This is a genomic window from Vibrio algivorus (assembly GCF_030161215.1).
Classification (GTDB): Bacteria; Pseudomonadota; Gammaproteobacteria; order Enterobacterales; family Vibrionaceae; genus Vibrio; species Vibrio algivorus.
In genome coordinates this window covers 519,044-562,727 of the sequence record NZ_BSPV01000004.1, presented here as the reverse complement: position 1 = coordinate 562,727, position 43,684 = coordinate 519,044, and the positions used below count along the sequence as shown (strand labels likewise).

General features: G+C 40.5%; 34 protein-coding genes. 22 read left to right on the top strand and 12 right to left on the bottom strand.

The genetic code is table 11. The features are described 5' to 3' along the window. Positions 1–205 precede the first annotated feature (205 nt). From tssI to QQJ93_RS08280, 4 genes are read left to right on the top strand one after another with little or no spacing between them, the layout of a single operon-like run. On the top strand, positions 206–2,311 hold the full coding sequence (gene tssI, locus QQJ93_RS08295) for a type VI secretion system tip protein TssI/VgrG (RefSeq protein WP_089123039.1): 2,106 nt from the start codon (positions 206–208) through the stop codon (positions 2,309–2,311). Beyond that, the gene (locus QQJ93_RS08290) at positions 2,304–2,834 is read left to right on the top strand and encodes a DUF4123 domain-containing protein (protein ID WP_160117479.1); all 531 of its coding nucleotides are present in this window, start codon (positions 2,304–2,306) and stop codon (positions 2,832–2,834) included. Before tssI ends, QQJ93_RS08290 begins: the two co-directional genes overlap by 8 nt. Before the next feature lie 3 nt (positions 2,835–2,837). Continuing rightward, complete coding sequence (locus QQJ93_RS08285; protein ID WP_089123037.1) at positions 2,838–6,494, top strand: LysM peptidoglycan-binding domain-containing protein; 3,657 nt, start codon at positions 2,838–2,840, stop codon at positions 6,492–6,494. Then, positions 6,478–7,662 carry a tryptophanase gene (locus tag QQJ93_RS08280; protein ID WP_089123036.1) on the top strand — a complete coding sequence of 395 codons (1,185 nt, stop codon included), beginning with the start codon at positions 6,478–6,480 and terminating at the stop codon, positions 7,660–7,662. The genes QQJ93_RS08285 and QQJ93_RS08280 overlap by 17 nt, the downstream gene beginning before the upstream one ends. A 66-nt stretch (positions 7,663–7,728) precedes the next feature. On the opposite strand, the gene QQJ93_RS08275 is transcribed toward QQJ93_RS08280, so the two are convergent. Further along, positions 7,729–8,565, bottom strand: a complete 837-nt coding sequence (locus QQJ93_RS08275; RefSeq protein ID WP_089123035.1) for a DUF2797 domain-containing protein — start codon at positions 8,563–8,565, stop codon at positions 7,729–7,731. A gap of 278 nt (positions 8,566–8,843) precedes the next feature. Here QQJ93_RS08275 and QQJ93_RS08270 point away from each other — a divergent pair, with 278 nt between their 5' ends. After that, positions 8,844–10,160 carry a GGDEF domain-containing protein gene (locus tag QQJ93_RS08270; protein ID WP_160117478.1) on the top strand — a complete coding sequence of 439 codons (1,317 nt, stop codon included), beginning with the start codon at positions 8,844–8,846 and terminating at the stop codon, positions 10,158–10,160. Position 10,161: 1 nt separating this feature from the next. Here QQJ93_RS08270 and QQJ93_RS08265 read toward each other — a convergent pair whose 3' ends face one another. From QQJ93_RS08265 to QQJ93_RS08255, 3 genes are all read right to left on the bottom strand, one after another. After that, positions 10,162–10,905: a SanA/YdcF family protein gene (locus QQJ93_RS08265; protein ID WP_089123033.1), complete on the bottom strand. Its 744-nt coding sequence runs from the start codon at positions 10,903–10,905 to the stop codon at positions 10,162–10,164. Between the two features lie 249 nt (positions 10,906–11,154). Further along, positions 11,155–12,843 carry an NAD-dependent malic enzyme gene (locus QQJ93_RS08260; protein ID WP_089123032.1) on the bottom strand — a complete coding sequence of 563 codons (1,689 nt, stop codon included), beginning with the start codon at positions 12,841–12,843 and terminating at the stop codon, positions 11,155–11,157. A 289-nt stretch (positions 12,844–13,132) separates the two neighbouring features. Continuing rightward, entirely contained in the window at positions 13,133–13,834 is a 702-nt protein-coding gene (locus QQJ93_RS08255; protein ID WP_089123031.1) for a tRNA (adenine(22)-N(1))-methyltransferase, read from the bottom strand. A 219-nt stretch (positions 13,835–14,053) separates the two neighbouring features. Here QQJ93_RS08255 and QQJ93_RS08250 point away from each other — a divergent pair, with 219 nt between their 5' ends. Further along, positions 14,054–14,785 (top strand): SIMPL domain-containing protein, encoded by a 732-nt coding sequence (locus QQJ93_RS08250; RefSeq protein ID WP_089123030.1) that lies wholly within the window; start codon positions 14,054–14,056, stop codon positions 14,783–14,785. A gap of 10 nt (positions 14,786–14,795) precedes the next feature. Next, the gene (locus QQJ93_RS08245) at positions 14,796–15,335 is read left to right on the top strand and encodes an NUDIX hydrolase (RefSeq protein ID WP_179949214.1); all 540 of its coding nucleotides are present in this window, start codon (positions 14,796–14,798) and stop codon (positions 15,333–15,335) included. Positions 15,336–15,352: 17 nt separating this feature from the next. Here the strand turns inward: QQJ93_RS08245 and QQJ93_RS08240 are convergent, their stop codons facing one another. Continuing rightward, on the bottom strand, positions 15,353–16,507 hold the full coding sequence (locus QQJ93_RS08240; protein WP_089123028.1) for a PQQ-dependent sugar dehydrogenase: 1,155 nt from the start codon (positions 16,505–16,507) through the stop codon (positions 15,353–15,355). 362 nt (positions 16,508–16,869) lie between these two features. Here QQJ93_RS08240 and pheS point away from each other — a divergent pair, with 362 nt between their 5' ends. The 5 genes from pheS (at position 16,870) to QQJ93_RS08215 (ending at position 23,503) form a co-directional block, all read left to right on the top strand. Further along, complete coding sequence (gene pheS, locus QQJ93_RS08235; protein WP_089123595.1) at positions 16,870–17,850, top strand: phenylalanine--tRNA ligase subunit alpha; 981 nt, start codon at positions 16,870–16,872, stop codon at positions 17,848–17,850. Positions 17,851–17,868: 18 nt separating this feature from the next. Then, positions 17,869–20,256 carry a phenylalanine--tRNA ligase subunit beta gene (gene pheT, locus QQJ93_RS08230; RefSeq protein WP_089123027.1) on the top strand — a complete coding sequence of 796 codons (2,388 nt, stop codon included), beginning with the start codon at positions 17,869–17,871 and terminating at the stop codon, positions 20,254–20,256. Between the two features lie 82 nt (positions 20,257–20,338). Further along, positions 20,339–20,911 (top strand): hypothetical protein, encoded by a 573-nt coding sequence (locus QQJ93_RS08225; RefSeq protein WP_089123026.1) that lies wholly within the window; start codon positions 20,339–20,341, stop codon positions 20,909–20,911. A gap of 187 nt (positions 20,912–21,098) precedes the next feature. Continuing rightward, entirely contained in the window at positions 21,099–22,712 is a 1,614-nt protein-coding gene (locus QQJ93_RS08220; protein WP_089123025.1) for a peptide ABC transporter substrate-binding protein, read from the top strand. A 131-nt stretch (positions 22,713–22,843) separates the two neighbouring features. Then, positions 22,844–23,503 carry a tetratricopeptide repeat protein gene (locus QQJ93_RS08215; protein ID WP_284186069.1) on the top strand — a complete coding sequence of 220 codons (660 nt, stop codon included), beginning with the start codon at positions 22,844–22,846 and terminating at the stop codon, positions 23,501–23,503. 483 nt (positions 23,504–23,986) lie between these two features. On the opposite strand, the gene nrfA is transcribed toward QQJ93_RS08215, so the two are convergent. Continuing rightward, positions 23,987–25,450 carry an ammonia-forming nitrite reductase cytochrome c552 subunit gene (gene nrfA, locus QQJ93_RS08210; protein WP_284186072.1) on the bottom strand — a complete coding sequence of 488 codons (1,464 nt, stop codon included), beginning with the start codon at positions 25,448–25,450 and terminating at the stop codon, positions 23,987–23,989. Between the two features lie 371 nt (positions 25,451–25,821). On the opposite strand from nrfA, the gene nrfB reads away from it, so the two are divergent. From nrfB to QQJ93_RS08175, 7 genes are all read left to right on the top strand, one after another. Continuing rightward, positions 25,822–26,424: a cytochrome c nitrite reductase pentaheme subunit gene (gene nrfB, locus QQJ93_RS08205; RefSeq protein WP_089123023.1), complete on the top strand. Its 603-nt coding sequence runs from the start codon at positions 25,822–25,824 to the stop codon at positions 26,422–26,424. Beyond that, complete coding sequence (gene nrfC / locus QQJ93_RS08200) at positions 26,424–27,113, top strand: cytochrome c nitrite reductase Fe-S protein (protein ID WP_089123022.1); 690 nt, start codon at positions 26,424–26,426, stop codon at positions 27,111–27,113. Before nrfB ends, nrfC begins: the two co-directional genes overlap by 1 nt. Further along, positions 27,110–28,078, top strand: a complete 969-nt coding sequence (gene nrfD, locus QQJ93_RS08195) for a cytochrome c nitrite reductase subunit NrfD (protein WP_089123021.1) — start codon at positions 27,110–27,112, stop codon at positions 28,076–28,078. The genes nrfC and nrfD overlap by 4 nt, the downstream gene beginning before the upstream one ends. Positions 28,079–28,190: 112 nt before the next feature. Next, positions 28,191–30,158 (top strand): heme lyase CcmF/NrfE family subunit, encoded by a 1,968-nt coding sequence (locus QQJ93_RS08190; RefSeq protein WP_089123020.1) that lies wholly within the window; start codon positions 28,191–28,193, stop codon positions 30,156–30,158. A gap of 46 nt (positions 30,159–30,204) precedes the next feature. Next, a complete protein-coding gene (locus QQJ93_RS08185) occupies positions 30,205–30,591 on the top strand; it encodes a cytochrome c-type biogenesis protein (protein ID WP_089123019.1) in 387 nt (128 codons plus the stop codon). Positions 30,592–30,975: 384 nt separating this feature from the next. Continuing rightward, positions 30,976–31,272 (top strand): integration host factor subunit alpha, encoded by a 297-nt coding sequence (gene ihfA, locus QQJ93_RS08180; protein ID WP_027697326.1) that lies wholly within the window; start codon positions 30,976–30,978, stop codon positions 31,270–31,272. A gap of 79 nt (positions 31,273–31,351) precedes the next feature. Continuing rightward, positions 31,352–31,996, top strand: coding sequence for a thiopurine S-methyltransferase (locus QQJ93_RS08175; RefSeq protein ID WP_089123018.1), 645 nt, complete (start codon positions 31,352–31,354; stop codon positions 31,994–31,996). Between the two features lie 81 nt (positions 31,997–32,077). Here QQJ93_RS08175 and purT read toward each other — a convergent pair whose 3' ends face one another. From purT to QQJ93_RS08145, 6 genes are all read right to left on the bottom strand, one after another. Beyond that, complete coding sequence (purT, locus tag QQJ93_RS08170; RefSeq protein ID WP_089123017.1) at positions 32,078–33,253, bottom strand: formate-dependent phosphoribosylglycinamide formyltransferase; 1,176 nt, start codon at positions 33,251–33,253, stop codon at positions 32,078–32,080. A gap of 186 nt (positions 33,254–33,439) precedes the next feature. After that, positions 33,440–34,330 carry a cytidine deaminase gene (gene cdd / locus QQJ93_RS08165; protein WP_089123016.1) on the bottom strand — a complete coding sequence of 297 codons (891 nt, stop codon included), beginning with the start codon at positions 34,328–34,330 and terminating at the stop codon, positions 33,440–33,442. 237 nt (positions 34,331–34,567) lie between these two features. After that, positions 34,568–35,254: a CidB/LrgB family autolysis modulator gene (locus QQJ93_RS08160; protein ID WP_162497273.1), complete on the bottom strand. Its 687-nt coding sequence runs from the start codon at positions 35,252–35,254 to the stop codon at positions 34,568–34,570. Between the two features lie 2 nt (positions 35,255–35,256). Beyond that, positions 35,257–35,619, bottom strand: coding sequence for a CidA/LrgA family protein (locus tag QQJ93_RS08155; RefSeq protein WP_170143420.1), 363 nt, complete (start codon positions 35,617–35,619; stop codon positions 35,257–35,259). 104 nt (positions 35,620–35,723) lie between these two features. Beyond that, the gene (gene sbcB, locus QQJ93_RS08150; protein ID WP_089123013.1) at positions 35,724–37,148 is read right to left on the bottom strand and encodes an exodeoxyribonuclease I; all 1,425 of its coding nucleotides are present in this window, start codon (positions 37,146–37,148) and stop codon (positions 35,724–35,726) included. A gap of 142 nt (positions 37,149–37,290) precedes the next feature. After that, entirely contained in the window at positions 37,291–37,737 is a 447-nt protein-coding gene (locus tag QQJ93_RS08145; protein ID WP_089123012.1) for a tellurite resistance TerB family protein, read from the bottom strand. Between the two features lie 434 nt (positions 37,738–38,171). Between QQJ93_RS08145 and QQJ93_RS08140 the strand changes: the two genes are divergently transcribed. The 3 genes from QQJ93_RS08140 (at position 38,172) to QQJ93_RS08130 (ending at position 43,623) form a co-directional block, all read left to right on the top strand. After that, on the top strand, positions 38,172–38,864 hold the full coding sequence (locus QQJ93_RS08140; RefSeq protein ID WP_089123593.1) for a sulfite exporter TauE/SafE family protein: 693 nt from the start codon (positions 38,172–38,174) through the stop codon (positions 38,862–38,864). 157 nt (positions 38,865–39,021) lie between these two features. Then, complete coding sequence (hrpA, locus tag QQJ93_RS08135; protein WP_089123011.1) at positions 39,022–42,978, top strand: ATP-dependent RNA helicase HrpA; 3,957 nt, start codon at positions 39,022–39,024, stop codon at positions 42,976–42,978. 153 nt (positions 42,979–43,131) lie between these two features. Then, the gene (locus tag QQJ93_RS08130; RefSeq protein WP_089123010.1) at positions 43,132–43,623 is read left to right on the top strand and encodes an outer membrane beta-barrel protein; all 492 of its coding nucleotides are present in this window, start codon (positions 43,132–43,134) and stop codon (positions 43,621–43,623) included. The last annotated feature ends 61 nt before the right edge of the window (positions 43,624–43,684 follow it).

Below are 43,684 nucleotides of genomic sequence, written 5' to 3'. Positions count from 1 at the left end.
GCAGCTTTGTTGACGGCGTTCATTCACTTGTCGCCTCACTGCAACTCCAATTACTTTGGCTATAGATTAGGTACTCGAGCTTGGCAGTTTTCTGCCAAGCTTTTTCTGTTTATTTTTCGTTTCAATACTTACCTGTTTGCTTTGGGTGTGGATTGCTCGCGCACAAAGTAAATCGGTAAAGTGTTAAACATTAAAAGGATAGGGCATGGCTACGCTACACTTTAGTATTCTCGTCGATGGCGTCAATGACGAAGATTTAGTGGTAAGAAGCTACCAAGGGCAAGATAACTTTTCTTCCGTTCAGCACGTTGATGGTACTTGGTGCCATGGTTTTCGTTATGACATCCAACTTGCTAGTCGCCGACCGGATTTCACCGCCTTAGACATGGTGGACAAAAAAGCCGAGCTTGTCATGCATCGTGACGGCGAAATAGTTCAGCGTATTAACGGTATTGTGCGTAACTTCACCCAAGGTGAAACCGGCCATCACCATACCTTTTATGCTTTAACTCTCGTGCCTGAAATTGAGCGTTTATCCTTGCGCCATAACAGCCGTATTTTTCAATCGATTTCTGCGCCGGATATCATCGCCACCTTATTTAAAGAAATTGACATCCAAGACTTTGTCTTTGCATTAACTCGCACGCCAAAGCAGCGTGAGTTTTGCATGCAATACCGTGAAACTGACCTTGAGTTCATTAATCGCCTTGCCGCTGAAGAAGGCATGGTTTATCACATTGAGCAGTTCAAAGGTAAACACAATGTCTTGTTCACGGATGACTCTCAACTCATTACTTCTCTAGACTCACCAGTGCCTTATAACGTGATGGCCAGTGGCATTAGTTCAACGCCGTATATAAAAGAATTCAGCAAAACCACTCAGTTTGAAGTCAGTGAAGCACACAGCGGTGATAACAGCTTTAAAAAACCGCAGTACACCTTTAGTCAGCAGGCCGTCGCCAATGATATGGATTATCAGCGTGATACCTATGAGCACTTTGACGCGCCGGGGCGCTTTAAAGATGACGCAGTTGGTAAAGAATTCAATCAACTACGTCTAGATAGCTTGCGACGCCATGCTCATACCGCCAAAGGCAAAGGTAATGAGCCACAGTTACAAAGCGGCGCCAAGTTTGAATTAAGCGAACACAGTGATGACAACTTTAATAAAAACTGGCTAATAATCGCCAGCACTCATCAAGGCGACCAACCGCAAGCGCTCGAAGAATCCGCCGGCGGCAAACCGACGACTTACGCCAATCAGTTTCAAGCCATTCCAGCGGAGAAAACCTGGCGCATGCCACAGATGACCCGTCCAAAAGTGGATGGCCCGATGACTGCTTACGTGGTTGGCCCAGAGGGTGAAGAAATCTTCTGCGATGAATATGGTCGCGTGAAACTGCATTTTCCGTGGGATAGATATTCCAATGGCAATGAACATAGCTCATGTTGGGTCCAAGTCTCACAAGGGTGGGCCGGCAGTCAATACGGACAAATTGCCATTCCACAAATCGGTCATGAAGTGATAGTGTCGTTTTTAAATGGCGACCCGGACCAACCTATCGTGACTGGTCGCGCCTTTAACGCACAAAATTTACCGCCTTACACACTGCCCGATAACAAAACCAAAACCGTGTGGCGCAGTGAATCTCACCAAGGTGAAGGCTTTAACGAAATCAGTTTTGAAGACCAATCTGGCTCAGAGCAAGTGTATGTTCACGCGCAAAAGGACTTTAAATCCGAAACTCTCAACGACCACATCACCGATGTAAATCACGACCAGCATTTAACGGTTGAAAATGACCAGTTCACTCAGATCAAAAACAATCACAACCTCACGATAGAGGGCGAAAGCCGTAGCAAAATCACCAAAGACCAAACCATTGAGGTTGATGGGGCCATTCAAGTAAAAGCTGGCACTACAATCATCAAAGATGCAGCAACAGAAATTCATCTGGATGCTGGGCAAAAAATAGTATTAGAAGCAGCGAGTGAATTGACTATAAAAGCCGGGGGAAGCTTTATAAAAGTGGATGCGGCAGGGGTTCATTTAGTTGGTGCTGGTGTGAATATTAATTCCGGTGGTAGTGCAGGGAGTGGTAGTGGTTATTCGGGGGCTTTACCTATTCTTCCGCTAGATATTGAGCCTGTCCTTGCCCCAGCGAATGCGTTACCAGTACAAGTTGCTGCCACCAAAATGCAAACATTAGCGATTGCCAACGTTAGTTTAGCCAAACTTTGTCAAAGACAAGTCGATGGCTCTTGTACTCGTGCAGATTGTGCTTGTGATAAGGAGGCATCTAATGAATAACTTTTGGATAGTGGTAGATACTGTACGTATTCCTGATGCATTAAAGCAGCTTAAAATGATTGCAGTACTTGAAACCGTTTTACCTTTGTATGCTGGCTCTGATTTTGATTATTTAATCGAGCAAAGCCCATTAGTGATTAACTTAGGTTCAGATGAAACGATATTAGAAAAATGGCGTACATGGTCGTTATTTGATTCAAGCTCGGTGATTTTCACTATGGATGCCGAGGTAGATCAATACCAACTACTTGATCATTTGCAAGCCTTGTTGACCGTGAAAATTGAACAAACTGAGTTCTTATTTCGTTTTTATACCAATGTTTTATGGCAGCAAGTGGCGGCCGATCTTAACCATGAAGATATGGCAACAATATTAGGCCCTGCAAGTCGCTTATATTGGGTAGATTCATCTCAGAATGTCCAATCGTTTCATAAGGTGCACGATAAAAAGAAAATGCAAGAAAAAGCAGACGAAACGCGCCCTTACCATCTAACCTCATCGATTTTTAAGCAGTGGGTATAAATCATGGCTCAATACACAATATTAAAAGATGACTGTTTAAGCTTATTGGCGCAACGTTTTAATACCTCGCCGGAAATCTTGATGAGCTTAAATAGCGAGCAAATTAAAAACCCTGACCTTATTTATGAAGGGGATACATTAACACTGCCCGATCCGGCAATTGAAAGTATTCCTTTGGATGGTAGCCGTACGGAGTTGCCTCAAGCACCTACTGAATTAGCAGGAGGCGAAGATACCTGTTCGTCACCAATTGATCTTGCGGATATTTTATATGTGCCTGCTCACCCTAAAACCGGTAAGCAGTGTTGGTATGGCATCACCGAAGATGCTAAGAAAATTATTGAAAAAGAAAAAGCGCTGTTAGATAGCACGATAGTGGAAGGTGACGTACAAACGACTACTCAGAATTTAAGTCAACTAGGTGTGTTATCTAAATTTTCGGCGAAACATTTTGAACAATTCATGTCTCAAGACAATGCGGATGATTATAAAACTCTGAATTTATTTAAATTAGTGATCACACGTTATTTATATAAAAAGTCTGACAACGATCCGTTTGATGTGCTTTACGATATGGCAGAAAAAGCCAATGTCGACATGGTCAATTTAAAAGGTAAAGTTGAGAATTGGAGAAGGTATTCAGAGTATATTAAAAGTCGCTTAAAGCAATCAGATGCTTTCAAGAGAAAGATGCAAAACAGACAACGTTCTCGCTCTGGAGTTGATGCTATCTCTGGTGCCTCGATTAATACGGCGAGAATAGAGGTAACCAGACAAGCTAAAGCTGACCAATATTTATTGGACCAATTACATAATACGGTGCTTAGTGACATTACCGACAAAATAGAAAGCATGGAAGAGGCGGCTATTGATAATGCTGAAGGGATGGATTCGGATGATGGTACAGAGTTTGTTTATCGAGAAGAGTTAAAATACTTCACCAGTGAGCAGCAAGAGACGATTGAAAAATACGCGAAAATGCTCTCAGATAATCATGATGAGATGTCGATTGCTCAATTACCTCATGATAAAGCAAAACAGAAATTAAAAGCCCTGATTCGACAACCTCAAGAAGTGTTTTCGCCTTATGGCGTGAGTTGGTATTCAGCCGCGGTCAGTAACCTAAATCGGCAAGGCTTAGTCGTTAAAGAGCAATGTTTAACGTTAGCGCAGTTAGAAGGTGATAGCCTAGCGAACCAAGGCCCGAAAGTACTAAATGAAAAAATGCCAAATTGGCGAGCTGCTAACCAAGTAATTGATATTAAAGAAGATGATTTTATATCTGACCTTTATCTTGAGTGTTCGGGTGGGGCGGAAGATAAAGAGCTGAAAGATGTGGTTAACCGTGTTGATCTAGATTGGTCTTACTACCCAAGTTTAGCGTTGATAACCTTAATTGATAATACGATAACCGAGCACCAGAAGAACTTAGCGCAAGTATTAGGCACAAAACTGCCGCTTGATGAGCTTTTTAATCAGTTGCTATGGGTTAAAAAAGTGGCGAAGGCGCGCATCGAACTTTTAAAAGGCGTGGCTCAATCTCGATTAGAGTCATCCAATCCTACTTTAGAATTTGAATCGCCTTTTGTGGCTTCTCTGCCAGCCAAGCTCACCTTGTTGTGGGAGAATACGTATAAGGCGAAAATCAAAAACAAACAGGGGTTTGCCAATGACGCGAAACTCAATGATTTACAGGTGGTCGAATGCAGCTTGATGTCGAGCGGCGAGCTGTTTTACCTGCGTGGCCCTGCTTGGTACATGCCAGAAAGTAACGAGGATACTTTATGTTCGCAGGCCAAAGAACATGTGCGCAATATTACTAGTCAAATTACGTTTGCGAGTCAGCAATCCAATAGTGAAACGCCAGTCAGTTCATTATCGGAAGCGCTTGAAAAGCTGAAAAAGCCAGAGGTGAAGTTGGATTTACTACCACTGACCAAAGAGAAGAAATTTGATACCGCATTTTGGTCAGACGGTTACCATTATCAAGATGGTATCAGCCCAAATGGTAACGAAGCCCAATACAGCGCGGATGCGGGGGCACAGTTGTTCCGTTTTAGTAGTAAAGCGGCGGCGACCTTAAATACGCCGTTAAGCAGTTATCAAAATGCGTTGAAAAATCCAAAACAATTGGGCGGCTCAGGTGAAGTTTCAGCGAATTTTACGTTGCTGCAAGCGCAAGCCAGCTTTATGTTTTGGTTGCCGTTTGAAAAGGGCAATGTGGGTGTAAAAGAAGTAAAAGAAGCCAAAGGCTATGAGCTGAAATTAGACTACGTCGATACTCATAATAAAGAGCAAGAATACCAAGCGGGTTGCTTAGCGGCCAAAATTGAAGGTTCGGTGTATGGTTTAGCAGGTGCATCTTGCCAACTAAGCGCTAAGGTGGCGTTTGGTCCTTCTGATACAGGAAGCGGTAATTTTGGCATAAAAGGCAGTTCGGTCACCGCCTTTGACCCCAATATTCAGCGTGTAAGTGTATTGAATACTGGCCCAGTAAGCTCCGATTATGCTGCGGAAGCGGGTGTTACCGTGGACGCCTTTGCCGGGGTTGAAGCTGGCGGCAGTTTAGGGGCAACGGTTTATTGGCAGCCACCACCGATAAAAGAGAAGAACCAGTACCAACAGCTTGGCAGTATCAATGGTGAGCTTTCTGCCTCTTTTGGTGTCGGTAGTAAAGGTGAGTTCCGCTTATTGTTCCAGGGTGGAGTGTTAGTGTTGGTTAGCTCAGCAAAATTGGTGATGGGGCCGGGCGCCTCGGGTAAGCTTGCGATTAATCTAGACATGTTAGGGGTAGACCGATTTGTGGATACCTTGCTTGGGGTACTCAAGCAGCACGATTTTAAACGTTTGAGTGTGTTTGGTGATGTCGACAAAGACGGTAATAATGAAGACTTTGCGAAACTCAATAATGTATTAACGCTTGCCATGACCATGGGCTTAAGTGTAGCAGACGTGTTATTGATGCCAGTATCGACATGGGCGGAATATAAGCAAAGCACTTTAAGTAAAGAGTATGCACCGTTATTGGCTGATAATCTCATTGCACTTAAAAAACAGCCAATAATGAAGCCTTGGGTGATAAAACTACCGCCTGAAACCTTACGTAATTTATTGACCTCTTTAGTTAAAGAGCAAACGACAATAGTTGGCTCTAAATCGGCAGAACAAAACAATCAAACTCAGGCTCAAGCTATTGTACAAATCATGCAATGGTTGGTGGATGATGAAAGCGACAATGTCAACTCGAAGCGCCAATGGAAAGAAAGTTTAATTCGTATGAATGAGGATCCTGCGATATTGCAAGATAAGCCTTTGCAATGGGAGTCATTTAAAGACAATTGGTTTAAGCTGGCGAGGTTTGTGAAGCCGTTTAGTGCAAATAGATTAGATGTCGATTTTGATCGGTTATCTAGTGTACTTTGCCAAAATATGGTGCTGACTTATTCGGATGAAATGGAAGAGCCATTAGAGAATAGTTATCAAAGTAGCTATGTGACACTACCTAAAGTGAAAGTACGCCGCTATCACGCTTATCCTATTTCGATGGTGGAAAACCCATTAGAAAAAAATAAGCCAATTCAAATCCGTAACACGGATGGTGAGATTGAAACTAAAAAAGAATTTATTATGGAGTGGACGATTAATGCCGCGTTATCTTAAGTTATCTATCAGTGTTGTATTATATGCCTTTACACTTGGCTTAATGGGCTGTAATGATTACACGCCTAACCCCGAAGAGGATATAGCGATTTTTCAACCATTTATTGATGCCAACATTAATAAAAAACCGGATGACCCGTATATATCCAGCACCGTGAAACCGGGAGATAAACTGTATCCATTTTTAGTGAGTTTACAGCATGGAAAATATGATGGTGATCTATTAGAGAAGTTAGTTGCGGAATATGATGCTGATGCGATGTATTGGTATGCACGATCAGATATAAACAATATAAAAAGAAGAAAAGAAAATTTTAAACTATTAGATCAGGCCGCAAATAAAGGGGTACCTTACGCAGCATGGGCCTTATCAAATCAAAGTTCAGATTGTCTTATGTATTTAAGCTCTGCAAGCCTTGGTAGTGAAGTATCACAAGGCTTAGGTAAGGATACCAGTTTTGAGAAAAAAGCATGTAGTGAGGATTACTTAAATTTATCAATAAAACTGGCTAAAGCAAAAGCTAAACAAGGGGATTTACGTTCTCAATATTTTTTATTGAAACAGTTAACCCAAGATGGGAAATTGGTCCCATTGATAACAGAAAATCAATTGGCTAATAGTAATTACTATCAATTGAACTTTTCAAAAGAAACTCGTGAGCACTACCTTAAAGAAGTGATTCGGTTTGCGGAAAATCATTACTATCAACCTTTGATGGATTATGTGGATACTATTCTCACGTTTGATAGGAACAAAAATGAGTATGTTTTTTCTTCTAAAAAGTTGGAAAAGCTAGTTGTTCAGCTTCTTACTGTTGGAGTAAATAATAATTATATACCGACCGTGGAGCTTCTAGTGGCTTTAAACCGTAGTGATTTAAATGAAGATGATGCTTTGTATCAGAAGTTAAATAAACTTGGGGGCACAGAGTATTTAGCATCTAGGTTTTATGATTTTGAACAATCTTATACTAGAAAAGAATTAGCTTGCTATGCATTAATGTTCAAAGACATGACAGGTAATACTAAGTTTTTTACTTGGATAAAAAATAGACCTTCGGATGAAGAGTTAGAGTCATTTAATTGTCAATCTCACGAGAAATTAAAAGAGATGACTCCAATGGTCTACATCGACGGATTCACCTCACGCGATAAGTGGGTGGATTAATCTTCATTGATAAAAAACCACCAAATAGAGTTTAGGTTTTCTATTTGGTGGCTTGTTTATTTCTGCTTAATCGCTAAACGTCACTTCATAAGAGGTGAATTTTCGGATGTTAATCACACCAGTATCTAAAATTAAATATTGCCCTTTGATACCTTGTAATTGACCTGTCACAACAGGGTTTTTGTCAAAGTTATGCGAGACAATTTTGACTGGGTGTTGTTTTACTGGGTAGCAAATTGGGGTGATATCAGAAGATAAAACTTCGACAGCATCATCGCCAAATTGTCTTTTCACTTCATCAATTGTCGGCTGAATCAAAGGCAATAGCTGGGCGAATTTTTCTTCTAATGCGAGATCTTCACCATTTTCTTTTAGCAGCGTGCGCCAGTTAGTTTTATCAGCAATGTGCTTAGCTAATTCAATTTCAATTAATCCTGAAATATGACGTGTTTTGACTTTAAAAATTGGTAAGCCTTGAGTCGCACCTTGATCAATCCAACGAGTTGGAATCTGAGTGTGGCGTGTAATGCCAACTTTTATGCTTGAGGTATTAGAAAGGTAGACGTAGTGGTCAACCATGCAATTTTCTTCCCCCCATTGAGGTTCACGACAAGTACCTTGATCGTAATGACAGGTCTCTGGCTTCATGATGCACATGTCACAGCTCGCTAGCTTTTTCATACAGATAAAACAATGACCTTGTGAATAGCTTTTCTTGGTTTTTTTTCCACACGATGAACAGAAAATATTGCCAGTATGAGTGAGGGTAATTGTTTGACCAATATACGGGTTTAATGCGATTTTTTCTTCACCAATCGGTAAAGCATATTCAACTTGATTGGCTTGCTCTGAGTTTAAGTGAGAGCTAAGTTTTGACAGGGTTCCAGTGATGTTTAACGACATATTTTTGCTCATGATTTTTTATTTTGTCTAGTCTATCGAAATTTTAGATGGCTTTATACTCTGCTCCTTAGATTAATGATTAAATTGCCGTTAATAGATTATGTGGCTACTGTCATTTTTATGTTGTAACAATTCTAGTATCTTGAGTAAAACCACATGAAATATAATGAATTGTGGAAAGGTGATGAATATTAATTTAGTCAAAACTCTCATGCGAATTAGAGAATTAAGACTTTAGCTAACATGTGAGTACTGATACTAATTTACAAGGAATGAAAATGCTCAATCAGCAGCTATACATTAAAGTTGTACTTGTAATTATTGTGCTTAATGCTTTTTTATCAATTGGTTACTATTTTTTGGGGCATGATAAAACGTTAGAAATGTCGCCTCAAGATTATCCGTATAAAGTAGCGTCTGACAGTGTGCTGGGGGGGAATAGCCAGGTAAGTTTAAACCTGGATGGTGAGACACCAGTCATGTCTTGTCGACTTGTGAAAAGTAGTTATCCATGGCCTTATTGTGAGATGACTATTAGTTTATCGGACGATGTTACACAAGGTATTGATTTATCTGGTTATGACCGTGTATTTCTAGATATTGATTATCAAGGGGTGCAAGAGAATACGGCAAAAGTTAGAGTGAATATTCGTAACTATGAGCCTAAAGTTTTTGATCCTAAAGATGATAATACTCTGAAATATAATGGTATTGAGTACCATGCTGGTTTTGGTCAAGGGGGCAAAGAAATTAGTTATGATAAATTTCAAGTCCTGACTTGGTGGCTGTTTGACTACAATGTGCCAATTGAAGAATCTGGTGTGAAAGTGGATAACGTTTCTATGATTCAAATCGCGACAGATTCAGGTTCAGTGCTCGGTGAACATACTATCACTGTGAATAAAATCACTTTTAAAGGTGATTATTTAAGCCCACGAGCTTTTGCTTTGGTTCTATTGTCTACCTGGATCTCTGCTGCATTAGCATTCTTATTTCATGAGCTGTTCCAATCGAGAAAGCGGGTTCGAAAAATGGCAGCCCATGCTGAACATTTGAATAAGTTGAATAAAGCCTTAGAAACGAAATATACCGAAGTTGCCTTGATTGCTACGAAAGATGAACTTACGGGAGCATGCAATCGCCGGGCGATTCGTGAGTGGTTAGACGATCTAGCACGCCGAGTCCGATGGGGAACTTCGAGTCTATCTGTGATTTATGTTGATTTAGACCATTTTAAAGCCGTGAATGATAACTTTGGTCATAATGTTGGCGACCAAGTGCTTCGTGAGTTTGCTAAATTGGTTTATGGGCAGTTACGAGAAAGTGACCGTTTAGTTCGCTGGGGCGGTGAAGAGTTTGTTATTTTTTGTCCTAAAGCCGGTATAGAAGGAGCGGTACTGGTTGCTGAACGTATCCGTTTAATGATTGAAAATTATCAGTGGCCTGAAGTTGGAGTGTTGACTTGCAGTTTCGGTGTCACTGAAATGGTATCAGGTGAAGGTGTGACAGAAATGATCGCCAGAGCAGATGAGGCTTTATATCATGCTAAGAAAAATGGTCGTAATCGTGTGGAAGTGTTAGAAAAGTTAATTTAATCTAATTTTCTACGGGCTTATCATCGCCATGAACGGTTTTTAAATCCGTCGACGAGACTTGTGGATTGCTCTCTTTAATCGGACTTACTGGGCCAAAAAACTTAGGCTGTGAGTGTAAAATATATAGGTCTAAAAAGGCCTTAGTTCTAGCAAAAACTTCACGGACTCGAATTGATAAACCGGAAGTTTCAACAGGGCCAGGAACCGCTAAACATTTGGCATTAATATGGTGATATTGGGCGATGTAGAGTGCTCGCTCACAATGAAAATCTTGGGTAATAATCAAAAAATGATCAGCAAGAAAAATCTCTTTTGCCCGCACGATAGAATCTAGAGTTCTAAAGCCCGCATAATCAAGGTGAATATTGCCTTCTTGAATACCCGCTTTAAGCAAATCTCGCTTCATTGTCCACGGTTCATTATAAGAGCGGTGTGCGTTATCGCCACTAAGTAGGAATGTTGTCACTTTTCCTCTTCGGTGCAGTTCAATCGCTGCTTCAATTCGGTGCGAGTAATAGGTGTTTAAGGTGTGGCCAATATACTTGCTAGTGCCTAGTACTAAGCCAATATCAAACTTTGGTACATTCGTAATGTCATGATAAATAGAATCTTGAGTTTGCCAACTGATCAGCCGATCAATAAGTACAATTCCACTGAGAAAGAGCACAAATAGAATTCCCAGAGCGGTTAAGCTTCGGGTTAGCCATTTTAGGGTTAATTGCAATCGTGCTTGGCCGATGAACATAGAGCTATAGACTATGCTCTAAGGGCATGAAAAATGAGCTTATCCCACATAAAAAATTACGGTTTATTGTCATGTCAGTATCCATACCATATTACCTATTATGTGGGGTACTTTAAGACGTTTGATAATAGCAGCGTAATGAGACGGTGAAAAATAAAAAAGCCCACTTTGTTTAAATATTAAAGTGGGCTTACATTCACTTGTCATTATTGTTTAATTTATCAGCGCCTCTAAGGCATAACGGCTCAATTAGAATGCAGTACGCTTATAGCGGCGATATTCTGGTTGCCAAAAACCATTTTCAATTGCCGCTTCAATTGCATCATCAGTAATAGAAAGCGCCACTCCTTGTTCGATGGCCTTTTTCGCCACAGCAAAAGCAATCTTCTTCGATACCGTATGAATTTCTTCTAGTGGTGGAAGTAATGCACCTTTGCCTTTTAAGGCTAATGGTGAACAGGTCGCAAGTGCACGACTTGATTCCATCAACATTTCATCTGTAACACGTGATGCAGAAACCGCAAGTACTCCTAATCCAATCCCTGGGAAGATGTAGCTATTGTTACATTGGGCAATGGGGTAATCTTTACCTTCAAATTTCACTGGGGCAAATGGACTGCCGGTTGCGATCAGCGCTTTACCATTTGTCCATTGGAAAATATCTTGCGGAGTCCCTTCAACACGGCTAGTAGGGTTCGATAGTGGGAAGATAATAGGGCGTTCACAATGTGCATGCATGGTTTCAATGACTTCTTGACTAAATAAGCCGGGAACACCCGAAACACCAATTAATACTGTTGGTTTTGCATTACGCATCACATCTAGTAGAGAATAACCTTGCTCTTCACTTTGCCACTTTTCTAGATGCTTATTCTTTTGAACAAGTTTCTGCTGGAAATCAAGAAGGTTTTTCATACCTTGTTGTAGTAAGCCCCAGCGATCAACCATATAAACTTGAGCGCGAGCTTGTTCATCAGTTAATCCTTCCGACACCATTTGCGCGATAATTGCTTCTGCAATACCGCAACCGGCAGAACCAGCACCAACAAAGGTTATTCGTTGATCAGAAAGCTTACTACCCGCTGCATGACAAGCCGCTATTAATGAACCAACGGTGACCGCTGCGGTGCCTTGAATATCGTCATTAAAGCAGCACACTTTATCTTTATAGCGCTCAAGTAAAGGCATGGCATTTTTCTGAGCAAAGTCTTCGAATTGAATGAGGGCATCAGGCCAGCGGCGCTTGATAGCTTGCATAAAATCATCCACAAACTTGTCATATTCTGCACCAGTAATACGTGGGTGACGCCAGCCCATATACATAGGATCAGCAAGACGTTGCGGATTATTTGTACCTACATCGAGTACGATAGGCAGGGTATAAGCCGGGCTGATCCCACCACAAGCGGTGTAAAGGGAAAGCTTACCAATAGGAATGCCCATACCACCAATACCTTGGTCACCAAGACCCAAAATACGTTCACCATCGGTTACAACGATTACTTTTACATTTTGGCTAGTGGCGTTGTTTACTAAGTCGTCAATACGATCACGATTTGGATAAGAGATAAATAAACCACGACCACGGCGATAAATATTTGAGAAATTTTCGCAAGCCGCACCTACCGTTGGCGTGTAGATAATCGGCATCATTTCAGAGATATGATTCTGCACTAAACGGTAAAATAGGGTTTCATTGGTATCTTGAATGTTACGTAGATAAATGTGTTTATCCATATCACTTTCGAAGGCTTGATATTGTAGATAAGCACGCTCTACTTGCTCTTGAATGGTTTCTGTTGCTTCAGGTAGTAACCCTTCAAGGTTGAATTCTTTTCGTTCTTCAAAGGTAAAACCACTACCTTTATTAAGAAGAGGGGTGGCCATTAATACTGGGCCTGCGTAGGTAATATATAGGGGACGTTTATCGTTATTCATTGTCGGACTCTTTTTCTACGAGCAAAATTTGCTTGGTTCGGAACAGAAAACAGTATAGCGCTATATTAAAATGCACATAGTAATTGTAAACAATCTTTCTGTAATGTTTGGCTTTAGCGCACAGAAAATCGATTTTAATTTTTGGATTAAGAAGTAAGTAAAGTGATGAAATATTATTTAATTGTTTGTTTTTAAATCAATTATGTGATTTTCATTCGATTTTCAAATTGAATTCCTTTATATACAAAAAAACTAAATTTTGTATACATTCTTGTTATGTTTTTTGTTTTTAATCTGAAAGGTCTAATTGCTGACGAATGTGAGAGTACCACTGCAAAGGCAATTGAGCTTGCATGGGATCACTTTGTTGCATACGAGAGTAGTGGGTTAGTGTTTTTTGCAAATAGCGCTTATTCACAATAGCCTGTTGTTGATTGGAATAATGCCAAATCTGCTTACCAACAGGATGAATGTTATCTTCTGGACTTTGGGGGGCGCGGTTGGAGACATGCAGAATCTCATAATATCGACGGTTATCTTCAATGAGCTTTTCTTGCTTTAAGCTCATATTCAAATTGATTAAGATCTGGCGCAAGTTAAATTGTTGGTAAACCGGGCACAACAGGTAGTCGATCTCTAAGTGAGAGTATTGATGTTGTAACGCTTGAATAAACTCCACCATTAAATCTCCACCAACGCCTGCAATGATGACCAGTTGTTTACCTGAAAACTTTTCTAAGGGTAGTGTTTTGACATCTTGGCAGTAGACGTGCCATTGAGAGGCTGAGCTATGAAAGAATTGCTCTAAACGTGTTTGTACTAATGAGGTTAACTCGGGAATGATATCGACAAAGTGAACAAACGGAGCTGCTTGGCGTTGTAGTAATGCTGCGCCTAAAAAACCGTGGTCACAACAGCAATCCCATATATGTTGGTAATGCTGATCTGAGATCATAGATTCAATATGTTGTAGACGCTTACTTAGCTTCACGATTCTTCTCGCTAATTTAACCGGTCGGTATTGTACTGCGTTATTGGTTCATTCCCAAGTGACTTGGGTATATGTGTTGGTCAGTTGATATCATTTGATTATTACTTCGTCTAATATCTGTTGTAAGTGCAGTTTCTAGACATGTTTTTCATTATACCGAAGTGACTTGGGTATACAGCTTATTCATAAATAAAAGCATAGAAAAGGAATAGAATAGATATGACGAATGTATCCTCCAATAATAAAGCGGTTCCAGCACTTTTACTCGGTGCTTTCATTTGTGTTGGGCTGGTTTTGTTAGGCTATCAACTCGGGTCGGCTGCTATAGAATATAAACAATACGAACGTAGCGTGAACGTGAAAGGGCTTGCAGAGAAAGAAGTAGAGGCCGATGTGGTGATTTGGCCGATCCAATTTACGTTAGCTAATAATGATTTATCAGCACTTTATAATGAGGTAGATAAAAGTACCGAAAAAATTAAAGCTTTCCTCTTGTTAAAAGGAGTTTCTCCTGAAGCAATTAGTTTTAGTGCCCCTGCGATTGTTGATAAATCGGCTCAACAGTGGGGTGATAATTCTCGTGCTGAATTTCGCTACTCTGCTAATCAAACTGTGACGGTTTATTCTAATAAAATCGATATTGTGCGTAATGTGATGGCTGAAATGTCAGAGCTCGGAAAGCAAGGTATCGTGTTCAGTGGTGACAGTTATTCGTCTCAGCCTGAATATATCTTTACTGGACTTAATGATATTAAGCCAGCAATGATTGAAGAAGCTACGAAAAACGCGCGCGTAGTGGCTGAAAAGTTTGCTAAGGATTCTGATAGCCAATTAGGTAAAATAAAACGAGCATCGCAAGGGCAATTTACCATTTCATCAAGAGATAAAAACACCCCTTATATCAAAAAGATCCGAGTGGTTTCTACGGTACAATATTACTTATCAGATTAAAGGCATCATAATGAATGAAATAAAAATGCTGCACTCCGAAGTAGTTTATCAAAACAAATGGATGACAGTGCGTGAAGATCAAATTGAACGGCCAAGTGGTGCGAAAGGTATTTATGGTGTGGTTGAGAAACCTGATTTTGTGGTGATCCTTCCGGTTGATGGTGATGATGTGCATTTAGTTGAACAATATCGTTATGCCGTCGGTGAGCGTTTATTGGAATTCCCACAAGGCGCATGGGAGAACCACCCCGACGCGGATCCAGTTCTTTTAGCTGCCGGTGAGCTAAAAGAAGAAACAGGTTTAGTGGCAGGTAATATGGTTTATGTTGGCTTTCAATACCTTGCTTATGGTTATTCCAATCAAGGCTACCATATTTATTTAGCAACCGATTTAACTCAAGCAGAACGCAATTTGGATCCGGAAGAAGAAGGATTAATCGCGAACAAAATGCCAATTGCTGAATTTGAGCAACGGATTATTTCGGGAGAGATTAAAGATGCTTCTACCGTTAATGCTTATGGTTTAGCTAAGTTGAAAGGGCTGATTTAGATCTTAATATTTGAACGTTATTTTTTAGGGCTTAATTTATACAACTTCCCAGAATCTGTTGAGAAATAAACTAAGCCTTGTTTACTAATAGCAATATCACGTACTCGTTCATTCAGATCTTCGACTAAACGAACTTCATCTTTCGGTTGGTTTTGTTCATCAAAAGAGACCATGTTGATATGCGTACCCGCTAGTGCACCAATTAACATATTATCATTCCAATTAGGAAATGCTTCACCTTGGTAAATTACTGCGCTACTTGGCGCGATAGAAGGAATATAAACCATGAGAGGGGGCTCTATACCGGGTAGGGTTTTCGCTTCGCCGACATCTAATGGATTCCAATATTCTTTGCCATGTGACGTTTTTGCCCAGCCATAATTCAACCCAGGTTTGATGATATTAATTTCATCGCCACCACGTGGTCCGTGTTCCACTTCCCATAATAGGTTTCGTTTTGAGTCATAAACTAAGCCTTGAGGATTACGATGGCCGTAACTCCAGACTGCCTCATTGCCTTGTTTCATTTTAATAAATGGATTGTCTTGTGGTACTGAGCCATCAGTATTTAGCCGCAAAATAGCTGCAGCTTGGTTATCCATATTTTGGCCATTGTCTCGGTTACCACGATCGCCTACGCCAAAAAATACATATCCTGTATCATTAAAGGTAATACGACTACCAAAATGTTTGCTGCTGTCATCGGCTGAATCAGTGACGAGCAAATCCTGCCATTGGGTTAATGCTTTCTTGTTAATATCTAATTGAGCCCGAGCTAGCGTAGTAGCAGAATTGCCATTTTGGAGTGGTTTCACGTAGGTAAAGTAAAACCAAGTTTGCTTGTTTGAATCGGTATATCGTGCGACATCTAACAAACCGCCTTGACCCGAGACTTTGATGTCAGGTAAGCCCGATATTTCAGATTTTTGCTTAGTGGTCAGGTCGAGTAGGTAAACATGGCCATTACGTTCTGTCATGAGTAAGTGATTTGTATCTACCCAGTCCATCCCCCAAATAACACCTAGATTATTGGCCACTATTTTGGTGGTGTAATTTTGTTGGTTTTCTGAGGCATCTTGAGTGTTTGCTATGGAAGGAAAAGCGGCAATCGAGCTAAATAGCAGTAGCGAAGAATAACGTTTGCATTGAGAAAGTAAAGATAGCATTGGCATAATTCTCTCGATGTTGAACAGTGGGGATTACTCATACTCTGGACAGTAATTGGATAAAAATCGAGCGTAAAATCGTAAATAGACATGACAAACTGAGTGGATAGAAAAATAAAGCCATATTTAGCATGATTTCAATTTGGCTTTATGTGCTGCATTCATTACTATATAGGGCTATTTTTACTCGTATTTTATTATGTCAGTTTTTTATGGTGAAGCTCAAGGTTGCCATTCTGCATAACTTTTTTAATGCACAGATTGTTGTAAAAATGATAAGTGATAAAGATGTTGAGCAAAATGGCAGATGTTAAGCCAACTAGGAACTGAACTACCCACAGGACTACCGGATGGTAGGTGAGGAAACGATGCAATTAGAACAAATCATTGCCAACGCAACGGCAGCAATAGAGCAGGCCGACTCTGTTACGGCATTAGAAGATGTCCGTGTACAGGTACTAGGAAAGAAAGGGGAATTAACCCTTCAATTACAAAGCCTAGGTAAATTACCTCCAGAAGAACGCCGTAGCGCAGGTCAAGAGATCAACAAAGCGAAAGGCACGGTTCAACAAGCGATTGCTGCACGTAAAGAAGCATTGCAACGCGCTGAACTTGAAGCAAAACTCGCTGCAGAAACGATTGATGTTTCTCTGCCGGGACGTCGCATTGAAAACGGAGGCTTGCACCCAGTTACGCGCACGGTTGAGCGTATTGAGCAATTCTTCGGTGAGCTTGGCTTTAATGTTGAAGCGGGGCCTGAAATTGAAGATGCATTCCATAACTTTGATGCGCTCAACATTGCAGAAGATCACCCAGCTCGTACTGACCATGATACTTTCTTCTTTAATCCTGATTTGATGCTACGTACTCACACTTCAGGTGTTCAGATCCGTACGATGGAAAACGGCAAACCGCCATTTCGTTTCATTGCTCCGGGCCGAGTATACCGTAACGATTACGACCAAACGCATACGCCAATGTTCCACCAAGTGGAAGGTATGCTGGTGGATGAAAACGTTAACTTTGCTCAGCTAAAAGGCATTTTGAACGATTTCCTATGTAATTTCTTTGAAGAAGAAGTGCAAGTGCGTTTCCGTCCTTCTTACTTCCCATTTACAGAACCTTCAGCAGAAGTAGATGTAATGGGGAAAAATGGTAAATGGTTAGAAGTATTAGGCTGTGGCATGGTTCACCCTAATGTTCTTCGTAGTGTTGGCATTGATCCTGAAAAATACTCGGGCTTCGCATTTGGTATGGGTGTAGAGCGCTTAACCATGTTGCGTTATGGCGTAAATGATTTACGTGCGTTCTTTGAAAACGATCTTCGTTTCCTTAAACAATTCAAGTAACCGAGAGGATTAATCACAATGAAATTCAACGAATCATGGCTTCGTGAGTGGGTTAACCCTGCGGTAACGACAGATGAACTGACTCACCAAATTACAATGGCTGGCCTAGAAGTCGACGACGTACTTCCTGTTGCTGGCAGCTTTACTGGCGTAAAAGTGGGTAAAGTTGTGGAGTGTGGTCAACACCCAGACGCCGATAAATTACGCGTGACTAAAGTTGATGTTGGCGCGGAAGAATTATTAGACATCGTTTGTGGCGCGCCAAACTGCCGTCAAGGTTTGAAAGTCGCAGTCGCTACCGTTGGTGCGGTTCTACCAGGTGATTTCAAAATCAAAAAAGCCAAACTACGTGGTCAACCTTCTCACGGCATGTTGTGTTCATTTACTGAACTTGGCATCGATGTGGAATCTGATGGCATCATGGAATTAGCAGAAGACGCGGTTATCGGTACCGATTTCCGTGAATTCCTTGGCTTAAACGACGTAACAGTTGACGTTGACCTAACCGCTAACCGCGCAGATTGCTTCAGCATTCGTGGTATGGCTCGTGAAGTTGGCGTATTAAACCGTGCAGACGTTACAGCGCCAAGCTCTGACGCGGTAGCGACTTCAATTGACGATACAGTTTCAATCGAAGTAAAAGCACCTGCAGCCTGTCCTCGTTACCTTGGCCGTGTGGTTAAGAACGTCAATGTTCAAGCGCAAACACCACTTTGGATGCAAGAAAAACTGCGTCGTTGTGGTATTCGTTCAATCGATCCTGTCGTAGATATCACTAACTTTGTATTGCTTGAGCAAGGTCAACCAATGCACGCATTCGATCTAGCGAAGATTGAAGGTGGCATCGTGGTTCGTATGGCAGAGCAAGATGAAAAACTGACGCTACTAGACGGCACTGAAGCGAAACTAAATGCCGATACTTTAGTGGTGGCAGACCACAATAAAGCACTAGCTATCGCTGGTATTTTCGGTGGTGAGCAATCTGGTGTAACCACGGAAACTAAAGACGTATTACTAGAGTGCGCCTTCTTTGCACCGGATCATATCCGTGGTCGCGCGCGTAGTTACGGTTTGCATACTGATTCTTCAATGCGTTTTGAACGTGGTGTGGATTACGCACTACAAGTAAGCGCAATGGAGCGTGCCACGGCGCTATTAGTTGAAATCTGTGGCGGTGAAGTTGCCCCAGTGGTTGCCGTTGAATCAGAAAGCGATTTACCTAAACCAAACAAAGTAGCATTACGTCGCACGAAACTAGACAACTTACTTGGTCACCACATTGCTGATAATGATGTGGTTGAGATCCTTGAGCGTCTAGGTATGAGCGTTGAAACAACCAATGAAGGTTGGACGGCGGTCGCTCCAACATGGCGTTTTGATATTGCAATTGAGCAAGATTTGATTGAAGAAGTAGGCCGCATTTACGGTTACGACAACATTCCAAATCAAGCGCCAAAAGCGGCGTTAAGCATGAACGATCATAAAGAAGCGAATCTACCACTTAAACGTGTTCGCAACTTGTTGGTTGACCGTGGTTTCCAAGAAGCGATCACTTATAGCTTTGTTGAGCCTGAGCAACAAAAACTGATCGTGCCAGACGTTGAGCCGCTGATCCTGCCTTTCCCAATTTCAGTGGAAATGTCAGCAATGCGCCTTGGTCTAATTCAAGGTTTGCTTAACACTGTGGTACATAACCAAAAACGCCAACAACCGCGCGTTCGTTTATTTGAATACGGTTTACGTTTCATTCCTTGTGACTCAGCAGAAAACGGCATGCGTCAAGAGCCAATGCTGGCTGGTGTAATAGCAGGTACTCGCAGTGAAGAGCATTGGGATATCGAAACCAATACGGTTGATTTCTTCGATCTGAAAGGTGATTTAGAAGCGATTCTTGAGTTATCTGCCAATGATAAAGCATTTAGCTTTGAAGCAGTGAGCCACCCAGCTTTACACCCAGGACAATCTGCGGCAATCGTTGTTGATGGCGAGCCTGTCGGTGTGATTGGTACGGTTCACCCAGAGCTTGAGCGTAAGTTTGGCTTAAATGGCCGTACAATCGTATTTGAAATCGAATGGTCAGCGATTGATACCCGCGTGATCCCAGAAGCAGTAAGCTTATCTAAATTCCCTGCCAACCGCCGTGATATCGCAGTGGTAGTAGATGAAGCGATTGCCAGTGGTGATGTGGTGAATGCATGTCTGGCAAACGGTGGTGAATTACTTACTGGTGCAAAACTGTTTGATGTTTACCGTGGTAAAGGTGTGGAAGAAGGCAAGAAGAGCCTTGCTATCGCACTAAGCCTACAATCGACAGAGCGTACATTGGAAGATGCGGATATTGCCGCTTCTGTTGACGCAATTGTTGCCGCATTAACTGAACAATTTGGTGCGACACTACGCGATTAATGTGATTTTTAGCTAAGCAATATGAATCCACTTGCCATAAACTTGGTGAGTGGATTTTTTTATCTTTTGATTGTGAGGCTGTATGAAAAACAAAACTGTTATAGCTAGTGTGATTTTATCGACATTATCTCTGCTTGGCTGTGCTTCTAGCCCGAATTTAGTCACCAGTGATAATGTCGATTTAATCAGTACCACTCAACCGATTTATACTCAAGTCAATCTTCATCCTGATGCAGCCAGAAAGAAACTGTTTACCCTCAATTATTTACAAGATGGCTTTATACCTCGTTGTACTAAAGTGGATATTATCGAAGTCAACAGTAAAGTGATGACATTTAAAGTCCAAGAGACAGGCTTGGAATATATGTATGTTTGGCATAAAGCGACAGGGGATTTTAAATCCGGGATCTTAAGAGACTTTGGTACTTCATGCCCTAGCTTAACTGGTTTAAATAGTACTGACCAAAAAGGGATTAAGGAAGGGCGTGTCTATGAAGGCATGACTAAGCAAGGTGTATTAAATGCAATTGGTTATCCGCCAGCACATGTAACACCAACAACCGATCTGAATACTTGGGTGTATTGGAAAAATCGTTTCAATAAAATGAATGTACTTTTTAATAGCCAAGGGGTAGTAGAAAACATTCAAGATTGATCGTTTAACTTCATGTTATTTTAATAAAAACCGCCTTAATTGGCGGTTTTTTGCTTCTCACCATAGAAATACATTATTAATTCGATAATTATATGAGTGATAAGCGATCTAAGCTCATCAGTGTAATAGAGTGCTTAATCAAGTACTCAGCAGGATGCACTACCACAATAATAAGGATATAAGACAGATGCACAGATTAAAAAGAACGACATTCGCATTGGCTTTCGGCACGTTATTTTCTTTCTCTACAATGGCGGCTCAAGTTCCGGTTGGCGTACAACTTGCTGAAGAGCAAAAATTAACACGAGGTAATGGAGATGAAGTTCCTACATTAGATCCCACTATGTCTTCAGATACATCAAGCTCTCGTGTTATTTCAGATATGTTTGAAGGGTTAGTTACCGAAGATCTTCACGGTAATATTATTCCCGCACTGGCTACTCGTTGGGACATTTCTGAAGATGGCACACAATATACTTTCCACTTACGTGATGCTAAATGGTCAAATGGTGATCCTATCACTGCCGATGACTTTGTTTTCGCTTTACAGCGTATTGTTAATCCTAAAACAGGTGCACCATATTCTTGGTATGTTTCAATGGCGAATATTGTTAATGCAGATAAAATCACCAAGGGGGATGCGACAGTTGATAGCCTTGGTGTAAAAGCCGTTGATGCTAAAACATTGCAAGTGAACCTAACGAAGCCTGTACCACATTTTATAAAGATGCTGGCACATGAAAGTACCTTTGCACTTCCCGAGAAAGTCGTTAAAAAATACCAAGAAGCTTGGACAAAACCAGAGAATATTGTCGTGAGTGGAGCATACAAACTTACCGACTGGGTGATCAATGAAAAACTTGTCTTAAAAAGAAATGCTCAATATTGGAATGACAAAGAAACGGTAATTAATCAAGTTACTTATTTACCAATATCGGATGTAAATGCAGAATATAATCGTTTTCGAACTGGTGAAATTGATATCACAAATGTTGTGCCTCTCGAGTTATACCAAACGATTAAAAAAGATCGACCAGATGAGTTATTAACTATGCCTTCACTGGGAACATATTATTATTTGTTCAATATGAAGAAAAAGCCATTTGATGATGAAAGAGTCCGTAAGGCACTGGCGTATTCCATAGATCGTGATGTTGTAGTTGAGCGAATTTTAGGACAAGGACAGCTACCGGCTTATACCAATACTCCACCGGCAGTGGCTGGTTTTGAAGTGCCTAAATTAGAATGGGCTGAAATGTCACAACAAGAGCGTAATCAAAAAGCTAAGAGCTTACTTGAAGAAGCGGGTTTTGATGAAGGGAACCCATTGAAGTTTGAACTAGAGTACAACACCAGTGAATCACACAAGAAGTTAGCGATTGTGATGGCTTCTATGTGGAAGAAAAATTTAGGTGCTGAGGTAGAGATTGCCAACCAAGAATGGAAAACATTTTTACAAACTCTATCATCGAAAAACTTCTCAGTGGCTCGATACGCATGGATAGGGGATTACAATGAGGCTTCAACATTCTTGTCTTACTTTGATTCGTCAGGATTGAATTATGGAGGTTGGAGTAATGCCGACTATGATGCAGTATTAAAACAAGCATCTTCTGCGCAATCAGAGAAGGAACGTAACGTTTTATATCAAAAAGCAGAACAAATTTTTGCTGATGAAATGCCTGCCATTCCAGTTTATTTTTATACACGATCTGTCTTGAAGAATAAGAAGGTTGGGGGATATAGCCAAGATAATGCTTCTGAGCGCCGCTATACACGAGATTTATATTTAATTAAGTAAAAAAACCATCTTAACTATAAGCCAACACTTCAATGAGGTGTTGGCTTTTTCATATAGATTATACGCTGGATCATGGTTAATTGATGGATGCTCATGAATAATGAGATTAAAGTTTCAAATAGGTTTAAATTATGATTTATATGTTTCTTGTGGTTTTGCTCATTGTGCTGTTGGTGTGGGGGCATTATTTAAAATCAGTATCTAAGCCAAGCTACTGGGTACCAGTGACCATTTCTATCTTTATATTGACTGTCAGCAGCGTGCTCTATTTTAATCTTGGTCATAGTGAATTTTTTCTCTCCGATAAGAGCAACGAATACACTGCCGCGAATAACTTGGATAACAAATCAGCACATGATGTTAATCGTGAACAAGTGGAAAAAATGCAACAACGGGTTTTAGAAGATAAACAAAATGGTGAAAGTTGGTATGCATTGGGGAATGCTTATATGTATACCAATGAATTTGAACATGCCGCTACCGCTTTTTTATATGCAGAGCGTTTAGCGATAAAACCTCAAGCGAATATTTATGCGGCACGAGCAACGGCATTATATTATGCCAATAATCAAAGGTTTGATTCAACCATCAAAACTTTGCTCGATAAAGCGCAAGCGATTGATCCAGACAATGTTCCAACATTAATGCTGATTGCATCGGATCACTTTCTAAATGCAGAATATCAAGATGCAATTGATACTTGGCAACACGCGCTTGATACTGGTCATGCAGATGTTGATAGGATTGCGATTATTAAAGCTATCAATCAGGCAAAACAGTTCATTAACTAATGATAATTTACGTTTAAGGTTATACCACTCGTACTAATTACCTGATCATTCTTGCTTGTTAAAAACTTCGATAACGTCGTTAATATTTTTGTTTGTAGAATCACTACTTAACGAAAAATATTGCCTTGTTCTCAAAGTTTTTCCTACGCAATTTCTGACCAGCTAATTAACCTCAGCTTCGGATAAGAGTGCCACAATAATTAACCTAACCCACTGATATACAAAATGATAAAAACATCTGTCAGACATCTAGGGTGGATGACTTTCTCTCAATGCTGCAATTTGGGATGGATAACAAGGCAAAATCATAAGTCAATAGCTGGCCTATTGCGTTGATTTTAACGAAGTTAGACGCCTAAAGTGCTGTATTGAGTGACTTCTAGTTATCCGCAGCTGAGGTTGATTACTGTGATTGGTATTAAATATACAAAAAGCCCCAAAACTGTATAAGTATTGGGGCTTTATTGTGAGGTGGGTTAACTCTTATTGAGGGTAGGTTGCCTCGCGAATATCGGCTTCTTTATCCCATTCCGGTATAACGTTTTTCAAGAAATCATCTTTTTCTTGATTCATACCCTTCATATCCATTCCAAGCGCAGCTTGTGCTTTTTCTTTGGTCGAAATATCAGGAATTTGAATTGGGTCGGTAATACCATGTTTCGCGAGTACGCGGATGAGTTTGGTTCGAGCATCTGTTGCACGGTCAACTGATGTCCCTAATACGCGTAAAGCGACTTCAGGAGCATGCATATGAACTCCATGAGAGGCAATAGCATAGTCCCAGCGCCACTGAGCGTGACGAATATCCATTAGAATATCTTTCATTTCTGCTTCAGTTGCGCCAGCTTCCCAAGCCGCTTTTGCCTCAAAGTGTGCAGCAACAAGTTGCTTCTCAGCGATCAATTTCATCTCTTGCACTTTGTCTTTGCGAGATTTCACAATATCCATCATGGATTGCTTATCTTGCGTATGACATTGCGCACAAGTGTCTTCAAATCGATCAAATGGGTTACCTACTTTATGGTCGGTATACACTTTACCTTGCTTATTTTTCACTTTAGGCATGTGACAATCCACACAAGCTACGTTGTTTTTGCCGTGTATACCCATTTGCCAAGTTTCATATTCTGGGTGTTGAGCTTTAAGCATTGGCGCTTTAGATAAAGGGTTTATCCAATCACTAAAGCCAATTTCATCGTAGTATTTTTCAATAGAGTCAACATCTACGCCTTTATCCCAAGGGAATTTAACTGCATTCTTTTTGTCTTTTTGGAAATAGTATTCAACATGGCATTGACCACAAACTTGAGATTGCTGTCCGAATCTATCTTGTTTATCAAAATCACGGTCGATGGCATGCATTGCTCTGGAAGCAAATGGACGGGCAACACGTAAGGCTGGTTTGCCATCTTTAAAATCATCACTTTGAGTATCATGGCAATCAGCACAACCGATTGGGTTAATTATCTGAGAGCCTAAGCGAGACCACTTGCCATCAAAATAGCCATCTTCACCACGCTCATCAATCACTCGTGGGACGTCAGGGCTCTTACAGCTCCAGCATGCCATTGGCATAGGACCCGATTTGGCATCTTTAGGGCCACCTGTACGTAGGGTATTACGAACATCGGTGACAGCGTAAAAGTGTCCTCTTGGTGCATTGTAGTCTTTAGCAAAACCGTAACCAGCCCATAAAATCACCATATTAGGGTCACTTTGTAGTGCATCGGTTATATGTTCACTTTTAGAAGTGTTTTTCCAGCTTTGGTATTGCTCGGGATGGTCCGGTTCGAATTTTTCATTTCGAGGGTCGAACTTCATTATTTGAGTAGCGGATTGGGTTGTTTCTGCTTGCTCGTTAGCGTAGGTAGAAATTGGGTTTACCAAAAGGGTCATACCTAATAACGATAGCAGTGCTGAATTAACCACAGGGGCTTTCCAGTTAATATTCACGATCATCACTCCATTATTGTAAATACATATCAAGTGTTGTTGTGGGCAGTTGATAACAATGAGAGTGCAGGTGAATATTAGCAAAAACCCTTATTTCTTTAAGGTTAAAGTGACGCTGAATTGATTGATATCAAATAAAGGTATATTAAAAATATAGGTTTTATAAATTGTTAACCAGATCGGGTTTTTTGTCCTTTAGTGGTATTACATTTTGTAACGTTAAGTGTTGTGGCTAAACAAATTTGATGACATGAGTTGCACTAATTGCAAGTGAGCCCTTGAGGTGTATTTGCAAAATATAAATACAAAACCATTAACAGCTTGTTTTAAAAATAAGTGTTTTGTAATAAATAAGGTGCAAAAACATGGATAGCATACAAAAGACCATCGCAAAGCTATCGGGTATGTTCCTGATATCGGTTGCATTGGTTTTTTCATTCAATACGTTAGCGAGTTCACATGAAAATAACGCTGAGTTAAACCTTCAAGAAACAGATAAAGCTCAAGTGTCCTTTCAACGTGATAAAAATTATGCCTGTACACAATGCCATAAAGATGAACATGATGTTTTGTTAGGGCAGCATGCTAAAGCGTTGAATGAGAAAACAGGAAGAAACATTGGCTGTATTGATTGTCATAATGATATTAGTGCCTCTCATCGTGATGGTGCTCCTAATGTTGTTAAATTTCGTCAAGGCCAAGTCGTTGCCGGAAAGAGTAAACCGGCTCATGATCCTACCTGGGTCAAGACCCAAAACTCACAATGCATAGATTGTCATCAAGGTGAACAATTGCGTAGAGCCAATTGGACTCATGATGTACATGCTTTAAAACTGACGTGTTCCTCTTGTCACTCCATTCACCCAGAAAAAGATCCAATGCAAGATATTGAACGTAAACCTCGGATCAAAATGTGCGTGGATTGCCACTCAGATATGACAAGTTATAAGCAACAGGAGGATAAATAATGTCCTGTTCAAGACGTAATTTTTTATTAGGAAGTGGTGCAGTTATCTTTACCACTGGTGTTGCAACCACTGCGTTAGCGAATGGTAAAAAACTAATTGCTACCGAAACCGATGGCTTAATACGTTATGGAATGGTCCATGATGAAACTTTATGTATTGGTTGTACCGCTTGTACCGATGCTTGCCGAGAAGTCAACAAGGTACCCGAAGGGGTGACAAGGTTAAAAATCAAACGTAGCGAACCTATTGGTGACTTTCCAAAGGCTTCGTACACTTTTGAACGTATCTCTTGCCAACATTGTGATAATGCTCCTTGTATTCATGTTTGTCCGACTCAAGCTGCTTACCGAGATCCTAAAACAGGTATCGTGGATGTGAAGGCTGACCGATGTGTAGGCTGTGGTTATTGTTTAGCGGCTTGTCCGTATCAAGTACGCTTTTTTAATCCTGAAACTAAGGTGGCGGATAAATGCGATTTTTGTCGTAAAACCAACCTAACACAAGGGAAAAAACCAGCGTGTGTTGAATCTTGCCCAACCAAAGCTCTCACTTTTGGAGATTTAAATGATCCTAATAGTGATATCAATAAAATCATTCAAACTCATACGGTTTATCGAATGAAAGTTGAGTTAGGTACTGAACCAAAAATGTACAAAGTACCCAACAATAAAGGGGAGATTTTAGGATGAGTGAGATTATTAACCAAGCTTTTCACTTTGACTCCTTGGTTTGGGATTGGGTGATTGCGATTTACTTATTTCTTACTGGTATGTCTGCTGGTGGAGTAATGATTTCTATCTACTTGAAGAAAAAGGTGATTACTGGCGAAGCATGCAAAAATGGCATTATTCGAGCCAATGCTATTTTTGCCCCACTAGGGATCATTTTAGGTTTAACTATTTTGGTCTTCCACCTACAAAGACCCTGGTTATTTTGGAAGATAATGTTGTATTACAATCCGTCATCAGTGATGTCGATGGGGGTATTGTTATTCCAAATCTATATGGTGGTGTTGTTTGTTTGGCTAGGCATTATTTTCAAAAAAGAGATTTATCAGTTCTTAACTAAGCTTTCAGTTATTCAAGGCTTGGTTGAGCGAGTGTTAACGATAGCGAAAAAGTTTGAAAATCCAATTGAGTGGTTTTTGGCAATATTGGCATTCTTGTTAGCAGCGTATACTGGTTTCTTACTTTCCGCGTTAAAAACCTACCCATTATTGAATAACCCAGTGTTACCAGTGTTATTTGTTTTTTCCAGTGTTTCATCTGGGGCCGCAGCGTGTTTGTTGTTTGGTGTTGTTGGTGGAAAAGAACCGATTAACAGCCCAAGTGTACGCTGGATCCATAAAATTGAAAAACCAGTGGTGGTGTTTGAATTGTTTGTTCTATGCGCATTTTTTGCCGGTCTTTATTTTGGTGGAGGTGCAAGGGCAGAAGCTGTGATAACCGCAATTGGTGGTGGTTTTTGGTCGAATTGGTTTTGGATCGGAGTGATAGGAATGGGGATGTTGTTGCCATTAGCTATGAGCACCTTTACCTCAAATGAAGTTCAACATAAAAAAGCCTTTATTGTCTTTGTGACAGCACTGAGTTTGATAGGTGTTTTGATGTTGAGAACTTTCATTTTGTACGCAGGGCAAATGACGGTGTATTAACATATATCAAAGTGGCTTGGGTGTATGTGACTGAATATAGTTCTAAGTGACTTGAGTATAAAAGAGGGTGTGTAATACACCTTCTTTCTTCTATCAATTTGAATAGGTTTCTATGATTGCTGAGTTAGGCCATTGGTCATTAATTCTTTCGATTGTTTTATCTTTAACTAGTGCCTTTGGCTCGGCTTTTGCTATCTATAAAGTTGACTCCTATTGGGCTAGTTGCAGTCGTTTATTGAGTTACTTGGCATGTGTATGTGTCACATTCAGTGTGATATTTTTGGCCATATGTTTTGTTATTGATGACTTTTCAGTACTTTATGTTGCTTCCCATTCGAATACCCACCTACCTTTTATCTATAAGCTGACGGCTGTTTGGGGAGGACATGAAGGTTCTTTCTTATTTTGGCTGTTTTGTTTAATCGGTTGGACCGCGTTAGTTGCAAAGTTAGGAAAAACAAAAAATCAAGAGTTCCAAAATTGGACATTGATAATTCTAGTTACAATTTCAACAGCGATAGGGGGTTATATTCTATTTGCCTCAAACCCATTTATTCGTTTATTACCCGCAGCATTCGAAGGACGAGATTTAAACCCAATGTTACAAGACATAGGGTTAATTGTGCATCCGCCATTGTTATACCTCGGGTATGTTGGTTTTGCTGTGGCTTTTGCTATGTCTATGGCAACCATGATTACTAAAGAAAACAACCCAAAGTGGGCTGAAGATATTCGTCCGTGGGCATCATCTTCTTGGTGTTTCATGACCGCTGGAATTGTACTTGGTGCTTGGTGGGCTTATAACGAATTAGGTTGGGGAGGCTGGTGGTTTTGGGATCCGGTAGAAAATGCCTCTTTAATGCCGTGGTTAACGGCGACCGCATTATTGCATTCATTAAAAGTGAGTAAGCAGCCGAATATTATGTCAGGTTGGAGCTTATTACTTGCAACGTTTACCTTTTGTTTAAGCATCCTTGGTACTTTTATTGTTCGCTCTGGAGTCATTACATCAGTACATGCATTTGCAACCGATCCCACAAGAGGAATTATTCTATTATCAATTTTAAGTGTGGTGATGATTGGTTCTATGTTGGTCTTTGCCTATCGTGCTGGTCGATATATTCAACCGATGAAGTTTGAATGGCTAAGTTTGCCTATGCTATTTTTCTTAGGAAATGGGTTATTTTGTATAGCAACATTTAGCGTATTACTCGGCACGCTATATCCTATGGTTTATCAACTGTTTGGCTTAGGTAATATTTCAGTCGGTGCTCCGTACTTTAACCAAATTTTTGTACCTATTGTTTTACTTCTGTGCATTTTAATGGGTTTGAGTTCGTTTATTCATGTTCATAGAGTTAACGTTGCTATCCCTTACTTCCATTTAGTTAAACGGCCTTTAATTATATCTATTAGTATTGCGTTACTGGTAGCTGGAATAGGAACTTTTAAGGCTTATCGCACTGAATTTCAATGGTTTGAAGGAAGCTACTCTATCATTGTTATTGCGAGTGTTTTATCTTGTTGGGTGATCGTTGCTTCTATAATGTCTGCTATTAAAGATAACAAAAAGATTGCAATGGCGTGTGCTCATATTGGTGTCGCTTTGATTGTAATTGCTGCAAGTTATGAAGGTTACGCCTCTGTTGAAACCAGTCAAAAAGTCACAAATGGCACTCAGTTTAATTTTCATGATCATCGCTTTGAATATGAAAAGACAGAGTTATTGATTGGCCCCAATTATACTGCGGAGCGTGGGGTTATTCGGATGTTCGATGAACAAGGGCAGTTGGTGAATTATTTAAAGCCAGAAAAGCGCCATTACACAGTGAGAAGTATGGATATGACTGAACCGGATGTTTATTGGAATCATTGGGGAGATTGGTATATCACTTTAGGGGATAAAATTGACAACGATCATTATGCGATTCGTTTGCAATATAAGCCTTTAATGCGGTGGATTTGGTACGGTGGTGGACTGATGGTTTTTGGCGGGCTGATTGCTCTTGTTTTTGGTCGTGCTCGCTCTAAATTATCACTGAATATCAAAGGGCAAAAAGGTCGCTGGTGTGTTGAGTAAATATAGCTTTCTGTGCGTTATATTCGTTTTTATTATATGCAGCTTTATGACGAATGCGTATGCACAATCGACAGTTGCTAATGATCGTAATAGTGTAGAGATTTTTCAGTTCAGTTCTATAAAGAATCAACAGCGTGCTTATTATCTTGCGCGCCACCTTCGGTGCCCAAAATGTCAAAATCAAAATTTAATGGAATCAAATGCTTCTATTGCTGTCGATATGAAGTATCGGGTTTTTGTTATGGTGGAACAAGGTAAAACGGATACAGAAGTTATGGATTTTATGCAGCAAAGGTTTGGAGAGTTTGTATTATATAAACCTAAGCTAGAACATAAAACTTGGCTGCTATGGTTTACCCCAATAGTGCTCCTATTGTTACTTGTTTGGGTAGCTAGTCGATTAGTACTAAAACGGCAGCCAAAGAAGGATTGATCGAAGGCTTAATCTAATGTTATAGATGAATTAAGGCTTTGCTTTTGCTGGTTTTATTTTCAAAAATATGTCTAAAGTTTGAATTTTTTCTCACTCTTTAGCAAAAAGTCAAATATAGGGATAATGACTGAGCGTTATTCATTAAGTTGATTTATTTAACTGAAATTTTTGAGTTATTTGGTTTTATTAACTACCTAATACTGTGTGAATAGCGACTTTAAAAAGAATTTCTAAAGAAAATTTTATACAAACAATCAAAAAAATTTGGCGAAAATCATAAGGTTGGCTTACACTTTCGAAGTTATACTTAACTTTAAGCTTGCTAACTACGTACTAATGCTATAAATACTGCCACTACGGCAGTGATAAATTGAGGGATGTTTTATGGCGCTCACTAAGGCCGATTTGGCTGAAAACCTGTTCGAAAAACTTGGTTACAGTAAACGTGATGCCAAGGATACAGTTGAAGTGTTTTTTGAAGAAATTCGTAAAGCACTAGAAAATGGAGAACAGGTTAAATTGTCTGGTTTTGGTAACTTTGATCTACGTGATAAAAGTGAAAGGCCTGGACGAAACCCTAAAACTGGTGAAGATATTCCAATTTCTGCTCGTCGTGTTGTAACATTCCGACCAGGGCAAAAACTGAAAGCTCGTGTTGAAAATATTAAGATAGAAAAATAAAAACACGTAAGTCACTGGAAGAAAGAAGGTCACCCTATTGAGGTGGCCTTTTTATTATCAAACGTTTTATAGGTGAATAATGCAAGATCAAGAATTTTGGCATAATAAATGGGCAGAAAATAAAATTGGTTTTCATTTAGAAGATGTAAATCCACTTTTAATTAACTATTGGGAAGTTGTATCTGCTGATCGATATCATTCTGTTCTCGTTCCGTTATGTGGAAAAACAGAAGATCTGGTTTGGCTTGCGCAAAAACATAATGAAGTGACAGGGGTTGAACTTAGCAATATTGCGGTACGTGCCTTTTTTGCTGAGCACTTTTATACCCCAATGGTTACACCGCTTAATGGACAGCATGAGTTGTACCAGTTCGATGAGTTGTCTATTTATGCCGGAGACTTCTTCACTGCGCCATTGACGCAATTTGATCGCATCTATGACCGTGCAGCTTTAATTGCACTGCCGGCTGACTTACGTGTTGCTTATGCTGAACGTATTAAGTCATTACTTGCACCAGGTGGGAAAATTTTGTTAGTGACATTGGATTATGACCAATCTGAAATGTCAGGGCCACCGTTTAGCGTACCTGCTAAAGAAATTGAAAGCTTATTTGCAGGGTATAAAGTGACTCATTTAAATCGTGATGATGGTGATAGTGAACATCCAAGAATCAAACAAGGGCTGTCTCGCTTTGCCGAAGAAGTCTGGTTGCTTGAGTCATAATTTTGTTATTGTTGCTCGAAAATAATGGAATCGATATTATTTTCGAGCAACGAGCAACGAGCAACGAGCAACGAGAAGTAACTAGAAGCTGACGTTAACTTTCCTAGCAGCTTTAACGGCATCAGAAATTGCATTTTCAACATTATCACGTCGTGTCAGCGTAACCCCTAAACGACGACGACCATCAATATCCGGTTTACCAAAGAGACGAACTTGAGTTTGCGGTGCAGCAAGTGCTTCTTGTAACCCTGTGAAACTAATATTTTGTGAACACCCTTCAGCGAGAATTACCGCGGAAGCACTTGGCCCGTATTGAGTAATACTATTAATTGGTAAACCAGTAAAGGCACGAACATGTAGGGCGAATTCTGATAGCTCTTGTGAAATTAATGTCACCATGCCGGTATCGTGTGGGCGAGGGGATACTTCACTGAAAATTACTTCATCACCTTTGACGAAAAGCTCGACACCAAATAACCCATAACCGCCCAAAGCGTTTACCACTTTCTCAGCCATTTGCTCTGCGGCAGTTAATGCAGCTTGCGACATTGCTTGTGGCTGCCAAGATTCACGGTAATCACCATCTTCTTGCCTGTGTCCAATCGGAGCACAAAAATGCACACCATCGACAGCACGAACAGTAAGTAGAGTGATTTCATAATCAAAATCGACAAAGCCTTCAACGATAACTCTACCCGCTCCAGCACGGCCACCTTCTTGCGCGTATTGCCATGCAGATTCCATATCCGCTTTGCTCTTAATGATGCTTTGACCTTTACCTGATGAGCTCATGATTGGTTTTACCACACAAGGCATAGAAACAAATTCTACTGATTGTTTGAATTCTTCATAAGTATCGCAAAAACGATAAGGAGAGGTTGTAACGCCAAGATCTTCTGCTGCTAAACGACGAATACCTTCACGGTTCATAGTTAGCTTTGTTGCATTTGCTGTTGGAACAATCGTGACGCCTTTTTGTTCTAACTCAACCAGCTTGTCAGTAGCAATCGCTTCAATTTCAGGAACAACGTAATCTGGTTTTTCTTGGTTGATTATGGCCTCAATTGTCTCGCCATCTAACATATCAACAGTATAACTTCGGTGGGCAACTTGCATCGCCGGAGCATTGGCGTAGCGATCTAGTGCAATGACTTCCAAGCCTAAACGTTGGCATTCAATGGCTACTTCTTTACCTAGTTCACCTGAACCAAGTAGAAGTACTTTTGTGGCAGAAGGAGAGGTCGCCGTTCCAAACATGTCTTTATTCCTATAACAGATCTACTTTGATACCCACGTATTAAGTAGGTAATTAATTGGCGTGATTTTAAAGGTAGGCAAACGTTTGCGCAACAAGTTAGGGAGAATTTCTTTTAATAAAAAGTCCGTAAACTATATTGAAGGTCGTTTACGGACGGTTTATCACCATTGCTTTAATATCTGTATTTAGATGGATAAATAATCAATCGTGATGTCGGGGTTAATCGCTTCCAGTGTAGATTGTGTTTCTGCCAAGTGACTAATGGTTCCACTTGCATTCTCTGCTAGTACCACGGATTCAATATTGGCTAGATCTTCACCAGCTAATAATAATAGGTTAATCGCAACCTGTAGTGGAGGAAGGCTTGGATTAAATGCAGCATTTTCTGCATAACTACCAGAATAAATAGCCCCTGATTGTGTCTTCAATGTTACACCACTGTGATTATTGCTGTATGGCGCATAGCTGTTATTTAGTGCTTTTATAGTAGAGATAATAGCAGCATTGTCGCTATCAAACTGATAACTGTGTTGTTGGTTATCCATTAAGCGAGCTTCGATACCTAAATCTTTAGGACCAAATGATTCAGGTAACAATTCCGCTAATCGATAGGCAGGGCGCTCAGGAAGTTGAATGGATAGGTTTTCAATACCATTTAATTCATTCATAAATTGGCGGCAGTGACCACAAGGTGTGTGGTTGATGGTGATATTTTTTAGCCCTGTTTCACCTTTCATCCATGCATGGCTGATTGCCGATTGTTCTGCATGAACCGTTTGGTTTAACTGCACTCCAGCAATTTCAATATTTGCTCCGAAGTAGATGTTTCCAGATAAACCCTCTGCGATAGCACCAACGTGGAAGTTGGAAATTTCACAATAAGCACGAGTAGCCGCGATAGGCAGTAAGGCGAGTTTAAATTCTGTGTCAGTCATGCCTGATTGCGATAACAATGCTTGATAATCCGTTGCGGAGAAGTGACCACTGAAATCAGCTGTTTGCATTTGAGAAACAATACGATCAGCAAGCTCTGTAGGTAAGTGCGCTACAGATTTTGGATTAATATGTTGAGTCATTAGGTTTCCTTGTAATTCACGTATAAGTGAGTTGCTAAGCTCATTTTTGTGTAATTATATTTTATGGTTACATTTTTATTGTGAAATAAATCAGATTATGGAGTGAGATCTCGTGAGTGAGTAGTTTCAATAGTCAAAAACACTACTTAGATCAGGTTTTGGGAATAAAGCCTCATAGACAAAAAAGGAGCCGAACTAGCTCCTTATAAATACAGTGTTTGGGTTGATCATATTGGTTTAGCCAATAAAGCCGCCAACCCAGAGACAGAAAGCAAAAAATAATGGTGCAAGTATTGAAGTGATAATGCCGCATGTCACTAAGGCGAGGGAGCTAAATGCTGCATCTTCGGCGTCTTTTTCTGCACAGGTTGCTGTTCCTAGAGCATGCGATACCGTACCCATAGTTAACCCTTTTGCTATTGGATGGGTGACGCCTAAAAATGAATAGATTGGGTAAGCAAATACAGAGCCAAATACACCAACAATCAATACTAAGATAGCAGCAATAGCTGGTTCACCACCTAAGTTTTTTCCTATTTCCATCGCAATAGGGGTTGTGACTGATTTACCCATTAAACTTGCTACTAATGTTGGGTCGGTATGCAAAGCAACGGCGATCAACCCGGCAGTAAGCATCGACATCGCACTACCAACGCCACATGCTAAAAAGATGATTTTCCAATTTTGGCGAATTTGTGGCAGTTGTTCGTATAACGGATAAGCGAGCGCAACCACAGCAGGTTGAAGTAGAAAAGTCATCCAATCATTTTGTGCGTAATACACCTCGTAAGGTACATCTAGCGCCATTAGAATAGGAATAATAATCACAATACTTAACAATAAAGGGTTAGCTAATGGATTGTTCACCTTACTAGCAAACCAACGCACCGCAAAGAAAACAACAAAGGTAAGTAGAAGCCACATGATTATTTACCCTCACTTGTTTTATTCGTGAGGATTTTTTGTAGTCCCAGCGCAAGGAGTACTAATACAATGGTGGTTGCACCGACACTGCTAGCAAAAATGGATAAGGCGTTATCAATCAATAAAGGAAAGTGGTCCATTAAACCAACACTGATTGGTACAAACAGAATGATCATATAGCGAATGAACAACTGAGCGCCGGGTTTGACCCATTGTACTTTGACAAACCCTGAAACCAGTAGAGCGAATAAAATCAGCATGCCGAAAATGCTTCCGGGTACGGATAAGTGAAAAAAGTGCTGAATAGCATTACCTGCCCACAAACTCACCATAATCAGTGCGAATGATAAAGCATAATTGAGCATTTGCTTGAACACGTTGGACTCCTAGAACGGAACAAGAGTTAATAAAGCGCTCAAAAGATAAAAAAGAGCGCGGTTGTAAAAAATGGTTATAGTTGTAAAGGTAGTTAAGAAACGAGAGACTCTACATATTGATAGACGGATTTTAGGATCTCGATCTTAGCGGCATCACTTTCATGCTCATGAGCGAGATTCTCAAGGTTGAGCATGTACTCTTCTATATTGTTCTCATAGTATTCACGGCAATGTGTTAGCCATTTTTGCTGTTCAGCTTCGTTCAGTGTCCATGGGTAGTGACGTGCACGATAGCGGAACAACAAAGGTTCGATACGAGCATCTTTCACCGATAAATCTAACCCTGCGAGCTTTTCAGGCTCGGTTTCTCGAATAATATCGATGGTGGTTTTGTCAGCTGGTGAAAAGAAGCCACTATAGAGTTGAGTATCGACGTTATTATCTTGCTTAAATTCACGCTCAATATTGTAGATAGCAATCAGCTTTTCTCGAATTTCTGGGTGCGATTTTAAAAGCGCGAGATTATCTAAACATTGTTTGCGATCAATACCGATTCGATCAGCATTTTCAGCCGTAAGCGTTTTGGCTGGTGCGAGAACAGGACACTTATTAAGGTGCACAAGTTTAAGAGGAACCGGTAGTTCATTCGGTGCAAGATCATCTCGTCTTGTGTACATGCGTTGATGTAGTGTTTCAGCATCTAGCTCAATTAGCGGCGTTGGATCCATTGCGAGGTTTACCGTTATCACTGCATTGTTATTGGTTGGATGCCAAGCCATCGGCACGATCCAACTAATATTAGAGCATTGTACGCCAAACATACCTGAAACATGTACGAGAGGGGTCATATTAACAATATCGACTAGTTCGTTGAGTTTACGCTTGTGTCGCATAGTCAATAGGTAATTGAACAGTTTCGGCTGTGCCTGTTTGATTTTTTTAGCAAGTTCAATGGTTGCAATGACATCGGCCATTGCGTCATGGGCGTTGCTATGTTCAATGCCATTGGCAACAGAAAGATGCTCTAGTTTAAAGCTTGGAAAGCCTTCATCATTTTCTGGCCAGTTGATACCGTCTGGGCGTAAGGCATAACAAGTACGCATAATATCCAGTAAATCCCAACGTGAATTACCATTTTGCCATGACCATGCATACGGGTCGTAAAAGTTTCGATAAAGAGTATAACGAGTCACTTCATCATCAAAGCGAATGCTGTTGTAACCAAGTGAGATGGTATTTGGTGTTGAAAGTTCTTTATGGATGCGACGAATAAACTCCGGCTCAGGTAGGCCATCTTTCACTGCTTTTTGAGGTTTAATACCAGTAATTAATGCCGCTTCTGGTGACGGTAAATAATCACTAGGAGGTTGACAATAAATCACCAAAGGCTCACCGATAATATTGAAGTCCATATCGGTACGGATGCCAGCAAACTGACTTGGTCGGTCTTTGGCTGGACTTACACCCCATGTTTCGTAATCTAAGAAAAAGAAGGTTGGGGCGTTTTCATTACTCATGGGACTTCCAGAAATTTATTGTCTTTAATATCGGTATATTACCCCTAAGTACCACGTAAAGAAATGGCTTGCTTGTGAGATGCGCATTTTTAACTTGTTGAAATTCGCATCTTGAAGTCACCGGGGATAAAATTTTTAGAGATTAAGAGGATGGTGCAACTGAGAGTTTGGCACGAATAAAGTCATTGTGATTAACGTAAAGCAGCTCAGCAACTTTTCGAATAATCGCTTCTTCAATAGGATCAAGGTGATGGTCCGCATAAGCGACTTGCCACATGGATTGAATTAGCTCAAAACGTTGCTGATGTTCTAAATCGCGTAATTGGTCGGTAAATTCATAAAGAGATGCCGAATTTTCTGAACGCAAAGTGGCTTCTTGCAATAAAGTTTTTGCATCCGCTTCGGTTAAAGAAAACAACTTACCTAGCATTTGTATTTTAGTTGCTTCTTCTTTTTCATCAACAGAATGATCGGCTTGCGAAACCTGACAGAGTAAGGCTGCGATCGCTAGGTTAGTATCAAGCGATTGATTTTCTTGGACGTTTCCATCAACGATTTGATTAAAGAAGCTTTTTAAAGATTGAATCATAATGACCTTCATAGCGTTTGTTATCAATATACCCAAGTGACTTCAAGATGCAGAATTCAGAGCTATCATCCAACCCTTTAGACAAGGAAGATTGGCGAAGGAATGTAAGCACCTTTCAAACCAATCTGACGCTGTATATAGGTTTGGATGAAGCTCTCTAAGGGCAAGTTAAAACAAGCTTTATGCTGCATTAAATTGAACAGAGATAGAATAACTATGATCATATTCAATTTGCTTTGCCTAAAGCTTGTTTTATTCTTGCTGAAACTTGCATCTTGAAGTGACTTGGGTATACACCCTAAAACTTTGACATTAAAAATCAAGAAAAGTCTTCATCAATCAAAATGATTTAGCGATATAATGCCGCTTTCTTCACTACCTTCTTGTCAATTTGGAATGTCATGTTTGATATAAATAGTACAGTGATACTCGCGATGGGAATGATTTTCCTTGGTTCATTTGTACAAAGCGCCATTGGTTTTGGACTTGCAGTGGTCGCTGCTCCTTTGTTGTTCTTAATTTCCCCTCAATATGTTCCTGCACCGATAGTAATGGTGGCGTTATTTAACTCTCTTTTTAATGCTTATAAATATCGCAACAATATCTCGATTGGTGGTTTGAAAATGGCGATTTATGGTCGTATTCCCGGCTCTGTTGCAGGGGGGATTTTATTGCTGTATGTATCCAGTTCCGTTTTATCCTTGTGGTTAGGTGGAATGGTGCTATTGGCGGTGTTAATTAGTCTTACTCCAATTCGTTTTGAGCCGACGCCAAACAGAATGGCGGTCGCTGGTTTTTTCTCCGGTTTTATGGGTACAAGTTCCAGTATTGGTGGACCACCAATGGCATTGATTTTACAGCATCAAGATGCCTCTTCATTACGGGGTAACTTGGCGGCGTTTTTTGTATTTAGTTCAATGATTTCTCTGACTGTTCAATACTTTATTGGCTATTTGACTTGGCAGCATGTTGTGATGACAATTCCATTGCTACCTATGGGGTGGCTTGGTTATGTTGCGGCACAAATGGTGGTGAAGTATGTCTCGAAAGAGTGGATTCGGATTTTTACACTCGTGTTGTGCTTAGCCAGTGCCACGACCGCGATTGTACGAGGCTTACAGTTGTAGTCTTAGGGTACATATCCAAGTCACTTGAGTATTAATATTAATTAGGGTGACAGTTTAGATCTCATTTATCCCTGTGTTACAATTTTGATAATTCTATAGTTTATGAGTGCAGTTCGCTATTCACCTGCGCTCTCTAATCGTTTCAATAGGAATCGTTTTGACCAACCCTCATGATAATGCCCATTCTTCTACTGATTCTCTCTCATCACATCAAGAGAATAGTGCGCAGGGTAATACTGCTGGTAGCCTACGTGCCGCATTAAAAGACTGCATGATCCGTGACCGTTTTCGTTTAAGTAAGCGAATTCATGGAGCCAGTAAAATTAAGAAACCAGAAGCGAAAGCGGCTGTGTTTGATGAAATCGCTATGGATATTGCAAAATCTATGATGGTAGTGCAGAACCGTAGCTTGCATAAACCGCATATTGAGTATCCTGAAAACTTACCGGTTAGCCAAAAGCGTGATGATATCGCAGAAGCCATTGCTCATAACCAAGTGGTGATCATTGCCGGTGAAACGGGTTCAGGTAAAACGACGCAAATACCGAAAATATGCAGCGAACTCGGTCGAGGTCGAGCAGGTTTAATTGGTCATACTCAGCCTCGTCGTTTAGCCGCTCGTTCAGTTGCCAGCCGCATTGCTGAAGAAATGCAAACCCCAATGGGTGAGTATGTGGGTTATAAAGTTCGTTTTAATGACCAAATATCCGATAACACTCAAATTAAGCTGATGACTGATGGTATTTTACTGGCAGAAATCCAGCACGACCGTTTTTTAAATCAATACGACACCATCATTATCGATGAAGCGCACGAGCGTAGCTTGAATATTGACTTCATCATGGGTTACTTAAAAGAGTTACTACCGAAGCGTCCTGATCTTAAAATTATTATTACGTCGGCAACCATTGATCCTGAGCGTTTCTCTAACCATTTTGATAAAGCGCCAATTATTGAAGTGTCGGGCCGTACTTATCCGGTTGATGTTCGCTATCGTCCACTTAATCCTGATGATGCTGACCAAGACCTTGATCAATTAGAAGGCATTTTTCAAGCTGTTGATGAATTATGTGATGAACCTGGTTTAGGTGACATTCTTATTTTCATGAATGGTGAACGTGAAATCCGTGACACGGCAGATGCGCTTTCAAAACGTAAGCTTAGAGATACTGAAATCGTACCTTTGTACGCTCGCTTATCATCTGCTGAACAAAATCGGATATTCCAATCTCATACCGGCCGCCGAATTGTTCTGGCGACTAACGTGGCTGAAACCTCGTTAACGGTCCCAGGAATCAAATATGTGATTGATCCGGGTACCGCGCGTATTAGTCGTTATAGCTACCGTACTAAAGTACAGCGTTTGCCTATTGAACCTGTATCACAAGCCAGTGCCAATCAACGTAAAGGTCGCTGCGGGCGTGTGAGTGAAGGCATTTGCATTCGACTGTATTCGGAAGAGGATTTTAATTCACGTCCGGAATTTACCGATCCTGAGATTTTACGCACCAACTTAGCCTCGGTTATTTTACAGATGACATCATTGGGGCTAGGTGATATTGAAGCCTTCCCATTTGTTGAAGCACCGGATAAGCGCAATATTCAAGATGGTGTACGTTTGCTAGAAGAGCTTGGCGCAATTAATCCGAATGCTAAAGATCCTAAAAAACGGTTAACAGCAATAGGGCGCAAACTTGCACGTTTGCCGATTGACCCACGTTTAGCGCGTATGGTCCTTGAATCGGTGAAATATAATTGTTTACAGGAAGTGATGATTATTGCCTCAGCGTTATCAATTCAAGATCCACGTGAGCGTCCTAGTGATAAACAACAAAGCTCCGATGATAAACACAAACGTTTCTTCCATGAAGAGTCGGACTTTTTCACGTTTGTGAATGTTTGGAACTACATCAAAGAGCAGCAAAAAGTCTTATCGAGCAATCAATTCCGTAAGCAATGTAAACAAGATTACTTAAACTATTTACGCGTGCGTGAATGGCAAGATGTGTATTTTCAATTACATCAAGCGATGCGTGAAATGGATGCCAAACTTAATACAGAAGCGGCAGGTTACCAATCTGTCCATACTGCGCTATTAGTGGGTTTACTGTCTCACATTGGTATGAAAGATGCCGAAAAGAGTGAATATCAAGGCGCGCGTAATGCTCGTTTTCATATTTTCCCTGCATCCGGTTTATTTAAAAAACAGCCTAAGTGGATTATGTCAGCAGAGCTGGTGGAAACCTCAAAACTTTGGGGACGTATCATTGCTAAAATTCAACCTGAATGGGTTGAGCCTCTTGCGCCACATCTAATCAAGCGTAGTTACAGCGAACCACATTGGTCGAAGAAACAAGCTGCCGTTATCGCTTCAGAAAAAGTCATGTTATATGGCATTCCGATTGTGCCAAAGCGTAATGTTAATTATGGGCCGATTGATCCGGTTGTCAGTCGTGAAATCTTTATTCGTAGTGCTTTGGTGGAAGGTGATTGGGAAACTAAGCATAAATTCTTCCACCAAAATAGGAAGTTGCTACGAGAAGTCGAAGAGCTTGAACATAAATCACGTCGCCGTGATATTTTGGTTGATGATGATGAGTTATTTAATTTCTATGATCAACGTGTCAGTACCGATGTGGTATCGGGACGCCATTTTGATTCGTGGTGGAAAAAGGTCAGTAAAGAAAGCTCTGAACTACTCGATTTTGAAAAAGAGATGCTTTTTCAAGGTGATGCCAGTCATGTAACCGACTTGGATTACCCAAACTTTTGGCATCAAAATGGTTTGAAATTAAAACTTAGTTATCAATTTGAACCGGGGCAAGACAATGATGGTTTGACTGTTCATATTCCTTTGCCTATTTTGAACCAAGTGAGTCCAGATGGTTTTGATTGGCAGATACCAGGTTTACGTCATGAGTTAGTGGTGGGGTTGATTAAATCACTCCCTAAAGGGTTACGCCGTAACTTTGTGCCAGCGCCAAACTATGCCGATGCTTTCTTATCTCGTGTTGCTCCTATGGAAATGCCAATCTTAGATGCGCTAGAAAAAGAGCTACGTCGTATGACCGGCGTTGAAGTGAAGCGAGAAGATTGGCAACTTGAACAAATTCCAGATCACCTTAAAGTGACATTCCGTGCCGTCGATCATCGTAATCGTAAGTTAAAAGAGCATTACGACCTATACGCGCTAAAAGAAAGCTTGAAAGATAAAGTTCAAGAAACTTTGTCGAAAGTGGCTGACGATGATATTGAACAGCAAGGGCTACATACATGGAGTTTTGGTGAACTGCCGACGGTTTATCAGCAAAAACGTGGTGGCTTTGAGGTTAAAGCTTTCCCTGCTTTAGTGGACGCTAAAGATAGCGTGGAAATCAAGCTATTTGAAACCGAGAAAGAGCAGCAACAAGCAATGCGAGCGGGGCAACGTCGACTAGTGTTGCTTAATGTACCTTCACCGATTAAATATTTGCACAGCAACCTACCTAATAAATCAAAATTAGGATTGTACTTTAACCCTTATGGCAAAGTGCTCGATTTAATTGATGACTGTATTGCTTGTGGCGTCGATAAACTGATTGAACAAAAGGGCGGCCTAGTATGGCAACCTGAGCAGTTTGAAACATTGAAAGAGCATGTTCGTGCTGAGTTGGGCGATACGGTTGTCGATATTGCCAAGCAAGTAGAAACGATTTTAACTACTGCTTTTAACATCAATAAAAAGCTCAAAGGTAAAGTTGATTTAAGCATGGCGTTTGCGTTATCGGATATTAAAGCGCAAGTAGAAGGTTTGATTTTTAAAGGCTTTGCGACCGAATGTGGTTGGAAACGACTACCTGATATTTTGCGCTATTTGAAAGCGATTGAGCGTCGAATGGAAAAATTGCCGATAGATCCAAATAAAGACCGCTTACATATCTTGAAGGTAGAGTCGGTGACTAAGGATTATAAAGAGCTGCTGAATAAGATCCCTAAAGGCATTGAAATTCCGGATTCCGTCAAGGAGATACGCTGGATGATCGAAGAGCTACGTGTGAGCTACTTTGCTCAGCAATTAGGTACGCCATATCCGGTCTCAGATAAGCGAGTTAAGAATGCTATTGATGCCTGTTAATATTTAATTTAATGTTGTTTTAACACGAATTGAGGAACTTTTACTTGATTTTGCAAGGCATCTCACTAATCATGCATCATAAGTTTTAAATATGGATTTTGAGCCACTCTCATTTCCATGAATATGATAATCGAAGGATTCGAAGGTATTACAATGAAAAAAACACTTTTAGCTTTGGCTTTAATGGGTGCAGCGTCACCTGCATTAGCTGACTCATGGCTTTATGCTGGTGTGAACTATGGTACGGCAGATTTTACTGAATCAGGTGCCGGCAATGAAGGTACCTACGGTGTGAATATCGGTACAGGTATTTTGCCATTTATCGGCGTTGAAGCAGGCTATTGGGACTTAGGTGACATCGGCGGTTCTGATTTAACAACTGTTTATGCTGCGATCAAACCAAGCATCAATGTTGGCCCGCTGGAGTTTTACGGTAAACTAGGCGCTAACAAATATGATGTAGGCTCTGGTCAATTTAAGAGTGATGATGGCTATGACATGATGTATGGCGCTGGTGTTGAATACACTGTGCTAGATGGCATTCCTCTAGGTTCGTTGTCGCTTGGTCTTGCTTATAACCACTTTGGCTTTGATAAGTTTGACGCAAATACTTACTCAGTCAGTGCCACATTCCACTTTCTATAAGTAATATTATTTGAAATATGAGCCGTCACTAGTTTAATTATTAGTGACGGCTTTTTTATTT

Excerpts from the sequence above, each read along its gene's own strand:
- tssI (WP_089123039.1), top strand. The coding sequence starts at position 206 with ATGGCTACGCTACACTTTAGTATTCTCGTCGATGGCGTCAATGACGAA.
- QQJ93_RS08290 (WP_160117479.1), top strand. The coding sequence starts at position 2,304 with ATGAATAACTTTTGGATAGTGGTAGATACTGTACGTATTCCTGATGCA.
- QQJ93_RS08285 (WP_089123037.1), top strand. The coding sequence starts at position 2,838 with ATGGCTCAATACACAATATTAAAAGATGACTGTTTAAGCTTATTGGCG.
- QQJ93_RS08280 (WP_089123036.1), top strand. The coding sequence starts at position 6,478 with ATGCCGCGTTATCTTAAGTTATCTATCAGTGTTGTATTATATGCCTTT.
- QQJ93_RS08275 (WP_089123035.1), bottom strand. The coding sequence starts at position 8,565 with ATGTCGTTAAACATCACTGGAACCCTGTCAAAACTTAGCTCTCACTTA.
- QQJ93_RS08270 (WP_160117478.1), top strand. The coding sequence starts at position 8,844 with ATGCTCAATCAGCAGCTATACATTAAAGTTGTACTTGTAATTATTGTG.
- QQJ93_RS08265 (WP_089123033.1), bottom strand. The coding sequence starts at position 10,905 with ATGTTCATCGGCCAAGCACGATTGCAATTAACCCTAAAATGGCTAACC.
- QQJ93_RS08260 (WP_089123032.1), bottom strand. The coding sequence starts at position 12,843 with ATGAATAACGATAAACGTCCCCTATATATTACCTACGCAGGCCCAGTA.
- QQJ93_RS08250 (WP_089123030.1), top strand. The coding sequence starts at position 14,054 with ATGACGAATGTATCCTCCAATAATAAAGCGGTTCCAGCACTTTTACTC.
- QQJ93_RS08245 (WP_179949214.1), top strand. The coding sequence starts at position 14,796 with ATGAATGAAATAAAAATGCTGCACTCCGAAGTAGTTTATCAAAACAAA.
- QQJ93_RS08240 (WP_089123028.1), bottom strand. The coding sequence starts at position 16,507 with ATGCCAATGCTATCTTTACTTTCTCAATGCAAACGTTATTCTTCGCTA.
- pheS (WP_089123595.1), top strand. The coding sequence starts at position 16,870 with ATGCAATTAGAACAAATCATTGCCAACGCAACGGCAGCAATAGAGCAG.
- pheT (WP_089123027.1), top strand. The coding sequence starts at position 17,869 with ATGAAATTCAACGAATCATGGCTTCGTGAGTGGGTTAACCCTGCGGTA.
- QQJ93_RS08225 (WP_089123026.1), top strand. The coding sequence starts at position 20,339 with ATGAAAAACAAAACTGTTATAGCTAGTGTGATTTTATCGACATTATCT.
- QQJ93_RS08220 (WP_089123025.1), top strand. The coding sequence starts at position 21,099 with ATGCACAGATTAAAAAGAACGACATTCGCATTGGCTTTCGGCACGTTA.
- QQJ93_RS08215 (WP_284186069.1), top strand. The coding sequence starts at position 22,844 with ATGATTTATATGTTTCTTGTGGTTTTGCTCATTGTGCTGTTGGTGTGG.
- nrfB (WP_089123023.1), top strand. The coding sequence starts at position 25,822 with ATGGATAGCATACAAAAGACCATCGCAAAGCTATCGGGTATGTTCCTG.
- nrfC (WP_089123022.1), top strand. The coding sequence starts at position 26,424 with ATGTCCTGTTCAAGACGTAATTTTTTATTAGGAAGTGGTGCAGTTATC.
- nrfD (WP_089123021.1), top strand. The coding sequence starts at position 27,110 with ATGAGTGAGATTATTAACCAAGCTTTTCACTTTGACTCCTTGGTTTGG.
- QQJ93_RS08190 (WP_089123020.1), top strand. The coding sequence starts at position 28,191 with ATGATTGCTGAGTTAGGCCATTGGTCATTAATTCTTTCGATTGTTTTA.
- QQJ93_RS08185 (WP_089123019.1), top strand. The coding sequence starts at position 30,205 with ATGACGAATGCGTATGCACAATCGACAGTTGCTAATGATCGTAATAGT.
- ihfA (WP_027697326.1), top strand. The coding sequence starts at position 30,976 with ATGGCGCTCACTAAGGCCGATTTGGCTGAAAACCTGTTCGAAAAACTT.
- QQJ93_RS08175 (WP_089123018.1), top strand. The coding sequence starts at position 31,352 with ATGCAAGATCAAGAATTTTGGCATAATAAATGGGCAGAAAATAAAATT.
- purT (WP_089123017.1), bottom strand. The coding sequence starts at position 33,253 with ATGTTTGGAACGGCGACCTCTCCTTCTGCCACAAAAGTACTTCTACTT.
- cdd (WP_089123016.1), bottom strand. The coding sequence starts at position 34,330 with ATGACTCAACATATTAATCCAAAATCTGTAGCGCACTTACCTACAGAG.
- QQJ93_RS08160 (WP_162497273.1), bottom strand. The coding sequence starts at position 35,254 with ATGTGGCTTCTACTTACCTTTGTTGTTTTCTTTGCGGTGCGTTGGTTT.
- QQJ93_RS08155 (WP_170143420.1), bottom strand. The coding sequence starts at position 35,619 with ATGCTCAATTATGCTTTATCATTCGCACTGATTATGGTGAGTTTGTGG.
- sbcB (WP_089123013.1), bottom strand. The coding sequence starts at position 37,148 with ATGAGTAATGAAAACGCCCCAACCTTCTTTTTCTTAGATTACGAAACA.
- QQJ93_RS08145 (WP_089123012.1), bottom strand. The coding sequence starts at position 37,737 with ATGATTCAATCTTTAAAAAGCTTCTTTAATCAAATCGTTGATGGAAAC.
- QQJ93_RS08140 (WP_089123593.1), top strand. The coding sequence starts at position 38,172 with ATGGGAATGATTTTCCTTGGTTCATTTGTACAAAGCGCCATTGGTTTT.
- QQJ93_RS08130 (WP_089123010.1), top strand. The coding sequence starts at position 43,132 with ATGAAAAAAACACTTTTAGCTTTGGCTTTAATGGGTGCAGCGTCACCT.